Origin of the sequence: Streptomyces sodiiphilus (assembly GCF_039529215.1) — a bacterium.
Classification (GTDB): Bacteria; Actinomycetota; Actinomycetes; order Streptomycetales; family Streptomycetaceae; genus Streptomyces; species Streptomyces sodiiphilus.
Window position 1 is genome coordinate 54,918 of the sequence record NZ_BAAAMJ010000032.1, and the last position, 57,671, is coordinate 112,588.

The following is a 57,671-nucleotide window of genomic DNA, read 5'->3' on the forward strand; positions in this document are numbered from 1 at the left end:
GCGAGCAGCAGCAGGATCGCGACGGTGCTCGCCGAGGCCAGCACCACCCCGGCGGCGCTGAGAGCGACCAGGGTGATGATGACCGGCTGCCGGCCCACCTTCGCCGAGAGGGCCACCACCACCCAGGAGAGCGCGCCACCGAGCAGCAGCGGCCACACCATGGCCCCGCCGATCGTGCCGCTCGACCACGAGGTGTGGTCCGAGAGGGAACTGGGCACCGCGAACATCAGCCCGAAGTTGACCGCCGCGAGCAGGAACGCCAGCACCGAGGAGATCAGGAAGACGGGGCTGCGGACCACCACCGCCGGGACGAACCCCTGCGGCTTGAAACGCAGATGCCGGACCAGGGCGGCGATCGTCAGCACCGAGAGCACCCCGGCGACCGCCGGGTAGTGCGGGACGAAGACCAGGGCCGTGACCACGGCGGTGAGCAGTACCGCGCCGAGACCGTCGAAGGAGGCGGTGGAGGTCGGCCGGGTGGAGGCCCTTCCTATGATGACGAGCAGACCGATCAGGCTGATCGCGGGCAGGGCCAGGGTCGCCTGCCAGTTGATCGCGTCGTTGACCAGCGAGCCGACCAGCGGCGCGGTGGAGCCGACCACCGCGAGCGAGGCGGTGACGAAGCCCATCGAGCGGGCGGAGTTCGTCAGGCTCATCGCGATGGAGGTGAGACCGGCGGTGCCGAGCGCCTGGAGCGCGCAGCCGATGATGACGGCCGGCAGCACCGGCACGGTGAGCACCAGCAGTGCGCCCAGCAGCACCAGCGCCCCGCAGCCGGCGAGCGCGGTGCGCGCGCCCCGGTGCCGCAGCAGCCCGGCCATCAGGGGCGTGCCCACCGCGATGCCCCAGCCGAAGGCGGTCACGCCCCAGGTGACGGTGCCGGTGGTGGTGGACAGGTCACGGGCGATGTCGTCGAGGATCAGCGCAGGTCCGGCGATGCCGAACGAGAGCGGTCCGGCCATCAGCCCCAGCCAGTAGGTGGGGATGCGGGGGGTGTCGGGTGCCGGGTGGTCCGCGCCCTCGGGGCGCGCGGTGCCCGGACCCGCGAGAGATTCACTCACGGTTCCTCCAGGGGTGAGGGGTGGGGCGTCGGCTCCGTCTGTGCGGGGCCCGGCACCGGAACCGCCCGGCGGACCGGGCGTCGAGCGGTCGAACGGTCACGTGGCCGGGCAGGCGTCCCGGCCACGGGGACGTACGGTCGTGCGGGCCCGCGCTCAGGCGTCGAGCGTCGGGTAGTCCGTGTAGCCGCGGTGGTCACCGCCGTAGAAGGTGGAGGGGTCCGGCGAGTTGAGCGGGCCGCCGACCCGGATACGGCGCTGCAGGTCGGGGTTGGCGAGCCAGAGCGAGCCGAGGCTGACCGCGTCGGCCAGGTCGTCCTGGAGGACCTCCAGCGCGGTCTCGGGGGTCACGAAGGCCTCGGTGCCGGTCTTGTGCGGGTTGAGGATCAGCGTGCCCGGCCACTCGGCCCGGATCAGCTCGGTGACTTCGCGGTGGCCGAACTCCATGACGTGGACGTAGGCGAGGTTGTACGGCGCCAGCGTGCGGATCAGCGTGCGGTACAGCTCGGCCGGGTCGCTCTCGCTGACGCCCTCGCTGGTGGAGCCGGGCGAGATGCGGATGCCCACGCGCTCGGGGCCGATGGCGTCACTGACGGCCCGCGCGACCTCGTCGGCGAACCGGACCCGGTTCTCCACCGAACCGCCGTAGACGTCGGTGCGGTGGTTGGAGCCGTCGGCCAGGAACTGCTGGATCAGGTAACCGTTGGCGCCGTGCAGCTCCACGCCGTCGAACCCGGCGTCCACTGCGTACTTGGCGGCGGAGACGAAGTCCTCCACGGTCTGCGCGATGTCCTCGAGGGTCATCTCGCGCGGGACGGGGTGGTCGACCATGCCGTCGGGGGTGTACATCTGCCCGCCGGTGGCGATGGCCGAGGGCGCGACGGGAAGGGCACCGTCCGGGTAGAGGCTGGGGTGGCCGACCCGGCCCGAGTGCATGAGCTGGACGAAGATCCGGCCGCCGGCGGCGTGCACCGCGTCGGTCACCCGGCGCCAGGCCCCGGCCTGCTCGGCGGAGTGCAGACCGGGGGTGTCGATGTAGCCCTGGCCGATCACGCTCGGCTGGGTGCCCTCGGTGATGATCAGCCCGGACCCGGCGCGCTGGGCGTAGTAGTCGGCGGTGAGCGCGTTCACGGAACGGTCGGCGGAACGGCTGCGGGTCATCGGGGCCATCACCAGGCGGTTCGGCAGGTTCATCTTGCCCACGCGCAGCGGTGCGAACAGCTCGTCCATGGTCTCCTCCATCGGGTTGTGATCATCGGGAGATGTCCTGATCGCAACGGTAGGAGCGGCGCTCACGCGGGGAATCCGTAATCTCTACTGCTCCCGGTACGTAGTTCACGGGCAAGTAGCATGGGACCGTATACGGATGGCATGCGGGCGGGTCTGGTAGCGGGTGGAGGGGACGTCGGTGCTGTACGGGCGAACCACCGAGCAGGAGCGGCTGACGCAACTGGTGGCCGCGGCACGTGCCGGGTGCAGCGGTGCACTTCTGGTACGCGGTGAGGCGGGGATCGGCAAGACGGCACTGCTCGACTGGCTCGCCGAGACGGCGGCCCGGGCGGACGCGGAGAGCGGGGACGACGGACGCGAGCTGCGTATCTTACGGGTCACCGGTATCGAGCCGGAAGCGGATCTGGCCTTCGGCGGCCTGGTCCAGCTGCTGTGGCCCGTGCAGGGGCGCCTGGACGCCCTCCCCGAGCCGCAGGCCGCGGCTCTGCGGGCGGTCCTGGGCACCGGGGCGGAACAGCGCGGCCCCGACCGCTTCCTCACCGGTCTCGCGGTCCTCACGGTCCTGGCGGATCTCGCCGAGGACGGCCCCCTTCTCTGTCTGGTCGACGACGCCCAGTGGCTGGACCAGGCCACGAGCGAGGCCCTGCTGTTCGCCGCCCGCCGGCTGGCCGCCGAGGGCGTGGCGATGGTGCTGGCCGGCCGGGACGACGGCTTCTCCGCCCCGGGCATCCCCGAGCTGCGGCTGACCCGGCTGAGCTTCGAGGACTCCTCGCGGCTGCTGGCCGACCGGGGCAGGGCCCCCGCACTGCGCTCCCAAGTCATCACCGAGTCCGCGGGCAACCCGCTCGCCCTCATCGAGTTCGACTCCGCGCGGCGTGACCAGCCGCACCAGCATGCCCCGCTGCCCGTCGCGGACCGCGTGTTCTCGGCCTTTCGATCACAGATCGGCAGACTGCCGGAGCGCACCCGGCTGATGATGCTCATCGCGGCCGCCGAGGCGCGCGGCGACCTGCCCCTGCTGCTGCGCGCCTCGGAGCTGCTGGGCGTGGACCTCGGCGATCTGGAGGAGGCCGAGCGGTCCGGCCTGATGTACGTCATGGACGGCACTGTCACCTTCCGGCACCCGCTGATCGCCTCGGCGACGTACCAGGGTTCGGTGCTCGCCCGCCGGATCGCCGTGCACCGGGCGCTGGCCGAGGCGGCCACCGACCCCGACTGCCGCGCCCGCCATCTGCTGGCGATCTCCACCGGCCCCGACCAGGACGTGGCACTGGAGCTGGCCGAGGCGGCCCGGCGCGCCCGGGGCCGTACGGCGTACGCGGCGGCATCCGGCCTCTTCCGGCACGCCGCCCGGATCAGCACGGACCAGGAGCAGCGGGCTTCCTGGCTGACCGAGGCGGCCGCGCTCGCGCTCGCCGGGGGCCATGCCGCGCAGGCGGACCTGCTCGCCGAGGAGGCCGGCCCGCTGACGGGCGACCCGGCCGTCGGGGCCCGGATCGCCTCGGTGCGGGCGGCCGTCGTCTTCGAGCTGGGCGACCAGAGCGAGGCGGCCCACGGACTGCTGGCCCGCGTCGGGGACGCCGCAACGCCCGGGACCTCCGGCATGCTCCGTACGGCCGCTGCCTACGGCTGGCTGGCCGGGGACGGGGACACCGTGCGCGCCGCCGGTGCCCGGCTCGCGGCGGGCGGGTGCTCGGACCCGCTGGTGGAGGGGTTGGAGCGGCTCTGCGAGGACGACGCCGAGCACGGACTGCCGCTGCTCGCCCGGTTCCTGGAGCGGAGGCTCGACGCACCCGACACCCGTGACGTGGACGAGCAGGCCGTCCGGATGCTCGCGCTCACCTGCGGCATGATCCTCGGTGACGACGAGGCGGCGCTCGACCTGGCCTCGGCGGAGGTCCGGTGGTGCCGCTCCCAGGGACTCATCGGTGAACTGCCCTACGCCCTTGATGTCCTGGCGCACAATCAGGTTCTGGCAGGCCGCCACCGGGACGCCGAGGCGAACGTGACGGAGGCGGAGGAGATCGCCCGGGACACCGGGATGCACCATCGGCTGGCCCGGCTGGCCGCCGTGCGCGCGCGGATCGCCGCCATCGAGGGGAACGCCCAGCGCGTACGGGAGCTGACCGACGGCACTCCCGAGGCCCTCTGTACCGGGCTCGACTGCGCGCGCGTCCTGCTCGACCTGGGGCTCGGCGACTTCGACTCGGCCCTCACCCGGCTGACCTCGCCGCCGCCCGGCCCCGACCGGTACACCTGGCTCTCCCTGTCCACCGCCGCCGACCAGGTGGAGGCGGCGGTCCGGATCGGGCAGCCGGAGCGCGCCGAGGAGGCGTTGCGGCACTTCGAGAACTGGGCCCGTGCCGGGGACCGGCCCCGGACCTCCGTCACCGGCGCCCACTGGGCGCAGGCGGTGGTGCTCAGATGCCGGGCCCTCCTGAGCGACCAGCCGGAGCACTACACCCAGGCGCTGCACCTGCACGAGAAGGGCGGCCGCCCCTTCGAGCGCGCCCGTACCGAGCTGCTGTACGGGGAGTGGCTGCGCCGGGCCCGCCGGCGCAAGGAGGCCCGGGAGATGCTGCGTTCGGCGCTCACCACCTTCGAGCGGCTCCAGGCGGAGCCCTGGATGCGCCGGGCCCGGTCCGAACTCCAGGCCTCCGGGGACCACTTGGTGACGGCCAGGATGCTGGCGGACAACCTGATCGACCGGCTGACCCCACAGGAGCTGCAGGTGGTGCGGCTCGCCAAGGACGGCAGCAGCAGCCGGGAGATCGCCGCGCAGCTGTTCCTGAGCCCGCGCACGGTCGAGCACCACCTGTACAAGGCGTACCCGAAGCTGGGCGTGGGCTCCCGCCAGGAACTCGTCCTCCTCGACCTCTGAGGCGCCCCCGCGTCCGCGGCACGGCGCCGCCCGCGGGGGAATCGGACGGAAGATGTTCACCTTCCCGTCCGTTTCCCTCGCGGTCCGCTGCTCCGGCCCCCTGACAGACGCTCCGCACGGGGGTCCGGCCACCTCCTGCGCCGCCGGCCAATACGGCGAAAAGTGCGCTGCCTACCGCCCCGCGCCGTTCTACGGTGCCCGGACCACCTCCCCCCCGAAGATCAGGGAATATTACGCTTCTGAGCGGTGCCGGTGGCGGAGCGGCGACGCGGCCGCGTGGGCCGCACCGGGCCGCTGACCAGAGATGTTGCCGGGCCGCACAACGGGGGATCTTGTGTTAAGACACGAAGCCGAGGCGAACCTCGACGCTGTGGCCATACTGGAGTTGTTGGCCTCCGACGCACCGCCCGACCGATTCGAATCGCTCCTCACCCGGGCCCGTTCCTCGGGAATGCCCGGACCGCAGCTGGACCGCCTGGAGAACGCGAGGAAACTCGGCCTGCACATCTACTCCCAGCTCGACCGCCGCCACCAGCGCGAGGCCAGTCTGTCGGCCCTGGTGGACATCGCCCGTGAGCTGTCCGCCCCCTACGACCTCAAGACCCTGCTCAAGGTGACCACCCGCCGGGCCCGGATGCTGCTCGGCGCGGACATCTCCTACATCACCCTGCTCACCTCGGAGAAGGGCACCGCCCGGGTGGAGGCCAGCGACGGGCACGTGTCGTCGTTCCATGTGGGAATGCGGATCCCGCAGGGCGCCGGCAGCAGCGACGTCCTGACCACCTCGGCGCCCTTCTGGAGCGCGGACTATCTCGCCGACGCCCGGTTCCCTCATCACGAGCGGCTGGACGAGATGGTGCGGGCGGAGGAGCTGCGCGGCATCATGGCGGTCCCCCTCTGCCACAGCAGCGGGCCGTTCGGGGTGCTGCACGTCGCGGACCGCGAGCCCCGCCACTTCTCGGCGGACGAGGTGTCCCTGATGAGTTCGCTGGGCGATCTCGCGGGGGCCGTCATCGAGAAGTCCCGGCTGATGGACCGGACCGCGGCCGAGGTGGAGATGCTCCAACGCCGCACCGATGAGGCGGAGGCCGGCCACCGGCAGTGGCAGAAGGTCTGCGACCTCCACGAGTTTCTGATGTCCCAGGTGCTCTCCGGGTGCGATCCGCAGAGCCTGGCCGAGGCGGCGGTCGACGGCCTCGGGGGCGTACTGACCCTCTGCGCGGGCGACGGCACGGTGCTGGCCTCCACCGCCGGGGCACAGCGCGACGACGAGCTGATGATCCCCCGGGCGATGATGGACGCCCATGCCGAGGGCAAGGCGGTCCAGGTCGAGGACGGCCTGTGGGCGGCCCCGGTCGTGATGAGCGACGAGAACCTGGGCGCGGTCCTCCTGCGCACCGAACGGCCGCTGCGGGAGTCGGGCATCCGGCTGCTGGGCCTGGTGGCGCAGGCCACCGCCGTCCTACTGCTCCGGCAGAACAGCCACGGCATCGTGATGGAGAGCCAGGCCCGTGACGGCCTGCTCGACGACCTGGTCAACCGGGCCCGCTCCACACGGGAGTTGGACCGGCGCGCCCGAAAACTGGGCGTCGCCCTGGAGAAGTCGTACGTCGTCGTCGTGGCCAGCCCGGTCGGCGACGCCCGGCGCAAGGCGATGATCTGGGCCTCCTCCTACGCGCACCGCAACGACGGGCTCAAGTCGGAGCAGGCGGGCCGGGTGGTCTTTCTGCTCCCCGGCGCCGACGCGGCCAAGGTCGCCCGCGAGGTGCACAACGACCTCTCCCCGCTGCTCCGGCACCTGGTGACGGTCAGCGCCGCCGGCCCGGTCTCCGGCGCGGGTCCCATCCACCGCAGCTATCTGGAGGCGCTGCGCTGCCTGGAGGTGATGGGCGCGCTGGGGCTTTCCGGCCGGTCGGCCGCCGCCTCCGAGCTGGGCTTCCTCGGGCTGCTCGTCTCCGACGACCACGATGTGGACGCCTTCATCGAGTCGGTGATCGGCCCGGTGGCCCGCTACGACGACCAGCGGCTCACCCAGCTCACCGACACGCTGGAGGCCTTCTTCCACGCCTCCGGCTCACCCACCCACGCGGCGAAGACCCTTCATGTGCACCCCAACACCGTCGCACGCCGGCTGGAACGGGTCAGTGAGCTGCTGGGCGAGGGGTGGCAGCACCCCGATCGTGCCCTGGAAGTCCAACTGGCCCTGAAGCTCCGGCGGATGCGGTCGGCCCTGATGGGACGGGAACCGCTGGCCGGCGGCCACCGCGCCGGCGGCGACGGGGAGTGAGCCGCAGTCGCCCTCAGCACAGGGCGCGGGCCTCGTCGCCCATGCGGCTGAGGGCGACCACGGCGTGGGCGGCCGACGCGAGGGTGACGTGCCGGTGCCAGCCGGCGAAGGAGCGGCCCGTGTAGTCGCGGATGCCCACCCGCTCGGCGATCTCCCGGAAGTCGTGGTCCACCCGGTCCACGAGCCGGGTGAGCCGCAGGAGTTCGGCGGCCGGGGTGTCCGTCATCGTGGTCAGCCACAGCTCGCCGGGCCAGGCCCGCCCGTGCTCGCCCACCCCGAGCAGCACCAGGTCCCCGCCGCGGCGGCGCGGCACCCGCACAGGGCTCGGTATCCGGGTCCGGACCACCCCGACCAAACTCCGGCGGGCCGGGCGCCCCGGCCGGTGGGCACGCCAGGCCACTGGCCGGCGCAGGTCCCGTGCGGCCGCCATGATCTGGTGCGCCGTCGACGTACCGCTCCGGCCGCGCAGCAGCGGATCGGTGACCTCGAGGCGGGTGCTGCCCGGCACCCGGGCCAGCACCTGCACGCCGGCCGCGTGGTACGAGCGCACCGTGGCCGCCGCGTCCGCCGCGTCGGTGGCGTGCCCGTCGAGCACCACCGGGCGGTCCGGCAGCCCCCAGGACCGCATCATGCCCAGATACGCCTCATGGGCGCAGTCGGCGAGCGACTCGGATGCCACGGCTTCCGGTATCGAGGCCTGCAGCCGGCGGGCGCCGTCCTCCAGCCAGGCGTCCGAGAGGTGCAGCCGCCAGTTGACAGGGAAGCTGCCGGTCTCGGAGGCGGCCCACACTCCCACCGCGTACTGGGCATTGAGCACCTGGCCGGTATACGGCAGGAACTTCCGCTCCACCCCGACCGAATTCTCCCCGGCCTTCGGGATGACCATGGACCGGGCGACCCACGCCTGCGGTGGTGCGACGCTCACCACGTGCTCGGCCAGGGCGCGGCGGACCGGCTTCCACCCCCAGGTGGAGCTGGCGACGAAGTGGTGCAGGCTCTGTTCGGTGGCGCTGCCGCCCAGGACGGCGGCGATGTTCCGTATCGACTTGCGGCCCTCGGCCGCGATCAGCGCCTGGAGGTAGTGCATGCCCCTCCGCCGCTGGTCACTGCGGGGCAGGGAGAGGAACAGGCGCGATCCCAGCTCCGCGAGAACGAAGTCCTCCACCCCGGAGACGTCGAGCGGCAGGCAGTGTTGCTCGTCCGATGAACGGTTGTCTGTGTGAAGAGCAGCAGCGGAACTCATTCCTGACCTTCCCTCCCGGCTATGCCTCTGGGTCCTTCGTTCCCTACGGTGCGTGCCGGGCGGTGACATGCCTAGGTGCTCCGGACACCGGCTTGCCGGCCGATCCGGTGCCCGGTCCACCGACACCGTGATTCGGCTGGTGAGACTGCGACTTGGGTCACGTCGGGGATGGTGGCGATGCACCATGCAACGGGTGCGAAACGCGGGGATACCGAGTGGACATACGAGGGCTGAGGGGCATCCGCGCACCACAACCCCCTGCTCCGCCGGGTGTGCCCGGACCCCTTCCACGGAGCGTTACCCGAACGCGAGCACCGCTCACCGTCCGTCCACCCTCCGGAGCACCGCCCCGGGGCCGGCGACCGCCCGGCTGCCGGCGGCAGGTTCTGCCTTGCCCTGCCCTCCGGCTTCCCGGACCCCCGCCCCCCTGACCCCGGAGAGTACCGGACGCGCCACCCTTTGTGAGAGGGCTGCGGGGTTGGCTGCGCTCTCCCGGCGGGATATGGCGGGCGGGGACGCGTCCGGAATGTTCAAGACCGGGTGGGGCGGGGGTGCCTACGGTGACGGGCATGACACCTCGCATCGACCTGATCGGCATCGTCACCTCCGACCTGGCGGCCTCGCTGGAGTTCTACCGGCGGCTGGGGGTCGAGATCCCGCCCGGGGCGGAGAAGGAACCCCACGTGGAGGCCGTGCTGCCCGGCGGGCTGCGGATGGCCTGGGACACCCTGGAGACCATCGCCTCGTTCGACCCGGAAGGCGCCGCGGCCGGGGCGGGCGGGCGCGGCATCGGGCTCGCGTTCCGCTGCGACGGCCCGGCGGACGTCGATGGCCAGTACCGGGAACTGGTCGCCGCCGGCTACCGGGGGCACAAGGAGCCCTGGGACGCCTTCTGGGGCCAGCGCTACGCGGTGGTGCTCGACCCGGACGGCAACGCGGTGGATCTCTTCGCGCCGCTCAGCGCAGGCGGGTGAGCGGCATCCCGGTCAGGCTCCGCACCTCGCGGGACATGTGCGCCTGGTCGGCGTAGCCGGACCGGGCCGCGGCCGCGGCCGGCGGCGTGCCCGCGCGGACCAGCTCCAGGGCGCGCTGGAGGCGCAGCACGCGGGCCAGCGTCTTGGGGCCGTAGCCGAAGGAGGCCAGGAAGCGGCGGCGCAGATGCCGTTCGCTCCAGCCGGTGGCGTGGGCCAGTTCGGCCACCCGGGCACCGCGGTCCAGCATGTCCGCGGCCACCCGGCACCAGGGTTCGGGCGGGCCGGAGGCGCGCAGCCGGCGGGCCGCCGCCGCCTCCAGCGCGGCGGCCGGGCAGGGGGCACCGGCGACACGCTCGGCCAGTTCGCGCACCTCGTGCCCCGGCCACAGCGCGGCCAGCGGTACCCGTAGGTCGCGCAGCGGGGCCGCCGGGACGCCGAGTACCGCGGGGCCGGTGCCGCGGGCGAACCGCAGCCCGGCCCAGTTCGCCCCGGGGCGGTCACGGGACAGCTGGGCGCGCGAGTCCGGTCCGGCGACGAGCAGTTCTCCGTCGTGCCACAGCAGATCGAGGCAGCCGTCCGGGAGGACCCGGACCTCGCCGCCGGGGCTGTGGGTGCGCTGCCAGACCGTGGTGTCCGGAAGCCGCGAGGGGCGTTCACTGTACACGCGGCAAGCATGGCACCCGTCGGCGGGAGGGGAGGGGACCGCCGGCGGAGGCGACGTCGTTGCGCACGGTCCGTACACTGCAGCCCGGTCGGCGGGCGATGGCGTCGTCGGTGTGGCCCTCGGCGAGCAGCCGCAGCACGACCTCGTAGCGGGGCCGCCGGGCGGCGGGGGCCCCGGCGTGCCGGACGGTGGCCTGTCGCACGGGCGTGCCGCGCTCCCACAGCAGATCGGCGAGCGAGGTGAGCCGCTCCAGCTCTGCGGGTGCCCGCACCACGCGGACGCGTCCCACGTCGACGAGCACCGCCACCTGGCCGTCCATGACCATGCCGTGCAGCGGTACGGCGGCCGCCGAGCGGGGCGGAGCGCTCTGTCCGGCGAGCCACTCGGCGTGGCTGTGCACGGCCGGGGAGCGGAGCACCGTGCCGGACCACACCGACCGGAGGGCGGCTCCGCGCCGCAGCGCCATGTCGGCGAGGGCGCGGGAGAATTCCGGCGCGCCCTCGACGACGCCGTCGGGTCCGTCGGGCAGCGCGGACACGAGGAAGGTCACGGTCCGCTCGACCTTGGTGATCATCCGCTCCACCATGGTGGAGATCTCGTCGTGGCTGTCGCCGGTGGTGACCGGTCCGAGACGTTCGGCGGCTCGTTCGTGCAGGGTGATGAACCGTTCGACCTCCACCGGGCCGGGCTGCTTGGCGCCCGGCTCCCGCATCCGCTTGGCCAGCAGCGCCGGCAGCGCGACGCAGGGTTCCACCGCCCGGACCGCTCCGGTGGTGTCACCGGAGCGGCCGGCCAGGCCGTCCCGCCGCAGTCCCTCGACGATCTTGTGGATCTCGCTCTCCGGCCAGCCGATGTCGCGGCTCAGTTGCTCCGGCTTCCAGCGGGGGGCCAGCAGCAGTCTGCGGTAGACAAGCTCGGATCTCTTGTCCAGACCTATTCCGATGTCGCTTACCGTCACGACGAACCTCGCTGAACTATGCCTCGTGGGCCTGTGCGAACCAGCAACGCCGTGGCCAAGGCAGGCCGGAAGACGGGCGGTCAGAACTCCTGGTGGTGAGGGTGACAGGTACGTGCCACCCTCGTGAGATTTCTCCTCAGAGAAGCCTCGGATCGGTGGAAGAACCGGTCAACGGATAACGGTCGGGCACGGGTTCCGTCTGCTTTCCTTGCTTCGATTCCACTCCGCCGGCTGTTCTCACCCGCAGCCGCCGGCGTGGCCTTCGTCGAGGGCCGCCGTGTTCGAAACGGCATCGATGTACGCGGTGAGCAGGGTCGCCCAGCGGTCGCATTCGCCGTTGGGCTCCGGAAGCCTCGGAAAGCCCCGGTCCAGCTCCATCGGGACCCCCGGTTCCGTCATGTCGCTCAACGCTCTTCTCCTTCGTGCCGTCGTGGGCAGCTCTGGTCAATGGTCCGCCCTCGGAAAACCGGGTCTCCCCGGCCCGGCGGCGCCTGGCACGCCCCCTTCCGGAGCGGCCGGTTGCCGAGATCGGAATCGGTTCACGGTGTCAGCCCCACCGCTTGCCGCGCAACCGGTTCCGGCAGCGCGGGTGCGCGGCGGCCGGTCAGTCTCCCATCGCCACGGCGAGGCTTCTGGGCCGCATGTCGGTCCAGTTGTTCTCGATGTACTCCAGGCAGGCGACCCGGCTGTCCGGGCCGTGCGCCGTCTCCCAGCCCTGGGGGATCTCGGCGAATTCCGGCCACAAGGAGTGCTGGTTCTCCTTGTTCACCAGCACGCGGTAGGTGGCGTTGTCGTCCTCGAACGGGTTGGTGGCCATGTCTCTCCTCGTGGTCGGGCGCCGCTGTTGCCCGCGGCGGGTCGGATCGGAGGGTGTGACGGGCCGGCCTTGGCGCCGGTCCGCCGCCGCGCCGCCGGGATTTCCTTGATGGTTTCGAGCCGCTCGTCACGCTGCTTGACAGACACGCTTGTTTTTCCGCAAGAATGGCGGGAACTTCTTCGCGACTGATGCCGGCGAGGCGTGCCGCGGCCGACGAGAAAGCGTTGCAGCAAGCTGCTGCCGTCGGAAGGCGGGCAGTTCACAGAGGCTGGGAGGCGGATGCCAGAGCGTTCGTGAGATCGGCCACGAGCCGGGTGTGGTGGTCCAGGAGGTAGAAGTGGCCTCCCGGATAGACGTGCAGGGCGAAGCCGGCCGGAGCCGCCCGACGCCACTCCTCCACGTCCGCCACCGGGGCGGCCGGGTCGGCGTCCCCGGTGTGGGCGGTGACGGGGCAGCCCACCGGCACCGGCGGCCGCGGCGGGTAGCCGGCGACGACGCGGAAGTCGGCGCGCAGGGCTGGCAGGACCAGCTCCCTGAGTTCGGGGTCGGCCAGCAGTGCCGTGTCGGTGCCGCCGAGCCTGCGCACCTCGGCCGCCAGCTCCTCGTCGGTCTCCAGCCGCGCCCGGCCGGGGGTGAGGCGGTGGGGCGCGGATCTGGCGGAGACGTGCAGGCAGGCCGGCCGGATCCGGTGCCGGTGTTCCAGACGGAGCGCGACCTCGTGGGCCAGCGAGGCTCCCATGCTGTGCCCGAACAGGGCCAGCGGGACATCGGCGAAGGGCAGCAGCGCATCCGTCACCTGGTCCGCGAGCGGCTCCATGGCTTCCACGCACGGCTCGGCGAGGCGCTCCTGCCGGCCCGGGTAGCGGGCCACCAGCACCTCGGTGTCCGGGCCGAACGCCCCTCCCCAGGAGTGGTAGAACGCCGCGCTGCCCCCGGCGTGCGGCAGCACCACCAGCCGGACCCCGGGTGGTCCTTGGGTGCGGTAGCGGCGGAACCAGCGACTGTCCGGGGGCGGGGTCATGGCATTCCTTCCCGGCGGGTACGGGCCGCGGCGGGCCTCGGCCGCCGCCGTTTGCGGGGCGAGGCCACCATGACCGACCGGCCCGCTATTCGGCAACGGCGCCTACCGGAACCTGCGAGGGAGCGGACTGCTCGGGCAGCCAGCCCAGTTCGGCCGCCCGGACCCCGGCCTGGAACCGGGAGGTGGCGCCCAGCATGGTCATGATCTCCGCGACGTAGCGCCGGTAGGTGCGCACCGAGACCGACAGGTCCCTGGCGGCCGCCTCGTCGGTCATACCCACCTGGAGCTTCTCCAGGATGCAGCGGACGGTGGCGGCCTTGGCCCGCCCGCCGAAGTCGATCCGGTCGGGCACCAGGACCGCGTTGCGCCACACCCCGCAGAACAGGGTCTGCATGGTGCGGACGACAGCGGGCGCCCGGATCACGGTGGTCCGCCCTACGCTCGCCGACTCCGCACTCACCAGGGCCAGTTGTTCATCCACGATGGTCGCCGCCAGCGCTCCGGTGCGCGACACCCGCACCTCTCCGTAGCGTCCGGCGAGCCAGCTGCGGATGCCCGGGCCGTCCAGCAGGGACTGGTGGCACAGCAGCCGCACCCTCAGCCCTTGCGGCCGGCTCGCGGTGCGGTCGCGCAGGGCGCAGTGCACCGCGCGGGCCAGCACGGGGTCGGGGCCGAGGACCACGTCGATGGTGCTGGTGGCCTGGAGCATCACCTGGAGGGCGGAGGAGTGGAGCGCGGACTCCCCCGGGGCGATGTCGGTGACCAGCGTGCGGCTGGTCACGGTGGTGCGGTGCTTGAGCATCGCGTCCTCGGTGAGGCCGCGGATGTTGAGCAGCGCGTCCTCCAGGTCGTCTCCCGTCCCCCGCGTACCGGCCCGCCGGCTCTCCGGCTCTCCGTCCGCCCCGGTCCTGGGCAGCAGTGCGTCGTACACCTTCCTTACCCCCGTGTCGTCGTCGTGTCGCCGGCCCCGGAGCCGCCGGTGGTGCGTGCGCCGGTCGTGCGGCACCACCGCTCCAGGAATGACAGGAATGATGTTCAGCGCTCGGACACACGGCCTCCGTCCGGGTGCGTCCGGCCCTTCCGGCTTTCCCTCCGATGCGGCCACGGCCGGTTCTTCGGTCACCGGACCGGGGCACGTACCTGTCGCCTCAGGCAGTAACCCACCGCTGTCAAAAGCTAGTTCGTTGGCCCGAAGCCAGTCAACGATTGCCGGCGATAGTCAAATGACAAACCGTCTACTTCGCGAGGGCGGACCCCGGCGAATCCCCTGCGGAACATCCCAAAGCGGAAGGAGTCCGTCCGGCGCCCCACCACAATGTGCCAGGACCCCTGCCCGCGCGGGCTTCCCCGCCCGGGCCGCCCACCCCACCGGCCAGGGCGTCCGCGGCCTCCACCGCGTCCCGGTAGGGGTCCTCAAGGAACAGTTCCTCGCGCCCGGGCAGCTGAACCGGGACGATGTCCGGTCCGCCGGCGGGCAGATCCCGCCAGGCCCGGTAGAACCCGGCCCCGCCCCCGGCGAAGGGCAGGCACACCAGCGAGCAGTCCATGCGCGGCCTCATCTCTCGCGTCTGCTCTGGGGTCCGGCACCCGCAGGTCCGCGCATCGACGCTCGCACCGGCCACCGCCGCGGACAACCGGGCTTGCATCCAGAGGCAACGCCCGGCCGGTCCAGCGCCCCGCTCCGCGGATCAGCCGGCGGCCGCCAGCACGCGCAGGGCCTGCTGCGCGGCACTGCCCTCCTCCGCGGTGAGCACGTGCATCGCCCGGTCGTACTCCCCGGGTCCGCCGGGCAGCTGGAACGCCTGGTAGCCCAGGACGAGCTCCCCCAGCTCCCGATGACGGTAGCGCCGCTCGCCGCTGCCGCACCGGAACACGTCGGCCGCCGCCCACATCCGCCGGAAGTCCGCGCTGCGCTCCGCCAGTTCCGCCAGCAGACCGGCCAGGAGGGCGTCCCCGGGGTACTGGCCGGCCGAGAGCCTCAGCACCGCCACGGTCTCCCGCGCCCGCCGCTCCCAGTCGGGGAAGAGCTCGCGGGACGCCCCGGCCAGGAACAGGTAGCGGGCGTGGTTACGGTCCTTGGGCCCCCGCCCCGCGACATCGCCGAACAGCAGCGATCCCAGCGTGTTCCACGCCAGGACGTCCTGCCGGTGGCCGGTGATGACGGCCGGCAGCCCGGCCATGCCGTCCAGGACCCGCCGCAGCCCGGGCCCGACCGTCCCCGGATCGTCGCCGGCCGCGTCGCCGGGCGCCCGGGGCGGGCAGTGCGCGTCCGTCCGGTGCGGGCCGCGGCGTCGCCCCGAGGCCAGGCTGCCCAGATGCTCGCGCTCGGTCTCGCAGAGCTCCAGGACCCGGGCCAGCGCGTCCAGCACCTCGCCGGAGGGCTGCCGGGCGCGCCCCTGCTCCAGCCGCACGTAGTAGTCCACGCTGATCCCGGCGAGCTGTGCCAGCTCCTCGCGGCGCAGCCCCGGCACCCGCCGGCGTGACCCGGCCCGCACACCGGCGCTCTGTGGCGACACCCGCGCCCGCCGCGAGCGCAGGAAACCTCCGAGCTCCACGCCGCTGTCGTCCATCACGTCCATCGCCTCCCGTCCGTCGCTGCCCTGCCGGTGCCCGTGCCCCGGCGCCCCCGCCCGCCGGGCGGCCGGGGTGGTACCGGCGGTACCAGGACCGCCGGTCAGGGGAAACGGAGGGTTCTGGCTCGCCCCGCCACGGCCTGGGAGAACGGACACATGACCGTGAAGAACGTTCTCCTCGTCCTCGCCCACCCCGAGCCCCGCTCCCTCAACGGATCCCTCGCCGCCCTGGCCGAGCGCGAACTGACGGCCGCCGGGCACCGGGTGACCGTTTCCGATCTGTACGCCATGAAGTGGAGCGCGGCCGTCGACGCCGACGACTTCCCGGGCCACGACCCCTCCCGGCAGCTGAACGTGATGGAGGCCTCCCGCCATTCCTGGGAGCACTCCACGCTGCCCCCGGAGGTCGCCGCCGAACAGGAGAAGCTGCTCGCCGCCGACGCCGTCGTCCTGCAGTTCCCGCTGTGGTGGTTCTCCATGCCGGCGCTGCTCAAGGGCTGGGTGGACCGGGTCTTCACCTACGGCTTCGGCTACGGCACGGGACGGGCGGGGCGGCGCCTGTACGGCGACGGCACCCTGGCCGGCCGGCGGGCGATGGTGGCGGTGACGATCGGGGCCGGTGAGCCGTCGTTCTCCGCGCGCGGCATCAACGGGCACCTTCCCGACGTGCTCTTCCCGCTCCAGCACGGCCTGTTCCACTACACCGGGATGGCCGCGCTGCCGCCGTTCGCCGTGTTCGAGGCGGCACACGTCGACGAGGCACGGTTCGCCCGGATCGCCGAGGACTACCGGGCGCGCCTGCGCACGCTGTTCACCACCGAGCCGATCGCCTTCCGGCCGCTGGCGGGCGGCGACTACACCCGCACCATGGAGCTCAGGCCGGGCCTGGAGACCCCGGGCACATCCGGGCCCGCCCTGCACGTCCGGCCCCCGGCCGCCTGAGCCCGGCCCGGGGCCGCCCCGGCTCCTCCGGCGGAATCCCGTTGTGACGCGGACGTCCGCGATGGTGGGGTGAGCCCATGAACCCTGTGGAGGTACTGGCCCTGTTCGACCGGGAGATGCGGCAGGGGGCGCGCCCGGAGGGGCCCGGCGCCCGCGTGGAGCGGGCGGACGGGGTGGTGCGCCAGACCGGCACCGAGCACGGCTGGAGCGCCGTGCTGTGGTCCGGCCTGGACGAGTCCGCGGCGGACGCGGCCATCGCCGCCCAGGTACGCCACTTCACCGAGCTGGGACGCGAGTTCGAGTGGAAGCTCTACGGCCACGACCGGCCGTCGGACCTCCCCGCCCGGCTGCGGGCGGCCGGCTTCGTCCCGGAACCGGAGGAGACCCTGATGGCCGCGGAGACCGGCGGGCTCGCGACCGCCGTCGAACTCCCCGAGGGGGTACGGCTGCGGGCGGTGACCGGCGCTGCCGGCGTGGACCTGATGGCCGAAGTCCACGAGCAGGCGTTCGGGACCGACAGCTCCCGGCTGCGGCAGCACCTCCTGGACCGGCTGGCCGCACAGCCGGACACGGTCACCGCCGTCGTCGCGATGGCCGGTGAGGTGCCGGTGAGTTCGGCGCGCCTCGAGCTGCCCGCGGCCGGCTCGTTCGCCGGGCTGTGGGGCGGCGGGACCGTGAAGCCCTGGCGCGGCCGGGGCATCTACCGCGCCCTGGTCGCCCACCGGGCCCGTATCGCGGCCGAGCGCGGCTATCGCTATGTGCAGGTCGACGCCTCTCCCGACAGCCGCCCCATCCTCCAGCGCCTCGGCTTCGTCCCCCTGACCACCACCACTCCCTGGATCCACCGGCCCTGACGCGCTCGCCGGCCGGTTCCCGAGGAGTCCGGCCGGGCGGAGAGCGGCTGGCACGACGCGACAGGCAGTCGGCGCCCGGCCGGGCCCGCGTCCGAATCCGGTGCCCGGGTCGGCGGCGGGACCTAGGATCCGCGGCATGGCGACCCGACTCGTGCAGATCAACATGAAGGCCCGGGACGACTCCGCGCTCGGCCGGTTCTGGGCTGAGGCACTCGGCTGGGGTGTCGACAGCGAGGGCCCCGGCGTGACCAACCTCGAACCCGTGGGCTTCGCCCGCCCGGACCCCTCGGCCGTCTGCATCGACATCATCGCCCGCCCCGAACCCAAGACGGTGAAGAACCGCGTGCACCTCGATCTGGCCACCACCTCGGCCGCCCATCAGGCGGAACTGGTCGCACGCCTGAAGGATCTCGGCGCGGCACCCGCAGACATCGGTCAGGGTGACGTCCCCTGGACGGTCATGGCCGACCCGGAGGGCAACGAGTTCTGCCTCCTCACCCCTCGCTGACCCGCTGATCCACTCACTCCTCCGGGTACCGCCCGCCCTTTGTCCGTATCCATTCGTGGGTGCTCTCGATGGCATCGAGGAGATCCAGGAAAGTGTGAAGATCACGATGCTGTCGCCGGACCTGACCGGTTGCCACGTCCCCACACTCGAGTTCAGCTTCACCGCTGCTCCAGACGACGAGCGCGGCGATGTGGTCCTCCCTTTCGAGCGCCATCCAGGTGCTGGCCTTGTCTCGGCCATCCGGAGGCGACTGGTGGACGTCCCCTGTGATCCCGCGGGACCGCAAACGTTCCTCGTGCTCGGCGAACCATGCCGCGAGCCTCTGCGGCAGCTCGCCCCGGACGCACCGGTCTTCTCCGGTTTCTCTCATGGCTGAGCGATGACTCCTGCGGATCGGTCGAGCTGATTGGTCCGGGTGACCCGGGTGGACCGGTCCGATACCGAGGGCTCGGCTGCCCGCCGCACGGTGTCCTGAGCGGTCAGAAGCCGCCTTCCATGTTGACGAAGCGGGAGTAGTGGCCCTGGAAGGCGACGGTGATGGTGGCGGTGGGGCCGTTGCGGTGCTTGGCGACGATGAGGTCGGCCTCGCCGGCCCGGGGGGACTCCTTCTCGTAGGCGTCCTCGCGGTGCAGCAGGATGACCATGTCGGCGTCCTGCTCGATGCTGCCGGACTCCCGCAGGTCGGAGACCATCGGCTTCTTGTCGGTGCGCTGCTCGGGTCCTCGGTTCAGCTGGGAGAGGGCGATGACCGGGAGCTCCAACTCCTTCGCGAGCAGCTTGAGGTTACGGGACATCTCCGACACCTCCTGCTGGCGGCTCTCGGGGCGGCGGGAGCCGCCGGTCTGCATCAGCTGGAGGTAGTCGATGACGACCAGACGCAGGTCGTTGCGCTGCTTCAGGCGGCGGCACTTGGCGCGGATCTCCATCATCGACAGGTTCGGGGAGTCGTCGATGTACAGCGGCGCCTCGTTGACCTCGGTCATCTGGCGGGCCACGCGGTTCCAGTCCTCGTCCGTCATGGAGCCCGACCGCATGTGGTGCAGCGCGACGCGGGCCTCGGCGGACAGCAGCCGCATCGCGATCTCGTTGCGGCCCATCTCCAGCGAGAAGATGACGCTGGGCAGGTTGTGCTTGATGGAGCAGGCCCGGGCGAAGTCCAGCGCCAGGGTGGACTTTCCCATCGCGGGCCGGGCGGCGATGACGATCATCTGGCCGGGATGCAGGCCGTTGGTGAGGGCGTCCAGGTCGGTGAAGCCGGTGGGGACGCCCGTCATCTCGCCGCTGCGGTTGCTGATCGCCTCGATCTCGTCGAGTGCGCCCTCCATGATGTCGCCGAGCGGGAGGTAGTCCTCGGAGGTGCGCTGCTCGGTGACGGCGTAGATCTCGGACTGCGCGGTGTTGACGATGTCGTCGACGTCGCCGTCCGCCGCGTACCCCATCTGCGCGATCCTGGTGCCGGCCTGCACCAGGCGGCGCAGCACCGCCCGGTCGTGCACGATCCGCGCGTAGTACTCGGCGTTGGCCGCGGTGGGCACCAGCTGGACGAGGGAGTGCAGGTAGCCGGGGCCGCCGGCCCGGGAGAGCTCGCCGCGCTTGGTCAGCTCGGCGGAGAGGGTGATCGGGTCGGCCGGCTCGCCCTTGGCGTAGAGGTCGAGGATCGCCTGATAGATCGTCTCGTGCGCGGGCTTGTAGAAGTCGTGGCCCTGCAGGACCTCCACCACGTCGGCGATGGCGTCCTTGGACAGCAGCATGCCGCCCAGCACCGACTGCTCGGCCTCCAGGTCCTGCGGCGGCAGCCGCTCGAAGGCGGTGGCCGGGCCGGGGGCGGCGTCGTAGGGTTCGTCGACGCTCTCCCGGGGGCGGGTGACCGCCAGCCGGTCGCCGGACGTCGCCTCGTCCCACGGGGGGCCCGCGTGCTCCAGATCGGCCACCGGCTCGACCTCCTCCCGCGCCCGAGCGCGCCGCGGCACTCCCCCTCTTCCTACGGCACAGCTCTGACACTTACCGAACAACTCGGACGCCCGCCCCCGGTTACGGCGCGTCGAGGACGGCGAGAAGCAGAGGGAAACTCCAGGGCAAGCAGGGACCCACGGTACGGGCAGGCCGGAGCACCGCCAACCAAGTTATCCACAGGCTATGTGGAAGTCTGATCAGTCCCTGTGGACAACGCGGCGATTCCTGTGGACGGATCGGGGGACAGCACTGTGGAGAACACCGGCAGACCTTCGTGGTACCCATCTTGACCTGCGATTTTGCCCTCCACTGGCTGTGTGCGGGAAAAACTCGGCCCCCGTCGCCAAGATCACGTCAACGGACGCAGACCATCACACCGCTCCCACACATAAGTAAGGGATGAGATCCACTTGCATCCATTACCTGTGGATGTTTGGATCGGGCCATGCTCAAGAGTCCCGGACGGACGGCTCCGGATGAACGCCGCCGCTCCGTCCGCCGTCACGACCGCGAGATCCTCGCGCTCGCCCTGCCCGCCTTCGGGGCGCTCGTCGCCGAGCCGCTCTTCGTCATGGTCGACACCGCCATGGTGGGTCATCTGGGCACCTCCCAGCTCGCCGGGCTGGGGGTGGCGGCGGCGCTGCTCACCACCGGTGTCAACATCTTCGTCTTCCTGGCCTACGCCACCACCGCGGCGGTCGCCCGGCGGCTCGGCGCCGGGGACCTGCCCATGGCCCTCCGCCAGGGCATGGACGGCATCTGGCTCGCCCTGCTGATCGGGCTCGCCGTCGTCGCCGTGGTGCTGCCCACCGCCCCGGCCCTCGTCGAGGTCTTCGGCGCCTCCCCCACCGCCGCCCCGCACGCCGTCACCTACCTGCGGATCAGCACGCTCGGCATCCCCGCCATGCTCGTCGTGCTGGCCGCCACCGGGGTCCTGCGCGGGCTCCAGGACACCCGCACACCGCTGTACGTCGCCATCGGCGGATTCGGCGCCAACGCCGCGCTGAACGCCGTGCTCATCTACGGCCTCGGCTGGGGCATCGCGGGATCCGCCTGGGGCACGGTGCTCGCCCAGTGCGCCATGGCCGGCGTCTACCTGCTGGTCGTCGTCCGCGGCGCCCGCGCGCACGGCGCCTCGCTGCGCCCGCACGCCGCCGGCATCCGCGCCAGCGCCCGGGCCGGCACACCGCTGCTCATCCGCACCTTGTCGGTGCGCGCCGTGCTGCTGATCGCCACCGCGGTCGCCGCCCGGCTCGGCGACATCCCCATGGCGGCCCATCAGATCACCCTCACCCTGTGGATGCTGATGGCCTTCGCGCTGGACGCCATCGCCATCGCCGGGCAGGCGATCATCGGCCGGTACCTGGGGGCGGGCGACGCGCCGGGCGCCCGCGCCGCGTGCCGGCGGATGGTCCAGTGGGGGCTGGTCTCGGGCGGCGTGCTCGGGCTGCTGCTGGCCGCGTCCGCGCCCGTCGTCCCGCACGTGTTCACCGGCGACCCGCAGGTCCACCGGCAACTGCTGCCGGTGCTGCTGCTGGTGGCCGTCACCCAGCCGATCGCGGGGGTGGTGTTCGTGCTGGACGGGGTGCTGATGGGCGCCGGGGACGGCCCCTACCTGGCCTGGGCGATGCTGCTCACGCTCGCCGTCTTCGCCCCCGTGGCCCTCCTGGTGCCCGTCGCCGGGGGCGGGCTGGTGGCCCTGTGGTGGACCGTCGCCGGGCTGATGATGACGACCCGGATGCTGACGCTGTGGCTGCGCACCCGCACCGGCCGCTGGCTCGTCACCGGCGCGGTGCGCGGCTGAGACACGCGTGCGGGCCCGCGCCCCGGCGAGGGGACGCGGGCCCGCACGGACGCGCCACGGCGGGCCGGCCCGGCGCCCGGAGGCGGCGGACCGGCCCCGCCGTCACTTCGCGGGCTCGACCTGGAGGCCGACCTTGGCGGTGACCTCGGGGTGCAGCCGGACCGAGACCTGGTGCGTGCCCAGGCTCTTGATCGGGGTGCCCAGCTCGATGCGGCGCTTGTCGACGTCCGGACCGCCGGAGCTCTTCACCGCGGAGGCGATGTCGGCCGGGGTGACGGACCCGAACAGGCGGCCGCCGGAGCCGGCCCGGACCTTCAGGCGCACGGTGACGCCCTCCAGCCGGCCCTTGACCTCGTTGGCCTGCTCGATCGTGGCGATCTCGCGGATCTTGCGGGCGCGGCGGATCTGCTCGACATCCTTCTCCCCGCCCCGGGTCCAGCGGATGGCCACACCGCGGGGGAGGAGGTAGTTGCGGGCGTACCCGTCCTTCACCTCGACGACATCGCCCGCGGCACCGAGGCCGGAGACCTCGCTGGTCAGAATGATCTTCATGATGCGTAGTCCCCCTTCCTCAGCGTGCGGTCGAGGTGTAGGGCAGCAGCGCCATCTCACGGCTGTTCTTCACAGCCGTGGCGACATCACGCTGGTGCTGGGTGCAGTTTCCGGTGACCCGGCGGGCACGGATCTTGCCGCGGTCGGAAATGAACTTCCGCAGCAGGTTCGTGTCCTTGTAGTCGACGTAGGAGATCTTCTCCTTGCAGAACACGCAAACCTTCTTCTTCGGCTTGCGAGCAGGCGGCTTCGCCATGTCTCTCTCCGTATGAGTTCAAGAAGTATGTGCTTCGAGCACACCCTCGAACCGGCCGTGACGGCCGCGATCAGAAGGGGGGCTCGTCCGAGTAGCCGCCGCCGGAGCCGGAACCGCCGCCCCAGCCACCGCCGCTGCCGCCCTGCTGCCCGCCGCCGGAGGGGCCACCCGTGGCCCACGGGTCCCCGGCGCCCTGGCCGCCGCCCTGACCGCCGGAAGGACCGCCGGGGCCGTTGCCCCAGCCGCCTCCCTGGCCGCCCTGACCGCCGCCCTGGCCGCCGAAGCCGCCCTGACCGCCCCGGCCCGCGGTCTTGGTGACCTTGGCCGTGGCGTTGCGCAGGCTGGGGCCGACCTCGTCGACGTCCAGTTCGTAGACCGTGCGCTTGACGCCCTCCCGGTCCTCGTAGGACCGCTGCTTGAGCCGGCCCTGCACGATGACCCGCGTCCCCTTGGTGAGGGACTCGGCGACGTTCTCCGCCGCCTGCCGCCAGATCGAGCAGGTCAGGAACAGGCTTTCGCCGTCCCGCCACTCACTGGTCTGCCGGTCGAAGATGCGCGGGGTGGACGCGATGCGGAACTTCGCGACCGCCGCGCCGGAAGGGGTGAAGCGCAGCTCGGGATCGTCGACCAGATTGCCGACGACCGTGATGACGGTCTCGCCTGCCATGGGTGAACCTCTCGGCGATTGCTTGCTGCTGATGCTGCCGCGGTGGTGGTGAAACTGCGGTACCGCGATGATGACGGATGGCTCTGACAGTGCTGCCCGGCTTACCGGTCCTGCCGCGAGGCGGCTGGACTCAGTGGGTGGAGGGGCGCAGGACCTTCGTCCGCAGAACCGACTCGTTCAGGTTCATCTGCCGGTCGAGCTCCTTGACGACCGCGGGCTCGGCCCGCAGGTCGATGACGGAGTAGATGCCCTCGGGCTTCTTGTTGATCTCGTACGAGAGACGACGACGGCCCCAGGTGTCGACCTTCTCGACCTTGCCGTTGCCCTCACGGACGACGGAAAGGAAGTTCTCGATCAGCGGGGAGACAGCGCGCTCCTCGAGATCGGGGTCGAGGATGACCATCACCTCGTAGTGACGCATGTGGAACCCACCTCCTCTGGACTCGGCGGCCACGGGCGATCCGTGGCAGGAGGGTTGAATCATGCGGTTGCGCCGGTCCGGACCGTGCGGCCCGCATGCGGACTGCCGTACGGCTTCACATGCGGAAGAGCCCGGGCGGACGCGGCGCGAGAGTACACCGTACCGGTTCGCGCCTTCCGGTTGAAATCCGGTACCGGAGGGGCGCAATCTGGACAGGTCAGGGAATATGCACAGGAGGTGCCCCATGGCACAGACAGCGCAGCACGGCCCACTGGCGTTCCTCAACAGCGACGGCCGTGCTCACCCGAAAGAGAACACCCTCGCCGTGGTGACGCTGGTGCTCGGCGCCGTCGCGGTACTGACCACCTTCTCCGAGGGCCTGCACCTGATCAGCTCCTGGGCCGGTCTGGCGGGCATCATCACCGGAGCCTGGGGGCAGCTGATCTCTGCCACCACAGCCGAGCGCATGGTGCTGGTGATCGGCCTGGGAGCGGCCGGGCTCGGCTTCTACCTGGGAGTGGCCAACGGCGGCCTGTTCGGCGGGATCATCGGGTAGCCGCCGCCCCCGGCGGCAGTAGGCTTCGCGCCAGACCCTGCGAAGACCCGCCGGAGGAGCGCCCCGAATGAGCCTGACCCTGAGGACCATCAGCCGCGAGGAGCACCTGGCGTACATCCGCTCCCTGCCCTCGGCCAGTCACATGCAGGTGCCGGCCTGGGCGGATGTCAAGTCGGAGTGGCGCGCGGAGTCGCTGGGCTGGTTCGACGTGTCCGGGCGTCAAGTCGGTGCCGGCCTCGTGCTCTACCGGCAGCTTCCCAAGGTCAAGCGGTACCTCGCCTATCTGCCCGAGGGCCCGGTGATCAACTGGTTCGCGCCCAACCTGGAGGAGTGGCTGCGGCCGATGCTGGCCCACCTCAAGAGCCAGGGCGCCTTCTCCGTCAAGATGGGCCCGCCCGTGGTGATCCGCCGCTGGGACGCCCAGGCGATCAAGGCCGGCATCCAGAACCCCGAGGTCAAGCGGCTGCGCGACGTGGAGGCCACCCACCTTGAGCCGAGGGCCTTCGAGGTGGCGGACCGGCTGCGGCGGATGGGCTGGCAGCAGGGAGAGGACGGCGGCGCCGGCTTCGGCGACGTGCAGCCGCGGTACGTGTTCCAGATCCCGCTGCGGGACCGCTCGCCGGAGCAGGTGCACAAGGGCTTCAACCAGCTGTGGCGGCGCAACATCAAGAAGGCCGAGAAGGCCGGGGTGCTGGTGGAGCGCGCCCGGTACGAGGACCTCCCGGTGTGGCAGGAGCTCTACGAGGTGACCGCGGAGCGCGACAAGTTCCGCCCGCGCCCCCTCTCCTACTTCCAGCAGATGTGGCGGGTCCTGAACGCCGAGACCGCGGCCGTCGGCGACGAGGACCGGATGCGGCTGTACTTCGCGCGCCACGAGGGCGAGGTGGTGGCGGCCGCGACGATGCTGATCGTCGGGAAGCACGTCTGGTACTCCTACGGCGCCTCGGCCAACCACAAGCGGGAGGTCCGGCCGTCCAACGCCATGCAGTGGCGGATGCTCCAGGACGCCCACGCACTGGGCGCCGACGTGTACGACATGCGCGGCATCGGGGACTGCCTGGAGGACACCGATCACCTGTTCGGGCTGATTCAGTTCAAGGTGGGTACCGGCGGTGAAGCCGCCGAGTATCTGGGCGAGTGGGACTTCCCCCTCAATAAGCTTCTGCACAAGGCGCTCGACATCTACATGTCCCGGCGCTGACGACCCCCACGCCGTCCCACCTCTCCGGCAGAAAGGCTCATCCGGTCATGGCGCTCACCCTTTACGTCGACACCGACCGCTGGCGGGCGCACCAGCGGTCGGTCGCCGCGGACTTTCCCGAGCTGGTGCCCGTCTGCAAGGGCAACGGCTACGGCTTCGGCCACGACCGGCTGGCCGAGGAGATCAAGCTGCTGGGGACGGACACGCTGGCCGTCGGCACGACCTACGAGGCGGCCGCCATGAAGGACCGCTTCGCCGGTGATCTGCTGGTGCTGACGCCCTACCGGCGCACCGAGGAGCCGGTACCGCTGCCCTACCGGGTGGTCCGCTCGGCGTCCTCGGTGGACGGCGTCTACGGGCTGCACGGCGCCCGGGTCGTCGTGGAGGTCATGAGCAGCATGAAGCGGCACGGGGTCACCGGCTCCGACCTGGGGAAGCTGCGGGCGGCGATCGAGGACGTGCAGCTGGAGGGGTTCGCCATCCACCTGCCGCTGGACCGCACGGACGGCACCGACGCCGTCGAGGAGGTCATCGGCTGGATGGACCGGCTGCGGGCCGCCCGGCTGCCGCTGGACACCATGTTCGTCAGCCATCTCAGCTCGGTGGAGCTGGCCAGGCTGCGCCAGCAGTTCCCGCAGACCCGGTTCCGCGCCCGGATCGGCACCCGGCTGTGGCTGGGCGACCACGACGCCACCGAGTACCGGGGCGAGGTGCTGGACGTGACACCGGTCGTCCGCGGGGACCGCTTCGGCTACCGGCAGCAGAAGGCGTCCGGGGATGGCTGGCTGGCGGTCGTCTCGGGCGGGACCTCGCACGGGGTCGGTCTGGAGGCGCCCAAGGCGCTGCACGGAATGACCTCCCGCGCCAAGGGCGTGGCGCGCGCGGGGCTGGCCACCGTCAACCGGAACCTCTCGCCGTACGTCTGGGACGGCAAGCAGCGGTGGTTCGCCGAGCCGCCACACATGCAGGTGTCCATCGTGTTCATCCCGGCCGAGGCGCAGGAGCCCAAGGTGGGGGACGAGATGAAGGCGATCCTGCGGCACACCACCACCCAGCCCGACCGGGTGGTCGACCGCTGAGACGGCCCGGCACCGCGCCGGGCGGGGCCGGTACCGCCCGCGCACCCGGCCGGGGCCCCGCCGGCGCTCGGCCGGCGGGGCCCCGTGTGGCATGTCCCGGCGCGGGTGCCGGGGCGAGCGCTCAGCGCTCCACTTCGCCGCTGATGAACTTCTCGACGCTCTCGCGGGCCTCGTCGTCGTAGTACTGCACGGGCGGGGACTTCATGAAGTACGAGGAGGCCGACAGGATCGGCCCGCCGATGCCCCGGTCCTTGGCGATCTTCGCGGCGCGCAGCGCATCGATGATCACACCGGCGGAGTTCGGGGAGTCCCAGACCTCCAGCTTGTACTCCAGGTTGAGCGGGACGTCACCGAAGGCGCGCCCCTCCAGGCGGACGTAGGCCCACTTGCGGTCGTCCAGCCACGCGACGTAGTCGGACGGGCCGATGTGGACGTTGCCCTCGCCCAGGTCGCGGTGCGGGATCTGGGAGGTGACGGCCTGGGTCTTGGAGATCTTCTTGGACTCCAGCCGGTCGCGCTCCAGCATGTTCTTGAAGTCCATGTTGCCGCCGACGTTCAGCTGCATGGTGCGGTCCAGGATGACCCCGCGGTCCTCGAACAGCTTGGCCATCACGCGGTGCGTGATCGTCGCGCCGACCTGGGACTTGATGTCGTCACCGACGATCGGCACCCCGGCGGCGGTGAACTTGTCCGCCCACTCCTTGGTGCCGGCGATGAACACCGGCAGCGCGTTGACGAACGCCACGCCGGCGTCCAGGGCGCACTGGGCGTAGTACTTGGCGGCGTCCTCGGAGCCCACGGGCAGGTAGCAGATGAGGACGTCGGCCCGGGTGTCCCGCAGGACCTGGGTGACGTCGACGGGCTGCTCGTCGGACTCGACGATGGTCTCGCGGTAGTACTTGCCCAGACCGTCGTGGGTCTCGCCCCGCTGCACGGACACACCCGTGGGAGGCACGTCGCAGATCTTGATGGTGTTGTTCTCGCTGGCGCCGATGGCGTCCGCGAGGTCGATGCCGACCTTCTTGGCGTCGACGTCGAACGCCGCCACGAACTCGATGTCCGAGACGTGGTAGTCGCCGAACCGGACATGCATCAGACCTGGGACCCGGGTGTCCGGGGCAGCGTCCTTGTAGTACTCGACGCCCTGTACCAGCGACGCGGCGCAGTTGCCCACGCCTGCGATGGCTACGCGAACCGAACCCATTCCGGTTGCTCCCTGTGTGTTCTCGGCGAGTCCCGCACGGCGCGGTGACTCAGTTGGTGGTGTCGTCGGACGGATCGGGCCGGTCGCCGCCCCGCTGCGGGGGCAGACCGCCCGTATCCTCGGTCCGGCCTGACGGTGGGGTGGTACCACCTCCTGGCCTGCGCCGGCTGTCCTGGTGCGGGGCGGCGTCGTCGCGCCCCTCCCGCTCGCTCTCGATCAGCTCGTTCAGCCAGCGCACTTCCCGCTCCACGGACTCCATGCCGTGGCGCTGGAGCTCAAGGGTGTACTCGTCCAGCTTTTCGCGCGTGCGGGCGAGGGAGGCCCGCATCCTGTCCAGCCGTTCCTCGAGCCGGCTGCGCCGGCCCTCCAGCACCCGCACGCGCACATCCCGCGAGGTCTGGCCGAAGAAGGCGAACCGCACACCGAAGTGCTCGTCCTCCCAGGCGTCGGGGCCGGTCTGGGCCAGCAGCTCCTCGAAACGCTCCTTGCCCTCGGCTGTGAGCCGGTAGACGATCTTGGCCCGGCGCCCGGTGAGCGGGGCGGTGAGGCTCTCCTCGGCCGCTCCGCCGGGTTCCTCGGTCAACCATCCCTGCTGGACCAGGGTCTTCAGGCAGGGATAGAGCGAGCCGTAGCTGAACGCCCGGAAGACGCCGAGGGAGGTGTTGAGCCGCTTCCGCAGCTCGTAACCGTGCATCGGTGCCTCGCGGAGGAGGCCGAGCACGGCGAACTCCAGCACTCCGGAGCGTCTGCTCACGGGCCGGACACCTCCTTCTTCCCCGCGGCTTCCCGCGTCCTTCTGCAGTTGTCCGGCGCACCTCACATGCCCCGGTCTCTGCCGATGTATTGACCCGATGTATCGACTCGATACATCTCGACGATAGAACGGCTCCCGCGAGTCGGCAAGTGGGGGGTGGGTGAGCGGAATCACATCTCCGCTTCGAGGGTGGCGATAAGACCGGATTGCCCTTTATGCAGGGATAGATGGGCCACGAGGCTGCGTAGTCTGGGCCCGTGCACTCGACCACCGGGAACCAGTCACCGCCCTCGGGCGTCCTCGTCCGAGGTGACGTGTGTCCGGGTAGTTGGCCGGACCACGCGTCGGGGGACCGGAACCGACCAGTAAGATCCGCCACCCGCAGGTGTCCGTCGGGGGCACGTCCCAGCCGACGGGCTGGGGGACTGTCCGAGGAGTAGCTGTTCCCATGAGCGAGCACCGTCGCAAGCCGCCTCAGACCCGCGGCCGCCGCGCAGCGGCGCCGTCCGGTCGCAGGGCCGCCGCGCCGCGAGACGCGGCTGTTCCGGCAGGCTCCCCAGGAACGGCACCGCCCTACGGCAGCCGGGCGGAGGCACGCAGGGCCGCGCAGCGCGGCACCGGCGGCCGGCGACGGGCTGCCGCCGCCGGAACCACGGCCGCGTCGGCCTCCGAAGGGGTCGGCGGCCGGGCCGCCCGGCGGCGGGCCGACCACCCGCCGAAAAAGCGTTTCATCGACTACCCGCGGTCCCAGTACCGCGGGCTGCGGCGCTGGGTGCCCTCCTGGAAGCAGGTGCTCGGCGCCGCCGTCGCGTTCCTCGGCATGATGGTCGGACTGGTCGGCCTCGCCTACGCCATGGTCGACGTGCCCGACCCCAACAAGGTGGCCACCCAGGAGAAGAACGTCTACTTCTGGGCGGACGGCAGCCGGATGGTGGTCGCCGGCGGCGGCGAGTACAACCGGCAGAACATCTCGATCCACCAGATCCCCGCCTCCATGCAGGAGTCGGTGATCGTGGCGGAGAACGCCACCTTCCGGACCGACAAGGGCGTGGACCCGATGGGCATCGCCCGCGCCGTGGTGAACATGGCCCGCGGCGGCGACACCCAGTCCGGCTCCACCATCACCCAGCAGTTCGTGAAGAACACCTACCTCAGCCAGGAACAGACCCTGGAGCGCAAGGCCAAGGAGCTGCTCATCTCGGTGAAGGTGGGCGCCACGGTCGACAAGAACACCATCCTCGCCGGCTACCTCAACACCTCCTACTTCGGCCGCGGCGCCTACGGCATCCAGGCCGCCTCCCAGGCCTACTACGGCAAGAACGCCGAGGATCTCGAGCCCAGCGAGGCCGCGTTCCTGACCACCCTGCTCAAGGGACCCGAGCTGTACGACCCCTACGGCGGCTCCGCCGGCGAGGAGCGGGCGGCGGCGAACCTGGAGCGAGCCCAGGAGCGCTGGGCCTGGGTGCTGGACCGCCGCACCCAGGTCGGCACGCTCTCCAACCAGGAGCGCGGCGAGTACACGGAATTCCCGATGCCCAACCCGCCGACCCAGGCCACCGAGAAGGCCGGCCAGATCGGCTACCTCACCGACATGGCCGACAACTACATCACCAGCGAGGAGATCCTCACCAAGGAGCAGCTGGACCGGGGCGGCTACCAGATCCACACCACTTTCGACAAGGAGAAGGTGAAGCAGATGGAGGAGGCGGTCAAGGCCGTCTCCGAGGAGCACTTCGACCCCGAGGAGCGCGAGGAGGACCAGCACATCCAGTTCGGCGGCGCCTCCGTGGTGCCGGGCGACGGCGCCATCGTCGCCGTCTACGGCGGGGTGGACGCGACGAAGCACTTCGTCAACAACGCCAACCGTCAGGACGTGCAGGTCGGCTCCACCTTCAAGCCCTTCGTGCTCGCCGCGGCGATGCGGGACGGCGTCCGCGACCCCGCCAAGCCCGCCGACCAGGGGGCCGGCGACCGCACCCGGGTCTCTCCCGAGAGCAAGTACAGCAGCGAGGACGGGCTGCTGATCAAGAACTACGACGGCACCGTCTGGGAGGGCGAGAACGAGGAGACCGGGGAGCCTTTCAACTGGGAGCAGGCCAACTTCGAGGGGAACGAGGAGGGTGACATCACCCTGCGCAGGGCCATGGAGGTCTCGGCGAACTCTCCCTTCGTCCAGCTCGGCATGGATGTCGGCATGAAGACGGTCGCCAAGGCGGCCGTCGACGCCGGCCTGCGCGAGGACAGCCTCGGTGCCGCCGACGACTCCGTCCCCACCTTCGCCCTCGGCGTCTCCACGCCCAGCGCCATCCGCATGGCGGACGCGTATGCGACCTTCGCCGCCAGCGGGATCAAGGCCGACCCCTACTCGGTGACCCGGGTCGAACACGGCACCGGCTTCGAATGGGAGAGGGAGAAGAAGACTGAGCGCACCTTCGACGCCGCGGTCGCCGACAATGTCACCGAGGTTCTGGCCAACGTCGTGGAGTCCCCGCAGGGCACCGGGCGTGGCGCCCAGGCGCTCGGCAAGCCGGTGGCGGCCAAGACCGGCACCACCGACCAGAACATCAGTGCCTGGTTCATCGGCTACACCCCGCATCTGTCGACCTCCGTGGGGATGTTCCGCTACCCGCACGGCGACGACGTCGCCGCCGAGGACCGCCGGTTCCTGTCGATGCGCGGCACCGGCGGTGTGCCGAAGGTCCACGGTTCCGGCTTCCCGGCCAAGGTCTGGCTGAGCTACATGAAGGAAGCCACCAAGGACGACCCGGCGACGCCCTTCCCCACCGCCCCGGACATCGGCGAGGAGATCTACGGCGGTGGCGCCGAGAGCCCCGAGCCCACCCCCACCGAGACTCCCGAGGAGACCGAGGAGCCGGAGGAGACCGAGGAGCCGGAGGAGACCGAGACCCCGACCCAGGAGCCCGAGCCGGACCCGACCGACACCTGCCACCCCTGGGACTGGCAGTGCCGCAACACCGAGGGCCAGGACGGCGGTGCCGACGCCGGCGGGCAGGGCGGCACGGACGGCGGCACCGAGGGCACGGACGAGGGCACCGATGTCGGCACCGATCAGGGCGGCATCGAGGGCAATGACGGAGGCTCCGGCAACGGCAGCCTGTTCCGGGGCAGAGACGGCTGATCCGCGGCCCCGGCCGGCCGGGGCCGCGGACCTCCCGGGGTCCGTGCCCTGACCGGCCGGGGCCGGGGCGTACGGCAGGATGTGGGTCATGGCGCACACCGACCCACGCGTTGTCGTACGGCCCACCTCCCAGGACGAGGTGGCGGCGGCCGGCAGCGAGCTGATCGGCGGCCCCGCAGGACGCCGGACAGCGGACGGAACCGGCTGGTGGAACCCGGTACGCGTGATCGCCCTGGTGATGATCGGGATGTTCTCGCTCGGCATGGTCCAGAAGCTGCCCTGCTGGAACAGCGGCTGGTTCCACGGTCCCGCGTCGCAGTACACCCACGCCTGCTACTCCGACATTCCCCACCTCTACGGCGGCAGGGGGTTCGCCGACGGCCTGATCCCCTACTTCGACCGCATCCCCGAGGAGCTTTCCGGCGGGATGGAGTACCTGGAGTACCCGGTGCTCACGGGGCTCTTCATGGAAGTGGCCGTCTGGCTCACCCCCTCGGGCGACACCGTGGAACGGCCCGGACAGTACTACTGGCTGGTGAATGCCGCGATGCTGATGATCTGCGCGGTCGTCATCGCGGTCTGCGTGGCCCGCATCCAGCGAGGCCGCCCCTGGGACGGGCTGATGGTCGCACTCGCCCCCGCCTTCGCCCTGACAGCCACCATCAACTGGGACCTGCTGGCCGGGGCGCTCACCTGCGCGGCACTTCTGATGTGGTCCCGCGGCCGTCCGGCGGCCGCCGGCATTCTCATCGGCCTCGCCACCGCGGCCAAGCTCTACCCCCTGCTGCTTCTCGGGCCCCTCTTCCTGCTCTGCCTGCGGGCGGGAAGACTGCGATCCTTCGCCGTTGCGGCCACCGGCGCCGCGGCGAGCTGGCTCGCCGTCAACCTGCCCGTCATGACCCTGGCCACCGAGGGCTGGGCCACCTTCTACACCTTCAGCCGGGAGCGGCCGGTCGACTTCGGCTCGCTCTGGCTCGTCCTCGCCCAGCGCACCGACCTGGCCCTGGACCCCGAACGCGTCAATACCCTGGCAACAGGGCTCACCCTGCTCGGCTGTGCGCTCATCGGCCTGCTCGCCCTGACTGCGCCCCGCCGGCCCCGGCTGGCCCAGCTGGCCTTCCTCACCGTCGCGGTCTTCATCCTCTTCAACAAGGTCTACAGCCCTCAGTACGTCCTGTGGCTGATCCCGCTGGCAGTGCTCGCCCGGCCTCGCTGGCGCGACTTCCTCATCTGGCAGACCTGCGAGGTGCTCTACTTCCTGGGTATCTGGATGTACCTCGCCTACACGACCGGGGACCAGCAGCACGGCCTGCCGGCCGGCGGCTACCAGCTGGCGATCGTGGTGCACCTGGCGGGCACCGCCTATCTGTGCCTCATGGTCGTGCGCGATGCCCTCCGGCCCCGGCACGACCCGGTCCGCTGGGACGGCTCCGACGATCCGGGCGGCGGAGTGCTCGACAGCGCCCCCGACGCCTTCCGGCTTCGCCGGCGTTCCCGGGTGCGACACCCCCGGCAGGGAGCGGACTGGGGCGCGCGGCCGACCGCCGTGCCGACAGGCGCCGGTCCCGATTCCGCGCGCGATGTTTCACGTGAAACCTGAGAGGCAAGCATGGCCGTCGTCACCGACCTGCGCACCCTGCTGCGCTTCTCCGGCTTCCGGCGGCTGCTGACCGTCCGGCTGCTTTCGCAGTTCACCGATGGCGTCTTCCAGGTCGGGCTGGCCACCTACGTGGTCTTCTCCCCGGAACAGCAGGCGACGCCCGGGGATATCGCCGCGGCCATGGCTGTGCTGCTCCTCCCCTACTCTCTGCTGGGGCCCTTCGCCGGGGTACTGCTGGACCGATGGCGGCGTCGGCAGGTACTTCTCTACGGCAATCTGCTGCGCGCCGCGCTGACATCCGGCACCTGCGCACTGGTGCTGACCGGCGCCCCCAACTGGCTCTTCTACCTGTCGGCGCTGTCGGTCACCGCCGTGAACCGCTTCATTCTGGCGGGCCTCTCGGCCTCCCTGCCGCGTGTGGTGGACTCCGTCCGGCTGGTGGTCGCCAACTCGCTGTCACCGACCGCGGGGACCGTGGCGGCCACGGTCGGCGGGATGAGCGCCTTCGCCGTCCAACTGCTCGTCCGCGGTCAGGGTGCCGAGGACGCCCTGGCTCTGGCCCTCGCGGTCGGCGGCTACCTGCTGGCGGGAGCCTCGGCGCTACGGATGGGCCGCGGGCAGCTCGGACCCGACCAGGACCACAGGCAGCCCCGGCTCGGGGCGGCTGTGGCCGGTACGGCCCGCGGACTCCTGGAAGGACTGCGGCATCTCACCGCCCGCCCCTCCGCCTCGCGCACCCTGGCGGGTGTCGGGCTGATGCGGTTCTGCTACGGCGCGCTGCTGGTGACGGTCCTGATGCTGGCCCGCCACGCCTGGGGCGAGAACGGCACCACCGGAGGCAACGGCATGGCGCTGCTCGGGCTCGTCGTCGCCGTCTCGGGAGCCGGCTTCTTCGTCGCCGCCATCTGCACTCCCTGGGCTGTGGAGCGGCTGGGACGGCTGGGCTGGTTCGTCTGCTGTGCGGCGGCGGCCGCGGTGCTCGTGCCGGCTCTCGGGCTGTGGTTCCAGCCCTTGCCGATCCTGGCCGCCGCTTTCGTGCTGGGGCTGGTCACCCAGGGAGCGAAGATCGTTACCGACACGGTGGTGCAATCGGCGATCGACGACGGCTACCGGGGCCGGGTGTTCTCTCTCTACGACATGCTCTTCAACACGGCCTTCGTTGCCGCTGCCGGACTGGCGGCGCTGATGCTGCCCCCGGACGGCCGTTCCGCCGAACTGCTGATCACCGTCTCCGTGCTCTACGCCCTTCTCGCCGCCGGCATGTTCCGCTTCCGCCGGAGGGTGGTAGCACGTGAAAACGCCGCTCGTTTCACGTGAAACGAGCGACGCCACTCACCGGGCGAGTTCACTGCTGCCCGGCCCACCACTCCCGGAGCGCGGCCTCGGCTTCCTCCCGTGGCATCGGCCCGCGTTCCAGACGGAGCTCCAGCAGATGCTGGTAGGCCTTGCCGATCTGAGGGCCCGGGCCGATATCCAGGATTCCCATGATCTCGTTGCCGTTCAGATCCGGGCGGATCGAGTCCAGCTCCTCCTGCTCCTGCAGCCGCGCGATGCGCTCCTCCAGGCCGTCGTACGCCCGGGAGAGGGCATTCGCCTTGCGCTTGTTGCGGGTCGTGCAGTCGGATCGGGTCAGCTTGTGCAGCCGGTCCAGCAGCGGCCCCGCATCCCGCACATAGCGGCGCACAGCCGAGTCGGTCCACTCCCCGCTGCCGTACCCGTGGAAGCGCAGGTGCAGCTCGACCAACCGGGAGACATCCTTGATCATCTCGTTGGAGTACTTGAGCTTGGACATCCGGGCCTTGGTCATCTTCGCGCCCACCACCTCGTGGTGATGGAAGGAGACCCTGCCGTCCTTCTCGAACTTCCGGGTCCGGGGCTTGCCGATGTCGTGCAGCAGAGCCGCCAGCCGCAGTACCAGATCCGGCTCACCGCCCTCCAGGGCCATCGCCTGTTCCAGAACCGTGAGGCTGTGCTCGTAGACGTCCTTGTGCCGGTGGTGCTCGTCCCGCTCCAGTCGCAACGCCGGCAGCTCGGGCAGGATGTGCCGGGCCAGGCCGGTCTCCACAAGGAGACTGAGACCCCGACGCGGATCGGGAGCCAGGACGAGCTTGTTCAGCTCGTCCCGCACCCGCTCCGCGGAGACGATCTCGATCCGCCCGGCCATGGCCGTCATCGCGGCCACCACGTCCTCGGCCACCGTAAAGCCGAGCTGTGCGGCGAAGCGGGCCGCCCGCAGCATCCGCAGTGGATCGTCCGAGAAAGATGCCTCCGCGGTCCCCGGCGTGCGCAGCACCCGGCGGGCAAGGTCCTCCAGACCCCGGTACGGATCAATGAACTCCTTGCGCGGCAGAGCCACCGCCATGGCGTTCACCGTGAAGTCACGGCGGACCAGGTCCTCCTCGATCGCATCCCCGTACGCCACCTCGGGCTTCCGGGACTCCCGGTCGTACGCCTCGGAACGATAGGTGGTGATCTCGATCTGGTAGCCCTTCTTCTGGCACCCGACCGTGCCGAAGGCGATACCCACCTCCCAGACCGCGTCGGCCCACGGGCGCACCAGGCGCAGAACATCGTCCGGCCGGGCATCGGTGGTGAAGTCCAGATCGTTTCCGAGCCGTCCCAGGAGCGCGTCGCGTACCGAGCCTCCGACCAGCGCCAGCGAGAACCCGGCGGTCTCGAACCGCTGAGCCAGATCGTCGGCCACGGGGGACACCCTCAGCAGTTCACTCACCGCCTGGCGCTGGGCGGCACCGAGCGTTCCCGGTGGCGCGTGCGGCGCGTCCTCATGGGCGGACCGGGGGAGGCTGCTGTCTTTCCTGTCGTTCGGCACAACAGCACAGCGTACGTGTCCCCACCCGTACGGAAACCGGCCACTCCCGCCTCCGCGGGGCACGCTGCCCTTGCCCCGGCCGGGCTCCCGGACACGAACGAGGTCCGGGCCTCGTTACCATGAACCCCTGGTACGACGAGGAACGGGGCGAACGCGTGGCTGAGGTGGCTGAGACGGCGTCCTGCGCCCGTCCGGGCCGGCGGCGGGGAGGCACCGAACTGAGCGCGCTGAGCGCGTTCCTCCTGCTGCTGAGCACCCTGGTCCTGGTACCCCTCTCCTCGCCCGCCCGGGCACAGGAGGCGGGCACCGGCTCGCGGACCGCGCAGATCACCGTCACGGACCTCTCGCCGGAAGTCCCCCGGGAGGGTGACACCCTCACCGTGCGCGGCACGGTCACCAACCAGGGCACATCCCCGATCACCGGTGGCCGCCTGGCCGCCCGGGAGGGTGTGCGACTGACCAGTCGAAGCTCCATCGACAACGCGGTGACGCGCACCGGTTTCCAGCCCGAGGCCGACGGCGCTCTCGTCCGTGGGCACGCCGCGGAGCTGGGAACGCTCCGGCCGGGCATGTCCCGGCCGTTCGCCCTGCGCATCCCGGTCTCCGATCTCAACCTGGGAGCCGACGGTGTCTACCAGCTCGGCGTCTCCCTCACCGGCGAGACCGAGGCCGAGCAATGGGAGCAGCTCCTGGGCCTCGGCCGGACCCTGCTGCCCTGGCAGCCCGACGGCCAGGACCCGGACAACGCCCGGACGCGGCTCACGGCCCTGTGGCCGCTGATCTCCACCACCCACGTGACGGCCAGGACCGACGCCGACGAGGAACAGACCCCCGTCCTCAAGGACAACTCGCTGCTCACCGAGATCTCCCCCGGTGGCCGGCTGCATCAGATGGTCACCCTCGGCGAGAGGCTCCCCGTCACCTGGGTCATCGACCCCGACCTGCTCGCCTCGGTGGACGCCATGACCGAGGAGTACCAGGTGGAGACCTCCGCCGGGCTGGTCGCCGGGCAGGGCCAGGAGGCGGCACGGGCATGGCTGCGGGCGCTGCGGGAGGCGGTGCGCGGCTCGGAGGTCGTCGCGCTGCCGTTCGCAGACCCCGATCTGGCCTCCCTGGCTCACCGGGGCAAGGACGTGCCGGGCGCCCTGCGCCAGCTGAGGGCCGCCACCGACATGGCCGGGATGACTGTGCAGACCGTGCTGGGCGTGGAGCCGACCACCGACTTCGCCTGGCCCGTGGAGGGCGCCATCGACCCGGACATCGTCTCGGTGGCCACCTCGGCGGGCGCACACCACATCATCACCCGCAGCGACAGCATCCGGCCGGCCGACGGGCTCTCCTACACTCCGAGCGCGGCCCGGCCCATCGGGGGCGGCACCACGGCGGTGGTCAGCGATCTCCAGCTCTCGACGCTCTTCCAGGACGACATGACATCGGCGGGCAGTGCCCGCCTCGCGCACCAGCAGTTGCTCGCCCAGACCCTGTCGATCACCGAACAGGAGCCGGCCAAGGAGCGCAGCGTTGTCATGGCGCCGCAGCGCATGCCCACCTCCACGCAGGCGCGGGCCATGGCGACAGCGCTGGACACCCTCTCCGCAGAGGCCGACTGGGTGTGGTTCGGGGATCTTTCGGCCGCGGCCGCCGCGGATCCGGATCCGGCTGCCAACCACGCGGTCCCCGGCACCGACAGCTACCCCGAGGAGCTACGGGAGCAGGAGCTTCCGGTCTCCGCCTTCCAGGCGATGCGCGAGACCCAGCGCACCCTGGACGACTTCCAGGTGATCCTGACCCGGGCCGACCGGGTCGCGACGCCGTTCGGCAACGCGGTGCGGCGCACGATGTCCACCTCCTGGCGGGGCGATTCCGCCGCCGCGGCCCGGTACCGCTCGTCCGTACAGGGACAGCTCGTCGGGCTCACCGAGCAGGTCCACCTGATCCAGAAGTCACCCATCACGCTCTCCGGCCGCAGCGCCACCATCCCCGTCACCGTCCAGAACAATCTGGTCCAAGGGGTGGAGGGCCTGGAGCTCAGGCTGACCTCCAGCAGGCGGCTCGGCCTGGAGGTCGGCGAACCGCAGCCGGTCTCGGTCAGCGGCGGGCACAGCCAGTCGGTGAAGTTCTCCACCACCGCCCGGGCCAACGGCCGGGCCTTGCTGGAGGCCCAGCTGTACACCGCGGACGGCAAGCCGTACGGCGAGCCGATGCGGTTCCACGCCGACGTCACCTCCATCACCTCGGCCGTGCTCGTCGTCATCGCCGGTGGTGTCCTGCTCGTGGTGCTGGCCGGCATCCGGATGTACTCCCAGCGCAAGCGGGCAGGTCACCGCCCGGCCGGGGAAGCGGCCACGGAGGAGCCGGAGGCCAACCGCGGCGGCCGGGAGGAGGCGGCAGGTGAGGGCGACCGCATCACCGACGAGGGCGACGACAGCGGCCGGGACACCGGCGAGGACAGGCGCGCCGGCCCGGGCCCGGGTGAGAAGCTGGACCGCTGAGTGCCGGGCGGCTTCCGGCCCCGACAAGAGAACGTGATGAGACCGAATCCCGTCATGCCGAGCCCGTCGGCCGACGGGCGAGTGATGTTGAGATGGGGTTGCGATGCAAGCGCCGTACGACCGTGAGCACGGCCGGTCGCCGGGCGACGACCCGGTGGACGGGCCGGCGGCCGGCCACGGCTCGGTGCCCGGGTCCGGGGCGCCGCCGGGTCACCACCTGGACCGGTACCCGCCACCGGACCCGCGCGCCCGGGACCCGCTGGGCGGCACCTGGGGGCAGGCGGACCGGCCCCCCTCTCCGGCGGGCCCTCACAATCCGGCGTGGGGTGCGGGCCCCGGCCAGGGGCCGGAGCCCCGTGGCGAGGACGACGCCTTCGCCCACCTCTACCGGGACCAGCAGCAGCCTCCGCCGCAGACCATGGGCTTTCCCACTCAGCCTCCCTCGGGTCCTCCCGCCTCCCGGCCCGCGCCCGGGACCGTCCCGCCGTCGGCACCGCAGCCCGCCCCCGGGGGCGGCCAGCCGCCGGCGCCCGCCCCCCGTCCGGCCGGGCGCGGCAGCAGTCTGCTGAAGTCCAGCGCCGTGATGGCCGCGGGCACTCTGGTCTCCCGGGTCACCGGATTCGTCCGGCAGCTGGTGATCGTGGCCGCGCTGGGTGCCGCGGTGCTCGGCGACACCTACACCATCGCCTGGGCCCTGCCCTCGATGATCTACATCCTGACCATCGGCGGCGGCCTGAACTCCGTCTTCGTGCCGCAGCTCGTCCGTTCCATGAAGAACGACGAGGACGGTGGTGAGGCGTACGCCAACCGGCTTCTCACCCTGGTCATGGTGATCCTTGCCGCGCTGGTCCTGATCGCCGTCCTCGTGGCCCCGCTGCTGATCCGCATGATGTCCGCGAAGATCGCCGACGATCCGGCGGCCAACGAGGTCGCGGTCACGTTCGCCCGGTACTGCCTGCCCACCATCTTCTTCATGGGCGTGCACGTCATCCTCGGCCAGATCCTCAATGCCCGTGACCGTTTCGGCCCGATGATGTGGACCCCGGTCCTCAACAACATCGTGGTGATCTTCACCTTCGGCATGTTCCTGTGGATCTACGGCGTCCAGCGCAGCTCCGGCCTGGGCGTGGACTCCATTCCCGCCGAAGGGGTGCGGCTGCTGGGCATCGGCACCCTTCTCGGGCTCGTGGTGCAGGCGGTGGCGATGGTTCCCTACCTCAGGGCCGCGGGGTTCCGGATCCGCCCACGGTTCGACTGGATCGGTCACGGCATGGGCAAGGCCGCGCGCCTCGCCAAGTGGACCGTGCTGTTCGTCCTGGCCAACCAGGCAGGACTGGTGGTCGTCTCGCAGTTCGCCACCTGGGCCGGCGACAACGCCGAGCAGGCCGGGTATCCGGGTACCGGATTCATCGCCTACAACAGCGCCCTGCTCATCTGGCAGATGCCCCAGGCGATCATCACCGTGTCCGTGATGGCCGCGCTGCTTCCCCGGATCTCCCGGTCCGCGGCGGACGGCGACACCGCCGCCGTCCGCGACGATCTCTCCCACGGACTGCGTACCTCGGCCGTCGCCATCGTCCCCATCGCCTTCTCCTTCGTGGCCCTGGGCGTCCCGATGTGTCTGATGCTCTTCGGGTCGGCCGGTGAGGCCGGAGCCCGGTCCTTCGGCTACATCCTCATGGCCTTCGGTCTCGGCCTCATTCCGTTCTCCGCCCAGTACGTCGTGCTGCGCGCCTTCTACGCCTACGAGGACACCAAGACCCCCTTCTACAACACTGTGATCGTCTCCGTTCTGTGGATCGCGCTGTCCGCGGCGAGCTTCGTCGTGCTGCCCGATCGCTGGGTCGTCGCGGGCATCGCCTTCAGCTACGGCATCGCCTACGCCGTGGGCGTGGTGGTCGCCTGGCGCAGGCTCCGCCGGAGGATGAACGCCGAGCTCGACGGCCCCCGGGTGGTGCGGACCTACATCCGGCTCGCCGGAGCGAGCCTGCCGGCCGCGGTTCTCGGCGGTCTGGCAGGTTTTGGCCTCATGGGGGCACTCGGTACCGGTGTGCTGGGGGCACTCGCCGCACTCGTGGCCGGCGGAGGAGTTCTGCTGGTGGTCTTCTACTTCGCCGCCCGACGCATGCGCATCGAAGAACTGACCGCACTTGTCGGCATGGTCCGGGCTCGTCTCGGGCGCTGACGGAGCCGGTACGGCGCCGGCCGGCCCGAACGAACAACCCCGGGCCGGGTTCAGCTGTCGTGCACGGTGATGAAGGCACGGCACAATTGATTCAGGCAGTGTCACCAGCCCACGGCCGAGATCGGGGAGGCGGAAACAACGGTGGCGGAACGGAGCACGGCGACGAGCCCTCCTCAGCGTCCGGCGGACAGCCGGCAGCCGGGGGAGAGCGACGACGCCGAGGACACCGAGAAGACCCCCGGGCCCGGGAAGTCGCAGGCGAACGACGGCGCGAAGGAGGGCTCCGGGGAGAACGCGCCGCCGGACGCCGGGTCCTCGTGCGAGCAGACCGCCGGCGCCGGGGCAGCGCGTCAGGAGCGCCGCGCCGCGCCGGACGCCCGGGCCGAGAGGGGCACCGCGCGCGGCTCCGCGCATGAGCTGCACAGCGGGCACAGGCTCGCCCGGCGATACCGTCTGGAGGAGTGCATCACCCGTCTGGACGGGTTCAGCAGCTGGCGTGCCGTGGACGAGAAGCTGCGTCGCGCCGTCGGGGTGCACGTGCTGCCGGCCGGGCACGAGCGGGCCCGCGAGGTGCTTTCCGCAGCCCGCTCCTCCGCCCTTCTCGGCGACCCCCGGTTCGTGCAGGTCCTCGACGCCGACGAGGACGACGATCTTGTCCACGTGATCCACGAGTGGCTCCCCGACGCCACCCCGCTCGGCACCCTCCTGCACACCGGGCCGCTCGAGCCGCATGAGATCTACGCCCTGGCCACCCAAGTGGCGCAAGCCATGAGCGCCGCCCATCGGGAAGGGCTGGCCCACCTCCGGCTGACCCCGGCGACCGTTCTGCGCACCGGGCCCTGCCAGTACCGCATCCGCGGCCTGGCGGTCGACGCCGCCCTCCGCGGCATCACCGCCGAGCGCCCGCAGCGCACCGACACCGAGGCCATCGGAGCCCTGCTCTACACCGCCCTCACCCAGCGCTGGCCGTACGCCGAGGACGCCTACGGCTTGCGGGGCATCGCGGGTCTCAGCCGCGGCTCCCACGAACCTCCGGCAACCCCGGAACAGGTCAGAGCGGGCGTGCACCGCGGTCTGTCCGATCTCGCCATGCGCGCACTGGTCAACGCCGGCGCCACCGCGGCCAGCGAGGAGCAGCCCTGCACCACACCCGAGGAACTGTGCCGGGCCATCGCCCGCATGCCGCGGATCCGTCCGCCGGAGCCCTCCGCCGCGGAGCTGGCCGGCTACCAGCGCACGACGTACCAGCAGGGCAGTTTCGCCCCCGGCAGTCCCCACTCCGCCGCCGCCGGTCCGGAACCGGCCACCGCCGTGCCCCCGGCGCTCCCGGGCCGGACCGGCGCCGCCCTCAAGTGGGGCGTGTCCGCGCTGCTTCTCGCCGCCCTCGGACTGGGAAGCTGGCAGCTGGCCGATGCCCTTCTCAAGGGCGACACACCAACCGGTATCTCGGCCCAGGAGACCACTCCTCCGGTGGGTGAAGCCTCGGAGGAGGAGGGTTCCGAACCCGAGGTACTGCCCATCGAGGTCGCCTTCGACTTCGACCCCTTCGGATCGGACCGCTCCGAGAATCCGGGTGCCGTGCCGAACGCTGTCGACGGAGACCCGGAAACCTCCTGGCACACCAAGAACTACTTCGGCCCGGACTTCGGCAACCAGAAGCCGGGGGTCGGCCTCGTTCTGGATCTCGGCGAGCCCCGGGACGTCACCTCCGTACTTGTGGACGCCATCGGGGAGATCAGCGCCGAACTGCGGGCGGCGCCCACGGATGCCGGGGCGGCGCCGAACTCCCTGGACGGCTTCTCCCTCGTCGCCGAGGGAAGCGGCGACTCCCTGACCCTGGAAGCCTCGGAGCCGGTGCGGACCCAGTACGTCCTGGTGTGGCTGACTGACATTCCGCAGCGGGAGGACGGCAACTACCGCGGGCGCATCACCAACATCACGGTCACGGGCTAGTAGTAAGGTCACCCTCGGACACCGGCCGGCCAGGCAGAGGGGAGAACCCGTGGGCAAGCCATCGCCACGCGACCCCGCCGACGCCACCGACCAGGAGCTTCTCCGGTGGCACAGCGAGGGCGACCCCGACGCCTTCGGCGAGCTCGTACGCCGGCACCGGGACCGTCTGTGGGCCGTGGCGGTACGGACCCTCGGCGACCGCGAGGAGGCCGCTGACGCCGTACAGGACGCGCTGGTCTCCGCCTATCGCGCGGCGCACACCTTCCGGGGCCAGTCCGCCGTGACCACCTGGCTGCACCGGATCACGGTCAACGCGTGTCTGGACCGCGTCCGGAAGGCGAAGTCCCGGCGGACCTCTCCCCTCCCGGAACCCGAGCGTCTGGAGAACCTGCTGGATCCACACGAATCCGCAGCCGAGCCGGTGGAACGCCAGGCCCTCCGTCACGAGCTCCGCACCGCCCTCGACGAACTCTCCGACGACCAGCGGGCCGCGCTCGTTCTCGTGGACATGCAGGGTTACCCCGTCGCGGAGGCCGCCCGCATCCTCAGTACCCCCGAGGGCACGATCAAGAGCCGGTGTGCGCGTGCCCGCGCCCGGCTCCTGCCGCTGGTCCGGCATCTCCGCACCCGCGCCGACCGACCCGCCCAGCCCCAGGAAGGGAACCGTGCGGCGAGGGGATCCGTCCCAGCTCCCAGAGACGCCGGGGAGACCGGCGCCGTACCGGGCGGAGGTGGACACGCATGAAGGACGACCATGCAAGCGCCGCCGAGATCTCCGCCCTGGCGGAAGATCTCCTCGCACCGCGGGAAGCGGAACGCATCCGCGCGCATGTGGCCGGCTGTACCGACTGCGCCGCGGCACGGGATGATCTCGATCTGCTTCGCCGGGAGCTGTCGGAGCTCGACCACCCGGGGCCGATGCCCTCAGATGTGGCCGCCCGGATCGAGGCCGCGCTGGCGGCGGAGCCCGCTCTCGTTTCACGTGAAACACCCGCCGGCGCCTCACCCCTCCGGCGCCGTCTTCCCCGGCTCGCGCTGGCCGCGGCGGGAGCGCTTGTCGCTCTGGCCGTGGGCTCCTCCCTGCTGGGCATCCTGGAGCCTCCCGGACAGCACGACTCGGCAGCCGGAGAGGCGGCCGAGCAGTCGGCTGAGGAGGCCACGCAGGACCTCATGGCCGACACCTTCACCACTCCCGAAGGAGAGGACGGTGCAGGGGCGGCGAATGAACTCGCCCCGCACGAGGAGGCCGATCTGGAATCCAGGGTGCAGAGCCTCCTGGCCCGCGCGGAGGAGGGAGATGTCTCTCCCGAATCCGGAAGCGAATCACCGCGGCAGGAGTCGGCCGGCGGGCCACCGTCCTCGGCCTCCGCCACCCCGCTGCCTCCCTGTGTCCGGTCCGCCCTCGACCGCACCGAAGAACCCCTGGCCGCACAGCCCCACCGCTTCCGAGCCGCCGATGCCTATGTCGTCGTGCTCCCCCGTGCCGGGGAACCGGAACAGGTGGATGTGTATGTGGTGGACGCCACCTGTGACAGCCTGGATCTCGGAGCCACCAGCGAGGTTCTTGTCCACCGCAGCTACCCGTGGGACTGACGGCACCGGGCGCGCTCCTGCGCCTTCCCCGGCCGAGTGGAGGCGGCGTCCCACCGGCGCCCGGACCCGGTTGCCGCAGAGGGAATGCCCCGGGCTCTAGGATCCGTTAATGGACCGAGGGCTCCCTGCCGGGGTGCCCCGGATATGGCCCCCGAGACAAGGAAGAATCCCGTGAGCGAAGTCCGCAACGTGATCATCATCGGCTCCGGCCCCGCGGGCTACACGGCCGCGCTCTACACCGCACGCGCCTCTCTCAACCCGCTGGTCTTCGAAGGCTCCGTCACCGCGGGTGGCGCTCTCATGAACACCACAGAGGTGGAGAACTTCCCCGGTTTCCGCGACGGAATCATGGGGCCGGACCTCATGGACAACATGCGGGCACAGGCTGAGCGCTTCGGTGCCGAACTGGTGGCGGACGACGCCACCGCGGTTGACCTGACCGGTCAGATCAAGACCGTGACCGACTCGGCCGGCACGGTGCACCGGGCGAAGGCCGTGATCATCACCACCGGATCCCAGCACCGCAAGCTCGGACTTCCGCAGGAGGACGAGCTGTCCGGCCGGGGAGTCTCCTACTGCGCCACCTGCGACGGGTTCTTCTTCCGCGACCAGGACATCGTGGTCGTAGGCGGTGGCGACACCGCGATGGAGGAGGCCACCTTCCTGTCCCGGTTCGCCAAGTCGGTCACCGTGGTCCACCGCCGGGACACCCTCCGCGCCTCGAAGGCCATGCAGGAGCGGGCCTTCGCCGACCCCAAGATCACGTTCCGCTGGGACTCCGAGGTCGCCGAACTCCAGGCAACCGACGGCAAGCTTTCCGGGATGACGCTGCGTTCCACCGTCAGCGGGGAGACCTCGCACCTTCAGGTCACCGGGCTGTTCGTCGCCATCGGCCACGATCCCCGCGTCGAGCTCTTCCGGGACCAGCTGGCGCTGGACGAGGAGGGGTACGTGAGCGTCGACGCTCCCTCGACCAGGACCAGCCTCACCGGGGTCTTCGCCGCCGGCGATGTGGTGGACCACACCTACCGTCAGGCCATCACGGCCGCGGGCACCGGCTGTGCCGCGGCCCTGGATGCCGAGCGGTACCTCGCAGCGCTCGTGGACGCGGAACCCGCCGCCGCTCAGGCCTGAGGTTCGGCTCCGCGCGTCTCAGCCCTCTCTCGCCTCACCCCGTCAACCCGCATCCCTCAGTCAAGGAGAAGACACCATGGCCGGTGCCACCGTGACCGCTACCGACGCCGACTTCGAGGAGAAGGTCCTCAAGAGCGACAAGCCCGTACTCGTGGACTTCTGGGCGGAGTGGTGCGGCCCGTGCCGTCAGATCGCCCCGGCGCTCGAGGCCATCGCCCAGGAGCACTCGGAGAAGCTGACCATCGTCAAGCTCAACATCGACGAGAACCCCACCACCGCCGCCAAGTACGGCATCATGTCGATTCCGACCATGAACGTCTACCAGGGCGGAGAGGTCGTCAAGACCATCGTCGGTGCGAAGCCGAAGGCCGCCATCGAGCGGGACCTCAGCGACTTCATCGGCTGACCCGGACCACCCCGCTGCTCTCCCGGACACTTCGGAGCGGCAACTGAACGAGGGGCCGGTCGCCGTTTCACGTGAAACGGCGACCGGCCCCTCGCGCGTGATCAGGAGGGCCGCAGGCTGGGCTGCTGAGCCGCCCCGAGAAGACGGTCGAGCGCGTGCTCCACATCGGCCTTCCAGGAGAGGACCGACCGCAGTTCCAGACGCATCCGAGGATTGACCGGATGGTTCCGGACCGTCTTGAAGCCCACGGCCAGCAGGTGCCCCGCCGGCAGAAGACAGGCGGCCTCCTGCCCACGGGCATCGGCGAACACCTCGATCGCCCGGAAACCGCGGAGCATCAGATCCTTGGCGACGGTCTGCACGATGACACGGCCCAGCCCTTGGCCGCGGTAGTCGGGCGAGATCCAGGCCGTCATGAGCTGAACGGCGTCGGGAGCGACCGGACTGGTGGGAAAGACCGCCGACCTGGGGATGTAGGCCGGTGGCGCATAGAGCACATGCCCCACCGCCCTGTCGTCCACACGCACGATCCGGCCGCACGAGCCCCACTCGAGCAGGACGGCCGAGATCCATGCCTCTTTCTCGTCAGCCGTCCGGCCGGACTGCTCCGCGTCCCGCGCCCGCACCGGGTCGAGCTCCCAGAACACACAGGCACGGCAGCGAGCCGGCAGGTCCGGGAGGTTGTCCAGCGTGAGCGGCACAAGCTGACGCCCCATGGATCCATCGTATCCATGGGGCGTCCCGGAGACACAGTGCGGCGCGTCCCGTCAGTCGTCGTCCTCATCCCGGGACGGCTGCTCCAGCACCGGTCCCTCACCCGGGGCGAGCTGATCGAGAATGCGCTGCAGATCCTCCATCGAGGCGAACTCGACGACGATCTTCCCCTTCTTCTGCCCCAGGTCCACCTTCACCCGGGTCTCGAAGCGATCCGACAGGCGCCCGGCCAGACCGTCCAGGGCGGGGGAGACCCGCCTGCCGGCCCGCGGTCCACGCCCCTTGGCGGGCCGCTTCCCGGCGGACTGGACCGTGACGATCTCCTCGACCGCCCGCACCGACAGCCCTTCGGCCACAATGCGGTGCGCCAACCGGTCCTGCTCCTCGGAGTCCTCCACCGACAGCAGCGCACGGGCGTGCCCGGCGGAGAGCACACCGGCCGCCACCCGGCGCTGGACGGCCGGAGACAGTCGCAGCAGCCTCAGCGTGTTGGACACCTGCGGGCGGGAACGACCGATCCGGTCGGCCAGCTCGTCGTGGGTGCAGGCGAAGTCACGGAGCAGCTGGTCGTAGGCGGCCGCCTCCTCCAGCGGGTTGAGTTGGGCGCGGTGCAGATTCTCCAGCAGCGCGTCAAGGAGCAGCTTGTCGTCCTCGGTGGCCCGGACGATGGCCGGGATGGTCTCCATACCGGCTTCCCGGCAGGCCCGCCACCGCCGCTCTCCCATGATGAGCTCATAACGCCCGGCTGCGAGCTCACGGACCACGACCGGCTGGAGCAGGCCGACCTCCTTGATGGAGGTGACCAGCTCCGCCAGGGCATCCTCGTCGAAGACCTCGCGGGGCTGGCGCGGGTTGGGGGTGATCGCGTCCAGCGGCAGCTCCGCGAAATGCGCCCCTGCCACGTCTACGGCCTCGGCGGCCTGCGGGGCGGTTCCGCCGCCCGCCGAGGCCTGCCCGGGAGCATCGTCCGGGGCGCCGGCATCCGGCAGGGAGGTCACCCTGGCAGCGGCCACACCCCGTTCGGTGACCAGCAGCGGTACCGCGCTGGGGGAGGCCGAGCCTTCCCCGTCCACCTGAACCGGAGCGCTGTCGCGGCTCTGCGGCGCCGCGGGGATCAGTGCGCCGAGCCCTCGGCCCAGCCCTCTCCGTCGTTCGCTCACTGTGTCCCCTCCACCGTGCTGTGCTGTTCCTGCTGCGGGGCCGCGCCCCGCAGTGCGATTTCCCGGGCTGCCTCGAGATAGGACAGCGATCCGCTGGAGCCCGGGTCGTAGGTGAGAACGGTCTGCCCGTAGCTGGGAGCCTCCGAGATTCTCACCGAGCGGGGAATGTTGGTCCGCAGCACCTCCTGCCCGAAGTGACTGCGTACCTCCTCCGCCACCTGGGAGGCGAGCCGGGTACGGCCGTCGTACATGGTGAGCAGAATCGTCGAGACCCGGAGATCGGGATTGAGGTGCCCCCGCACCAGTTCGACGTTCCGCAGCAGCTGACCAAGGCCTTCCAGAGCGTAGTACTCGCACTGGATGGGGATGACCACCTCGGCCCCGGCCACCAGCGCGTTCACCGTGAGCAGTCCGAGGGAGGGCGGGCAGTCGACGAAGATGTAGTCCAGCGGCTGCTCATAGGCCTCGATCGCGCGGCTGAGCCGGCTCTCCCGCGCCACCAGGGAGACCAGCTCGATCTCGGCGCCTGCCAGATCGATGGTGGCCGGGGCACAGAACAGCCCTTCCACGTCAGGCACCGGCTGGACCACTTCCGAGAGCGGCCGGCTGTCGACCAGCACGTCGTAGATCGAGGGGACCTCCGCGTGATGGTCGATGCCCAGCGCCGTGGAGGCGTTGCCCTGGGGGTCGAGGTCGATCACCAGAACCCTGGCGCCGTGCAGAGCCAGGGAGGCGGCCAGGTTCACCGTGGTGGTGGTCTTGCCCACGCCGCCCTTCTGATTGGCGACGACCATGATCCGGGTCTGGTCGGGCCTGGGGAGAGAACCCCCGGCCCGGTACATGGCCTCGACCGCCTGCTGGGCAGCCCGGCCGGGCGGGGCATCTCCGGAGGGCGGGGGAGCGCTGTGGGCGATGTCCACCGCGCCACCGGGAGCATCCGCCAGTTCGGACCGTGGGCCGGGGACCGGATCGGCCGTCGGCCCAGCGATATTGGCGTCGGACCGCAATGGTTCACTCTCCTCGACGTGCGCAGCCTTCGTGGGTTCACAGACTGCCACGTCCCGGGGGGTCTGAACCAGCGCGGTCCGCGGAACTGTGGACAACGGCTCATGTGTGGACACCGGCGTAACACCCGGGTCGGGGCGAGGCCGACGGTCACGCGGCTGGGCAGCCGCACGGCCGCGACCGATGATTCCTTGCAGCAGAGAGCGTCGTTTCACGTGAAACACGATGCCCAGGCCCGGCGCTCCCGGCACGGACGACACTCCGTACCGGGATCCATTCGGCTCTATTGCCTGCACTTCGGACACCCAGGACAACAGGGGCGTCCACGGTCAGTGGGGCCTGCGTCCGCCTCGGCGTCGCGCGGCCTTGGCGCGCTTGGCGGCGAACCGGACCCCTCCGGGGCTCTCCCCCACCTCGGCACGCACCACCGTGCACAAGGGGTCCACCACGTCGGCTCCGACCTGGACCACCGAGGCGTCCACCACGCCCAGTTTCGCCAGGGCGGCACGGGCGCCCTTCAGTTCGTCATGCGCGGTGTCGCCCTTGATCGCCAGCATCTCGCCGTAGGGGCGCAGCAAGGGGATCCCCCAGCCGGCGAGCCGGTCCAGCGGTGCCACCGCTCGTGCCGTGACCACATGGACGGGCGTGAACACACCCGCCCCCAGGACTTCCTCGGCCCTGCCTCGCAGGACCGTCACGTGATCCAGCCCCAGCAGCTCGACGACCTCCTGGAGGAAGGTGGTGCGGCGCAGCAGCGGCTCGAGCAGCGTGATCCGCAGATCGGGCCGGACCAGGGCGAGCGGAATGCCCGGCAGACCCGCACCCGATCCGACGTCGCAGACCGTGACATCCTCGACGACGGCCTCCGAGAGCACCGCACAGTTCAGCAGGTGGCGCTCCCACAGCCGGGGAACCTCGCGAGGACCGATCAGTCCCCGGCGGACTCCCACGTCGGCGAGCAGCTCCGCATAGCGCATGGCGTCGCCCAGCCGCTCACCGAAAACCCGGTGAGCGGCCTCCGGGACCGGGGGGAGAGCGGCGGGCATCTGCTCTTCTCTCACGGCAGGACGACCACGCAGCGCTGCGGTTCCTCGCCCTCCGACTCGCTGCGCAGTCCGGCCTCGGCGACGGCGTCGTGCACGACCTTGCGCTCGAAGGGAGTCATCGGCTTCAGCTTGACCGGTTCCCCGGTCTTCTTGACCTGCTCCACGGCCTCGTTGCCCAGGACCGTCAGGCGCTCCCGCTTGCGCGCCCGGTGCCCGGCGATGTCGAGCATCAGCCGGCTGCGCTCACCGGTTTCCCGCAGCACGGCGAGCCGGGTCAGCTCCTGCAGCGCCTCCAGTACCTCACCGTCCCGCCCGACCAGCTTCTGCAGGTCGCGGGCCGCACCCTCGCCGATGATCGACACCGCCGCGCGGTCGGCCTCGACGTCCATGTCGATGTCGCCGTCGAGGTCCGCGATGTCGAGCAGGCCCTCGAGATAGTCGGCCGCGATCTCGCCTTCCTGCTCCAGGCGGGTGAGGGTGTCGGTGCCCTCGGCGGCCGGGGTGGTGTCCGTCACGATGTGGACTCCTTCTTACTTCTTGGTCTTCTCGGACGGCTTGGGCTTGTCCTGCGGGGCCGTGGCGTCCGGCCGCTGCTTCTTCTGCCTGCCCTGCTGCCCCTGGGCGCTCCCGTTCTGGTGCGGGCCCGCCTTCTTCGGCTGGGCGCCCTGGGCCTGCCGCTTGGACTTGGGCTGCTTCTTGGGCTGGACCCGGTTGGCGCGAGCGGCCTCGACGGCCTTCTTCGTCTCGACCTCGGCGGGGTCCTCCTTGAGCTTGCCCTTCTCCCGCAGCTTCTCCTGGCGCTGCTGGAAGGCGATGCTGCCCGGGGTGGGGTTCCGCTGGATGACGTACATCTGCTGGCCGAGCGTCCACACGTTGGTGGTCAGCCAGTAGATCAGGACGCCGACGGGGAAGTTGATGCCGAAGACGGCGAACATGATCGGGAAGATGTACATGAGCATCTTCTGCTGGTTCATGAACGGCGTCTTGACCGTGAGGTCCACGTTCTTCGTCATCAGCTGCCGCTGCGTGTAGAACTGCGACAGCGACATCAGCACGATCATGATGACGGTGACGACGCGGACGTCCGTCAGCGAGGCGCTCAGCTCGGCGACCTTCTCCGCGCTGTCCATGAAGCGGGTGGCGATCGGCGCGCCGAAGATGCTGGCCGCCCGCGCGCTCTCCACCTCGGCCTGGCTGAGGACACCGACGGTCCGGTTGCTCGCGATGTGGTTGAGCACCTGGAAGAGCGCGATGAAGAACGGTGCCTGCAACAGGATGGGCAGACAGCTGGAGAGCGGGTTGGTGCCCGTCTCCTTGTAGAGCTTCATCATCTCTTCGGACTGGCGCTGCCGGTCGCTCTTGTAGCGCTCCTGAATCGCCTTCATCCGCGGCTGGAGCGCCTGCATGTTGCGGGTCGCCTTGATCTGCTTGAAGAACAGCGGGATCAGTCCGATGCGGACCACGATCACCAGGGACACGATCGACAGGCCCCAGGCCCAACCGCTGTCCTCGTCGAAGACCAGGCTGTACAGCTTGTGGAACTGGACGATGATCCAGGAGACAGCGATATAGAGAGGAGTGAGGATCGAGTTGATCGTGTCCACGAGTCAGACTCCTTGGGCATTGGTGGGTGTCCGGTTCTGCCAGCGGTGACGGAGGCGCTGATGCCAGACGGGGTGCTTCCGGGGCGGAACGTGGTCGACACCACCGGGGGACCAGGGATTGCAGCGCAGGATGCGCCAGGCCGTGAGAGCCGTGCCCTTCACGGCCCCGTGCCGGTCGATGGCGCCGTACCCGTAATGGGAGCAGGACGGGTAGTAACGGCAGACGGGACCGAGCATCGGACTGATGGTCCACTGGTACAGCTTGATCAGCAGCAGCAGCGGGTACTTCATGGTCGTACCCCTCCCAGCAGCCGCTCCAGGGCGGCATCGAGATCTCGGGCCAGCTGATCGTGGGAGGCAGCACCCGCACCAGGCAGAGCCCGTACCACCACCAGGCTACCGGCGGGCAGCCGGGACAGTCGGTCGCGTATCAGGTGACGCAGCCGACGTTGCACACGGTTACGGACCACCGCGTTTCCCACCGCTTTGCTCACGACGAAACCCGCACGCGGCGGGGGGGCTTCCCCTGCTGACACGTGCGGGTCCCTGTGTGCCACGGTTCTGTCCCGGGGGGTTCCCCGGCTCAGGTGGACGACGAGGTGCGGGCGCCCGGCCCGGCGCCCTCGGCGTACCGCGGTCGCGAAGTCCTCGCGCCGCCTCAGCCGGTTCTCCGATGGCAGCACCGCATGGACCTGTGATCAGGCGATCAGGCGGAGAGCCGGGTACGGCCCTTGCTGCGGCGGTTGGCGACGATGGCGCGGCCGGCACGCGTCCGCATGCGCAGCCGGAAGCCGTGGGTCTTGGCCCGACGACGGTTGTTCGGCTGGAAAGTGCGCTTGCTCACTCGGGGGCTCCACTGGGTCTTCGTGTCCGGCACGGGCTGCCGGCACAGCTTGCGGGGGCGCCGAACGGCTGTCACCGTGCACCCACGAGGAGCCGCATGTGCCCGAATAACCGCCCCACAGCCCTGAGGCTTCACGATCACGGGATCTGCCCATCGGAGGCAGGCGGCAGCAGCCGTCGACAACTCGACTGGACAACGGTACGCGCGGGCCGACCTTATGGTCAAACTGAGCCGACTTTCCCCGTTGTACACACCCTGTGGACAATGACTTGATGTGCGAGTGCCGCCCTGACTACCGTGGCTGAACTTACGACCTTTCCGCCCGGCGCGGCGGCACACCGGCGGGCGCCTCACCGGGCGCCGGCACCACCCCTGCGAGTGAGAGAGCGTGCCCCGTGGCTGACCTACCTGCAGATCTTGCCGCGGTATGGCCACGCGCACTGAGTTCCCTGCTGTCCGACGGCCAGGGCGTCGAGCTCAAGGACCAGCGATGGCTGCAGGACTGCCAGCCGCTGGCGCTGGTCTCCGGCACCGCCCTGCTCGGCGTGTCGAACGAGTACGCCAAAAGTGTGCTGGAGGGCCGCCTCGCCCCCCTGATCAGCGAAACGCTCAGCCGGGAGTGCGGCCAGCCGATCCGGCTGGCGATCACGGTCACCGACCCGCCGCCGGAGCCCCGGACCCCCGAGCCCACCGCGCCCGCCCCGGTGGGGCACGACCGGCGCCCCGGGCCCCCGCCGGGCCAGGACCGCTACCGCGGCCACGACGACTACGCGGGCCACGACCTGCCGGCCGCCCGGCCCGCCTACCCCGGCCATCCCCAGGCGCCGCACCCCGGCGACCGCCAGGTGAGCTGGCAGCAGCCGCACCACGACTACCGGCCCGAGCCGGGCCGGCACGAGGGATACGGGCGGCCGCCCGAGCGGTACGAGCCGCGCTACGACCAGTACGAGCAGCGCCCGCCGCTGCGCGGCCCCGACGGCCGGCTGCCGGCCTCCAGCGGCGCGCCGGGGCCGCTGGCCGCACAGCCCGCCCCGGCCACCGGTCCGGGCGAGCCGACCGCCCGGCTGAATCCGAAGTACCTCTTCGACACCTTCGTCATCGGGGCGTCCAACCGCTTCGCGCACGCCGCCGCGGTGGCGGTCGCCGAGGCTCCGGCCAAGGCGTACAACCCGCTGTTCATCTACGGCGAGTCCGGCCTGGGCAAGACGCACCTGCTGCACGCCATCGGGCACTACGCCCGCAGCCTCTACCCGGGCACCCGGGTGCGCTACGTGAGCTCCGAGGAGTTCACCAACGAGTTCATCAACTCCATCCGGGACGGCAAGGCCGACGCCTTCCGGCGGCGCTACCGGGACATGGACATCCTGCTGGTGGACGACGTCCAGTTCCTGGCGAGCAAGGAGTCCACGCAGGAGGAGTTCTTCCACACGTTCAACACGCTGCACAACGCGAACAAACAGATCGTGCTCTCCTCGGACCGGCCGCCCAAGCAGCTGGTGACCCTGGAGGACCGGCTGCGCAACCGCTTCGAGTGGGGCCTGATCACCGACGTCCAGCCGCCGGAGCTGGAGACCAGGATCGCGATCCTGCGCAAGAAGGCCGTCCAGGAGCAGCTGAACGCCCCGCCGGAGGTGCTGGAGTTCATCGCCTCGCGGATCTCCCGCAACATCCGCGAGCTGGAGGGCGCGCTCATCCGGGTCACCGCCTTCGCCAGCCTCAACCGGCAGCCGGTCGATCTCGGGCTGACCGAGATCGTCCTCAAGGACCTCATCCCCGGCGGCGAGAACGCGCCCCCGGAGATCACCGCGGACGCCATCACGGCCGCCACCGCCGACTACTTCGGCCTCACCGTGGAGGACCTCGGCGGCTCCTCCCGCAGCCGGATCCTGGTCACCGCGCGGCAGATCGCGATGTATCTGTGCCGCGAGCTGACCGACCTCTCGCTGCCCAAGATCGGGCAGCACTTCGGCGGACGTGACCACACCACCGTCATGCACGCGGACCGGAAGATCCGCGCGCTGATGGCCGAGCGGCGCTCCATCTACAACCAGGTCACCGAGCTGACCAACCGCATCAAGAACGGCTGACGGCCACCGCACCGACCGCCCCGCGCACGGGCGGACGCCACAGGACCCCCGGGACGTCCCGGGGGTCCTGTTCGATTCCGGGCGGGGTTACGGCCTTCCTCCACAGATCCTGCGGGTATTTTCCTTCCACACCCTGTGTGCCGTCCCGGTTGTCCAGAACTGTGTCCACAGCGGAACCGCGGTACCCGATGCCCCGCAGGTCAGCACCCTGGGGATATGTGGACCCGGCCGGTCCACAGGCTGTGGAGAACTCCCGGTCCCCGCCGCGGCGTTCCCGGTTGTCCACCGGCGGCCCACAGGCAACGCCCCGTTGTACACAGGTGATCCACAGGGTTGTCCACTGTTCGGCAACATAACGCGCACTCTCACCGGGACGAGTGAAACAGGTCACACTCCCCCGCCGCGCTGCCTGTTGAGAACCCCGCGAAATCTGGGGACGCGGCTGTGGGGAACCTGGGGACGACCGGGGACCCCCTGTGCACAGCCGGCCACTGTCCACAGACAGGGCCCGTCCGTCCACCGCCCCGCCCACAGGCCCGGTGGACAAAAAAGCCGGTCCGACCTGGAAGAACAGGGTTATCCACGGTTTCCACAGGCCCTACTACTACGACCACAGAGATAAGCCGGGAAACTCGGTTCGAAGTGGGGGCTGTGCACAACCCGGCCCCGCGGTGCTCCGGCACGCGGCCCGGGATCTCCTCCGGAGGACCTCCCCTGTCGGTCCGGTGCGTCACACTGGTCCCTGCACCAAGACGAGCAGCCAGTGACAGCAGGAGGCGGCTGAAGTGAAGATCCGGGTGGAACGCGATGCGCTCGCGGAGGCGGTGGCCTGGGCCGCCCGCAGCCTGCCGGCCCGACCGCCGGTGCCCGTTCTCGCGGGCCTGCTGTTGAGGGCCGAGGAAGAACGACTGAGTCTGTCCGGCTTCGACTACGAGGTCTCGGCACGGGTCTCGGTCGACGCCGACGTGGAGGAGGACGGCACCGTCCTGGTCTCCGGCCGGCTGCTGGCCGACATCTGCAAGGCCCTGCCCAACCGGCCGGTCGAGCTGAGCACCGACGGCAGCAAGGTGAGCCTGGTGTGCGGGTCCTCCCGCTTCACCCTGCACACCCTGCCGGTGGAGGAGTACCCCTCGCTGCCGGAGATGCCCACCGCGACCGGCACCGTTCCCGCGGAGGTCTTCGCCTCCGCCGCCGCCCAGGTGGCCATCGCGGCCGGCCGTGACGACACCCTCCCGGTGCTCACCGGTGTCCGGGTCGAGATCGAGGGGGACCGGGTCACCCTGGCCTCCACCGACCGGTACCGCTTCGCCGTGCGGGAGTTCCTGTGGAAGCCGGAGGCCTCCGACGTCTCGGCGGTGGCCCTGGTGCCCGCCAAGACCCTGCTGGAGACGGCCAAGTCGCTCAGTGGCGGGGAGACCGTCTCGCTGGCGCTGTCCGGGTCGGGAGCCGGTGAGGGCCTGATCGGTTTCGAGGGAGCCGGCCGCCGCACCACCACCCGGCTGCTGGAGGGCGACCTCCCCAAGTACCGCACCCTCTTCCCGACCGAGTTCAACTCGGTCGCGGTGATCGAGACGGCACCCTTCGTGGAGGCCGTCAAGCGCGTCGCCCTGGTCGCCGAGCGGAACACTCCGGTGCGGCTCAGCTTCGAACAGGGTGTGCTGATCCTGGAGGCCGGCTCCAGCGACGACGCACAGGCCGTGGAGCGGGTGGACGCCCGCCTGGAGGGGGACGACATCTCGATCGCCTTCAACCCGGGCTTCCTCCTGGAGGGCCTGAGCGCCATCGATTCCCCGGTGGCCCAGCTGTCCTTCACCACCTCCACCAAGCCCGCCCTGCTGAGCGGCCGGCCGGCGGTGGACGCCGAGGCGGACGAGGACTACAAGTACCTGATCATGCCCGTCCGGCTGAGCGGCTGACCCCACAGATGTGCACCCGGTCCCGGGCGTAGGCTCGCTCCCAGGTACGCAAGCTACGGAGGAGCCCAGATGGAGCTCGGTCTCATCGGTCTCGGCAAAATGGGCGGCAACATGCGCGAGCGCATCCGCCGCGCCGGGCACACCGTCGTCGGCTACGACCGCAACGCGGAGCTGGCGGATGTGCACAGCCTGCGCGAGCTGGTGGACGCGCTGCCGGCCCCCCGGGTCGTGTGGGTGATGGTGCCCGCCGGGGAGGCCACCCAGGCCACCGTCGACGAGCTGGCCGGGCTGCTGTCCGCCGGGGACGTCGTGGTCGACGGCGGCAACTCCCGCTGGACGGACGACGAGAAGCACGCCGCGGAGCTCGCCGAGCGCGGCATCGGCTTCGTCGACTGCGGTGTCTCCGGGGGCGTGTGGGGCCTGGAGAACGGCTACGCGCTGATGTACGGCGGCTCGCCGGAGGACGTCGCCCGCGTGCAGCCGGTGTTCGACGCGCTCAAGCCGGAGGGCACCTTCGGCGCGGTGCACGCCGGCGCGGTCGGGGCGGGCCACTTCGCGAAGATGGTCCACAACGGCATCGAGTACGCGATGATGCAGGCCTTCGCCGAGGGCTGGGAGCTGCTGGAGGCCGCCGGGCCGGTGACCGACGTGCGCGAGGTCTTCCGGTCCTGGCAGGAGGGCACGGTCATCCGGTCCTGGCTGCTGGAGCTGGCCGTGCGCGCGCTGGAGGACGACGAGCACCTGGAGAAGCTGCGCGGGTACGCCGCGGACTCCGGCGAGGGCCGCTGGACGGTGGAGGCCGCGATCGACCACGCGGTGCCGCTGCCGGCGATCACCGCCTCGCTGTTCGCCCGGTTCGCCTCCCGGCAGGACGACTCCCCCCAGATGAAGATGATCGCCGCGCTCCGCAACCAGTTCGGCGGGCACGCGGTGACCAACACCGAGACCAGGCCGTAGCCGCCCGGAGCGGAGGAAGGGCCCGCGTACCACCGTGCATGTCACGCATCTGTCGCTCGCCGACTTCCGGTCCTATGTCCGGGCGGAGGTTCCGCTGGAGCGGGGCGTCACCGCCTTCATCGGCCCGAACGGCCAGGGCAAGACGAACCTGGTGGAGGCGGTCGGCTATCTGGCGACGCTGGGCAGCCACCGGGTCTCCTCGGACGCCCCGCTGGTGCGGATGGGCGCGGAGCGCGCGGTGGTCCGTGCCCGGGTGACGGAGGGGGACCGGGAGCAGCTCGTGGAACTGGAGCTCAATCCCGGCCGGGCGAACCGGGCCCGGATCAACCGCTCCTCGCAGGTGCGGCCGCGCGACGTGCTGGGGATCGTGCGCTCGGTGCTGTTCGCGCCGGAGGACCTGAACCTGGTGAAGGGGGATCCGGGTGAGCGCAGGCGGTTCCTCGACGAGCTGCTCACCGCGCGGGCACCGCGGATGGCGGGGGTGCGGGCGGACTACGACCGGGTCCTCAAGCAGCGCAACTCCCTGCTGAAGTCGGCGGCGATGGCCCG

General features: G+C 71.1%; 49 protein-coding genes and 3 pseudogenes (2 of these 52 cut by a window edge). 24 read left to right on the forward strand and 28 right to left on the reverse strand.

The features are described from left to right. Both ABD299_RS16255 and ABD299_RS16260 read right to left on the reverse strand, forming a co-directional pair. A protein-coding gene (locus ABD299_RS16255; protein WP_344262977.1) for an MFS transporter crosses the window boundary here: on the reverse strand, positions 1-1,061 show its 5' portion. It extends 163 nt beyond the left edge of the window; 1,061 of the gene's 1,224 nt are visible here — the first part of the coding sequence; it begins with the start codon at positions 1,059-1,061; the stop codon falls past the left edge of the window. A gap of 153 nt (positions 1,062-1,214) precedes the next feature. Beyond that, positions 1,215-2,300: an alkene reductase gene (locus ABD299_RS16260; protein ID WP_344263259.1), complete on the reverse strand. Its 1,086-nt coding sequence runs from the start codon at positions 2,298-2,300 to the stop codon at positions 1,215-1,217. A 166-nt stretch (positions 2,301-2,466) separates the two neighbouring features. Here ABD299_RS16260 and ABD299_RS16265 point away from each other — a divergent pair, with 166 nt between their 5' ends. Continuing rightward, positions 2,467-5,169, forward strand: coding sequence for a helix-turn-helix transcriptional regulator (locus tag ABD299_RS16265; protein WP_344262979.1), 2,703 nt, complete (start codon positions 2,467-2,469; stop codon positions 5,167-5,169). A 388-nt stretch (positions 5,170-5,557) separates the two neighbouring features. After that, the gene (locus ABD299_RS16270; protein ID WP_344262981.1) at positions 5,558-7,456 is read left to right on the forward strand and encodes a helix-turn-helix domain-containing protein; all 1,899 of its coding nucleotides are present in this window, start codon (positions 5,558-5,560) and stop codon (positions 7,454-7,456) included. A 13-nt stretch (positions 7,457-7,469) separates the two neighbouring features. Here the strand turns inward: ABD299_RS16270 and ABD299_RS16275 are convergent, their stop codons facing one another. After that, positions 7,470-8,699, reverse strand: a complete 1,230-nt coding sequence (locus ABD299_RS16275; protein ID WP_344262983.1) for an IS701 family transposase — start codon at positions 8,697-8,699, stop codon at positions 7,470-7,472. A 569-nt stretch (positions 8,700-9,268) separates the two neighbouring features. Here ABD299_RS16275 and ABD299_RS16280 point away from each other — a divergent pair. After that, positions 9,269-9,673: a VOC family protein gene (locus tag ABD299_RS16280; protein ID WP_344262985.1), complete on the forward strand. Its 405-nt coding sequence runs from the start codon at positions 9,269-9,271 to the stop codon at positions 9,671-9,673. Here ABD299_RS16280 and ABD299_RS16285 read toward each other — a convergent pair. The 7 genes from ABD299_RS16285 to ABD299_RS16315 form a co-directional block, all read right to left on the reverse strand. After that, positions 9,657-10,337, reverse strand: a complete 681-nt coding sequence (locus ABD299_RS16285; protein ID WP_344262987.1) for a helix-turn-helix domain-containing protein — start codon at positions 10,335-10,337, stop codon at positions 9,657-9,659. The genes ABD299_RS16280 and ABD299_RS16285 overlap by 17 nt on opposite strands. Next, positions 10,327-11,295, reverse strand: coding sequence for a hypothetical protein (locus ABD299_RS16290; RefSeq protein ID WP_344262989.1), 969 nt, complete (start codon positions 11,293-11,295; stop codon positions 10,327-10,329). The genes ABD299_RS16285 and ABD299_RS16290 overlap by 11 nt, the downstream gene beginning before the upstream one ends. Positions 11,296-11,532: 237 nt before the next feature. Further along, positions 11,533-11,703, reverse strand: coding sequence for a hypothetical protein (locus ABD299_RS16295; protein WP_344262991.1), 171 nt, complete (start codon positions 11,701-11,703; stop codon positions 11,533-11,535). Positions 11,704-11,899: 196 nt separating this feature from the next. Beyond that, complete coding sequence (locus ABD299_RS16300) at positions 11,900-12,112, reverse strand: MbtH family protein (protein WP_344262993.1); 213 nt, start codon at positions 12,110-12,112, stop codon at positions 11,900-11,902. A 259-nt stretch (positions 12,113-12,371) separates the two neighbouring features. Beyond that, a complete protein-coding gene (locus ABD299_RS16305) occupies positions 12,372-13,133 on the reverse strand; it encodes a thioesterase II family protein (protein WP_344262995.1) in 762 nt (253 codons plus the stop codon). Positions 13,134-13,218: 85 nt separating this feature from the next. Next, positions 13,219-14,064, reverse strand: coding sequence for a LuxR family transcriptional regulator (locus ABD299_RS16310; protein WP_344262997.1), 846 nt, complete (start codon positions 14,062-14,064; stop codon positions 13,219-13,221). A gap of 757 nt (positions 14,065-14,821) precedes the next feature. Continuing rightward, positions 14,822-15,703 carry a helix-turn-helix domain-containing protein gene (locus ABD299_RS16315; protein WP_344263262.1) on the reverse strand — a complete coding sequence of 294 codons (882 nt, stop codon included), beginning with the start codon at positions 15,701-15,703 and terminating at the stop codon, positions 14,822-14,824. Positions 15,704-15,862: 159 nt separating this feature from the next. Here ABD299_RS16315 and ABD299_RS16320 point away from each other — a divergent pair, with 159 nt between their 5' ends. From ABD299_RS16320 to ABD299_RS16330, 3 genes and pseudogenes are all read left to right on the forward strand, one after another. Continuing rightward, the gene (locus ABD299_RS16320) at positions 15,863-16,648 is read left to right on the forward strand and encodes an NAD(P)H-dependent oxidoreductase (protein WP_344262999.1); all 786 of its coding nucleotides are present in this window, start codon (positions 15,863-15,865) and stop codon (positions 16,646-16,648) included. Between the two features lie 77 nt (positions 16,649-16,725). Beyond that, positions 16,726-17,502, forward strand: a complete 777-nt coding sequence (locus ABD299_RS16325) for a GNAT family N-acetyltransferase (protein ID WP_344263001.1) — start codon at positions 16,726-16,728, stop codon at positions 17,500-17,502. Positions 17,503-17,638: 136 nt separating this feature from the next. Beyond that, positions 17,639-18,007: pseudogene (locus ABD299_RS16330) on the forward strand (VOC family protein); the annotation flags it as partial. 16 nt (positions 18,008-18,023) lie between these two features. Here ABD299_RS16330 and ABD299_RS16335 read toward each other — a convergent pair. Then, positions 18,024-18,380, reverse strand: coding sequence for a hypothetical protein (locus ABD299_RS16335; RefSeq protein WP_344263003.1), 357 nt, complete (start codon positions 18,378-18,380; stop codon positions 18,024-18,026). A gap of 109 nt (positions 18,381-18,489) precedes the next feature. Continuing rightward, positions 18,490-19,884, reverse strand: coding sequence for a replicative DNA helicase (dnaB, locus tag ABD299_RS16340; RefSeq protein WP_425581354.1), 1,395 nt, complete (start codon positions 19,882-19,884; stop codon positions 18,490-18,492). A gap of 524 nt (positions 19,885-20,408) precedes the next feature. Between dnaB and ABD299_RS16345 the strand changes: the two genes are divergently transcribed. Continuing rightward, positions 20,409-21,767 (forward strand): MATE family efflux transporter, encoded by a 1,359-nt coding sequence (locus ABD299_RS16345; protein WP_344263005.1) that lies wholly within the window; start codon positions 20,409-20,411, stop codon positions 21,765-21,767. A gap of 102 nt (positions 21,768-21,869) precedes the next feature. On the opposite strand, the gene rplI is transcribed toward ABD299_RS16345, so the two are convergent. The 4 genes from rplI to rpsF all read right to left on the reverse strand — a co-directional run bounded on the left by rplI (position 21,870) and on the right by rpsF (position 23,663). Then, entirely contained in the window at positions 21,870-22,319 is a 450-nt protein-coding gene (gene rplI, locus ABD299_RS16350; protein WP_344263007.1) for a 50S ribosomal protein L9, read from the reverse strand. 19 nt (positions 22,320-22,338) lie between these two features. Next, positions 22,339-22,575 (reverse strand): 30S ribosomal protein S18, encoded by a 237-nt coding sequence (gene rpsR, locus ABD299_RS16355; protein WP_003978893.1) that lies wholly within the window; start codon positions 22,573-22,575, stop codon positions 22,339-22,341. Between the two features lie 70 nt (positions 22,576-22,645). Next, complete coding sequence (locus ABD299_RS16360; protein ID WP_344263009.1) at positions 22,646-23,242, reverse strand: single-stranded DNA-binding protein; 597 nt, start codon at positions 23,240-23,242, stop codon at positions 22,646-22,648. A gap of 130 nt (positions 23,243-23,372) precedes the next feature. Beyond that, positions 23,373-23,663, reverse strand: coding sequence for a 30S ribosomal protein S6 (gene rpsF / locus ABD299_RS16365; protein WP_344263011.1), 291 nt, complete (start codon positions 23,661-23,663; stop codon positions 23,373-23,375). Between the two features lie 244 nt (positions 23,664-23,907). Between rpsF and ABD299_RS16370 the strand changes: the two genes are divergently transcribed. The 3 genes from ABD299_RS16370 to ABD299_RS16380 all read left to right on the forward strand — a co-directional run bounded on the left by ABD299_RS16370 (position 23,908) and on the right by ABD299_RS16380 (position 26,499). Beyond that, positions 23,908-24,219, forward strand: a complete 312-nt coding sequence (locus ABD299_RS16370; RefSeq protein ID WP_344263013.1) for a hypothetical protein — start codon at positions 23,908-23,910, stop codon at positions 24,217-24,219. 67 nt (positions 24,220-24,286) lie between these two features. Further along, positions 24,287-25,420, forward strand: coding sequence for a lipid II:glycine glycyltransferase FemX (locus ABD299_RS16375; RefSeq protein ID WP_344263015.1), 1,134 nt, complete (start codon positions 24,287-24,289; stop codon positions 25,418-25,420). A 47-nt stretch (positions 25,421-25,467) separates the two neighbouring features. Beyond that, on the forward strand, positions 25,468-26,499 hold the full coding sequence (locus ABD299_RS16380; protein WP_344263017.1) for an alanine racemase: 1,032 nt from the start codon (positions 25,468-25,470) through the stop codon (positions 26,497-26,499). A gap of 121 nt (positions 26,500-26,620) precedes the next feature. On the opposite strand, the gene ABD299_RS16385 is transcribed toward ABD299_RS16380, so the two are convergent. Together ABD299_RS16385 and ABD299_RS16390 are read right to left on the reverse strand one after the other, a co-directional pair. Next, positions 26,621-27,703 (reverse strand): inositol-3-phosphate synthase, encoded by a 1,083-nt coding sequence (locus tag ABD299_RS16385; protein ID WP_344263018.1) that lies wholly within the window; start codon positions 27,701-27,703, stop codon positions 26,621-26,623. 49 nt (positions 27,704-27,752) lie between these two features. Continuing rightward, positions 27,753-28,457 carry a PadR family transcriptional regulator gene (locus ABD299_RS16390; RefSeq protein ID WP_344263020.1) on the reverse strand — a complete coding sequence of 235 codons (705 nt, stop codon included), beginning with the start codon at positions 28,455-28,457 and terminating at the stop codon, positions 27,753-27,755. A gap of 448 nt (positions 28,458-28,905) precedes the next feature. Between ABD299_RS16390 and ABD299_RS16395 the strand changes: the two genes are divergently transcribed. From ABD299_RS16395 to ABD299_RS16405, 3 genes are all read left to right on the forward strand, one after another. Beyond that, positions 28,906-31,596, forward strand: a complete 2,691-nt coding sequence (locus ABD299_RS16395) for a transglycosylase domain-containing protein (RefSeq protein WP_344263022.1) — start codon at positions 28,906-28,908, stop codon at positions 31,594-31,596. 88 nt (positions 31,597-31,684) lie between these two features. Then, positions 31,685-33,196 (forward strand): glycosyltransferase family 87 protein, encoded by a 1,512-nt coding sequence (locus ABD299_RS16400; RefSeq protein ID WP_425581349.1) that lies wholly within the window; start codon positions 31,685-31,687, stop codon positions 33,194-33,196. Between the two features lie 9 nt (positions 33,197-33,205). Then, a complete protein-coding gene (locus tag ABD299_RS16405; protein ID WP_344263026.1) occupies positions 33,206-34,513 on the forward strand; it encodes an MFS transporter in 1,308 nt (435 codons plus the stop codon). Between the two features lie 28 nt (positions 34,514-34,541). Here the strand turns inward: ABD299_RS16405 and ABD299_RS16410 are convergent, their stop codons facing one another. Further along, positions 34,542-35,927 carry a CCA tRNA nucleotidyltransferase gene (locus ABD299_RS16410; RefSeq protein ID WP_344263268.1) on the reverse strand — a complete coding sequence of 462 codons (1,386 nt, stop codon included), beginning with the start codon at positions 35,925-35,927 and terminating at the stop codon, positions 34,542-34,544. A 218-nt stretch (positions 35,928-36,145) separates the two neighbouring features. On the opposite strand from ABD299_RS16410, the gene ABD299_RS16415 reads away from it, so the two are divergent. The 7 genes from ABD299_RS16415 to trxA all read left to right on the forward strand — a co-directional run bounded on the left by ABD299_RS16415 (position 36,146) and on the right by trxA (position 45,789). Then, on the forward strand, positions 36,146-38,518 hold the full coding sequence (locus ABD299_RS16415; RefSeq protein WP_425581350.1) for a DUF6049 family protein: 2,373 nt from the start codon (positions 36,146-36,148) through the stop codon (positions 38,516-38,518). Positions 38,519-38,621: 103 nt separating this feature from the next. Then, positions 38,622-40,703: a murein biosynthesis integral membrane protein MurJ gene (gene murJ, locus ABD299_RS16420; RefSeq protein ID WP_344263030.1), complete on the forward strand. Its 2,082-nt coding sequence runs from the start codon at positions 38,622-38,624 to the stop codon at positions 40,701-40,703. A 141-nt stretch (positions 40,704-40,844) separates the two neighbouring features. After that, a complete protein-coding gene (locus ABD299_RS16425; protein WP_344263032.1) occupies positions 40,845-42,656 on the forward strand; it encodes a protein kinase family protein in 1,812 nt (603 codons plus the stop codon). 49 nt (positions 42,657-42,705) lie between these two features. Continuing rightward, the gene (sigM, locus tag ABD299_RS16430) at positions 42,706-43,401 is read left to right on the forward strand and encodes an RNA polymerase sigma factor SigM (protein ID WP_344263034.1); all 696 of its coding nucleotides are present in this window, start codon (positions 42,706-42,708) and stop codon (positions 43,399-43,401) included. Next, positions 43,398-44,249, forward strand: coding sequence for a zf-HC2 domain-containing protein (locus ABD299_RS16435; RefSeq protein ID WP_344263037.1), 852 nt, complete (start codon positions 43,398-43,400; stop codon positions 44,247-44,249). The genes sigM and ABD299_RS16435 overlap by 4 nt, the downstream gene beginning before the upstream one ends. Positions 44,250-44,420: 171 nt before the next feature. Continuing rightward, the gene (gene trxB / locus ABD299_RS16440; RefSeq protein WP_344263039.1) at positions 44,421-45,383 is read left to right on the forward strand and encodes a thioredoxin-disulfide reductase; all 963 of its coding nucleotides are present in this window, start codon (positions 44,421-44,423) and stop codon (positions 45,381-45,383) included. A 76-nt stretch (positions 45,384-45,459) separates the two neighbouring features. Further along, positions 45,460-45,789: a thioredoxin gene (gene trxA / locus ABD299_RS16445; protein WP_344263041.1), complete on the forward strand. Its 330-nt coding sequence runs from the start codon at positions 45,460-45,462 to the stop codon at positions 45,787-45,789. A gap of 101 nt (positions 45,790-45,890) precedes the next feature. Here the strand turns inward: trxA and ABD299_RS16450 are convergent, their stop codons facing one another. The 9 genes and pseudogenes from ABD299_RS16450 to rpmH form a co-directional block, all read right to left on the reverse strand. Next, a complete protein-coding gene (locus ABD299_RS16450; protein ID WP_344263043.1) occupies positions 45,891-46,505 on the reverse strand; it encodes a GNAT family N-acetyltransferase in 615 nt (204 codons plus the stop codon). A gap of 51 nt (positions 46,506-46,556) precedes the next feature. Further along, positions 46,557-47,663, reverse strand: coding sequence for a ParB/RepB/Spo0J family partition protein (locus ABD299_RS16455; protein ID WP_344263045.1), 1,107 nt, complete (start codon positions 47,661-47,663; stop codon positions 46,557-46,559). Beyond that, complete coding sequence (locus tag ABD299_RS16460) at positions 47,660-48,670, reverse strand: AAA family ATPase (RefSeq protein WP_344263047.1); 1,011 nt, start codon at positions 48,668-48,670, stop codon at positions 47,660-47,662. Before ABD299_RS16460 ends, ABD299_RS16455 begins: the two co-directional genes overlap by 4 nt. 327 nt (positions 48,671-48,997) lie before the next feature. Next, positions 48,998-49,714: a 16S rRNA (guanine(527)-N(7))-methyltransferase RsmG gene (gene rsmG, locus ABD299_RS16465; RefSeq protein WP_344263050.1), complete on the reverse strand. Its 717-nt coding sequence runs from the start codon at positions 49,712-49,714 to the stop codon at positions 48,998-49,000. An 11-nt stretch (positions 49,715-49,725) separates the two neighbouring features. After that, positions 49,726-50,229, reverse strand: a complete 504-nt coding sequence (locus ABD299_RS16470) for a Jag family protein (protein WP_344263052.1) — start codon at positions 50,227-50,229, stop codon at positions 49,726-49,728. Between the two features lie 15 nt (positions 50,230-50,244). After that, on the reverse strand, positions 50,245-51,309 hold the full coding sequence (gene yidC / locus ABD299_RS16475) for a membrane protein insertase YidC (protein ID WP_344263271.1): 1,065 nt from the start codon (positions 51,307-51,309) through the stop codon (positions 50,245-50,247). 39 nt (positions 51,310-51,348) lie between these two features. Continuing rightward, positions 51,349-51,609, reverse strand: a pseudogene (gene yidD, locus ABD299_RS16480) (membrane protein insertion efficiency factor YidD); the annotation flags it as partial. Further along, a complete protein-coding gene (gene rnpA / locus ABD299_RS16485; RefSeq protein ID WP_344263056.1) occupies positions 51,606-52,001 on the reverse strand; it encodes a ribonuclease P protein component in 396 nt (131 codons plus the stop codon). The pseudogene yidD and the gene rnpA, both read right to left, overlap by 4 nt. A 23-nt stretch (positions 52,002-52,024) precedes the next feature. After that, the gene (rpmH, locus tag ABD299_RS16490; protein WP_165302702.1) at positions 52,025-52,162 is read right to left on the reverse strand and encodes a 50S ribosomal protein L34; all 138 of its coding nucleotides are present in this window, start codon (positions 52,160-52,162) and stop codon (positions 52,025-52,027) included. Positions 52,163-52,665: 503 nt separating this feature from the next. On the opposite strand from rpmH, the pseudogene dnaA reads away from it, so the two are divergent. The 4 genes and pseudogenes from dnaA to recF all read left to right on the forward strand — a co-directional run. Beyond that, positions 52,666-54,249: pseudogene (gene dnaA, locus ABD299_RS16495) on the forward strand (chromosomal replication initiator protein DnaA); the annotation flags it as partial. Between the two features lie 785 nt (positions 54,250-55,034). Next, positions 55,035-56,165 (forward strand): DNA polymerase III subunit beta, encoded by a 1,131-nt coding sequence (dnaN, locus tag ABD299_RS16500; protein WP_344263063.1) that lies wholly within the window; start codon positions 55,035-55,037, stop codon positions 56,163-56,165. Positions 56,166-56,234: 69 nt separating this feature from the next. After that, on the forward strand, positions 56,235-57,122 hold the full coding sequence (gnd, locus tag ABD299_RS16505) for a phosphogluconate dehydrogenase (NAD(+)-dependent, decarboxylating) (protein WP_344263064.1): 888 nt from the start codon (positions 56,235-56,237) through the stop codon (positions 57,120-57,122). Between the two features lie 34 nt (positions 57,123-57,156). Continuing rightward, positions 57,157-57,671, forward strand: the 5' portion of a protein-coding gene (recF, locus tag ABD299_RS16510; RefSeq protein ID WP_344263066.1) for a DNA replication/repair protein RecF. It continues 619 nt past the right edge of the window; 515 of the gene's 1,134 nt are visible here — the first part of the coding sequence; the start codon lies at positions 57,157-57,159; the stop codon falls past the right edge of the window.

Excerpts from the sequence above, each read along its gene's own strand:
- ABD299_RS16260 (WP_344263259.1), bottom strand. The coding sequence starts at position 2,300 with ATGGAGGAGACCATGGACGAGCTGTTCGCACCGCTGCGCGTGGGCAAG.
- ABD299_RS16275 (WP_344262983.1), bottom strand. The coding sequence starts at position 8,699 with ATGAGTTCCGCTGCTGCTCTTCACACAGACAACCGTTCATCGGACGAG.
- ABD299_RS16280 (WP_344262985.1), top strand. The coding sequence starts at position 9,269 with ATGACACCTCGCATCGACCTGATCGGCATCGTCACCTCCGACCTGGCG.
- ABD299_RS16300 (WP_344262993.1), bottom strand. The coding sequence starts at position 12,112 with ATGGCCACCAACCCGTTCGAGGACGACAACGCCACCTACCGCGTGCTG.
- ABD299_RS16305 (WP_344262995.1), bottom strand. The coding sequence starts at position 13,133 with ATGACCCCGCCCCCGGACAGTCGCTGGTTCCGCCGCTACCGCACCCAA.
- ABD299_RS16315 (WP_344263262.1), bottom strand. The coding sequence starts at position 15,703 with ATGGACGACAGCGGCGTGGAGCTCGGAGGTTTCCTGCGCTCGCGGCGG.
- ABD299_RS16320 (WP_344262999.1), top strand. The coding sequence starts at position 15,863 with ATGACCGTGAAGAACGTTCTCCTCGTCCTCGCCCACCCCGAGCCCCGC.
- ABD299_RS16325 (WP_344263001.1), top strand. The coding sequence starts at position 16,726 with ATGAACCCTGTGGAGGTACTGGCCCTGTTCGACCGGGAGATGCGGCAG.
- ABD299_RS16335 (WP_344263003.1), bottom strand. The coding sequence starts at position 18,380 with ATGAGAGAAACCGGAGAAGACCGGTGCGTCCGGGGCGAGCTGCCGCAG.
- ABD299_RS16345 (WP_344263005.1), top strand. The coding sequence starts at position 20,409 with ATGCTCAAGAGTCCCGGACGGACGGCTCCGGATGAACGCCGCCGCTCC.
- rplI (WP_344263007.1), bottom strand. The coding sequence starts at position 22,319 with ATGAAGATCATTCTGACCAGCGAGGTCTCCGGCCTCGGTGCCGCGGGC.
- rpsR (WP_003978893.1), bottom strand. The coding sequence starts at position 22,575 with ATGGCGAAGCCGCCTGCTCGCAAGCCGAAGAAGAAGGTTTGCGTGTTC.
- ABD299_RS16360 (WP_344263009.1), bottom strand. The coding sequence starts at position 23,242 with ATGGCAGGCGAGACCGTCATCACGGTCGTCGGCAATCTGGTCGACGAT.
- rpsF (WP_344263011.1), bottom strand. The coding sequence starts at position 23,663 with ATGCGTCACTACGAGGTGATGGTCATCCTCGACCCCGATCTCGAGGAG.
- ABD299_RS16370 (WP_344263013.1), top strand. The coding sequence starts at position 23,908 with ATGGCACAGACAGCGCAGCACGGCCCACTGGCGTTCCTCAACAGCGAC.
- ABD299_RS16375 (WP_344263015.1), top strand. The coding sequence starts at position 24,287 with ATGAGCCTGACCCTGAGGACCATCAGCCGCGAGGAGCACCTGGCGTAC.
- ABD299_RS16380 (WP_344263017.1), top strand. The coding sequence starts at position 25,468 with ATGGCGCTCACCCTTTACGTCGACACCGACCGCTGGCGGGCGCACCAG.
- ABD299_RS16385 (WP_344263018.1), bottom strand. The coding sequence starts at position 27,703 with ATGGGTTCGGTTCGCGTAGCCATCGCAGGCGTGGGCAACTGCGCCGCG.
- ABD299_RS16395 (WP_344263022.1), top strand. The coding sequence starts at position 28,906 with ATGAGCGAGCACCGTCGCAAGCCGCCTCAGACCCGCGGCCGCCGCGCA.
- ABD299_RS16400 (WP_425581349.1), top strand. The coding sequence starts at position 31,685 with ATGGCGCACACCGACCCACGCGTTGTCGTACGGCCCACCTCCCAGGAC.
- ABD299_RS16405 (WP_344263026.1), top strand. The coding sequence starts at position 33,206 with ATGGCCGTCGTCACCGACCTGCGCACCCTGCTGCGCTTCTCCGGCTTC.
- ABD299_RS16415 (WP_425581350.1), top strand. The coding sequence starts at position 36,146 with ATGAACCCCTGGTACGACGAGGAACGGGGCGAACGCGTGGCTGAGGTG.
- murJ (WP_344263030.1), top strand. The coding sequence starts at position 38,622 with ATGCAAGCGCCGTACGACCGTGAGCACGGCCGGTCGCCGGGCGACGAC.
- ABD299_RS16435 (WP_344263037.1), top strand. The coding sequence starts at position 43,398 with ATGAAGGACGACCATGCAAGCGCCGCCGAGATCTCCGCCCTGGCGGAA.
- trxA (WP_344263041.1), top strand. The coding sequence starts at position 45,460 with ATGGCCGGTGCCACCGTGACCGCTACCGACGCCGACTTCGAGGAGAAG.
- ABD299_RS16450 (WP_344263043.1), bottom strand. The coding sequence starts at position 46,505 with ATGGGGCGTCAGCTTGTGCCGCTCACGCTGGACAACCTCCCGGACCTG.
- rsmG (WP_344263050.1), bottom strand. The coding sequence starts at position 49,714 with ATGCCCGCCGCTCTCCCCCCGGTCCCGGAGGCCGCTCACCGGGTTTTC.
- gnd (WP_344263064.1), top strand. The coding sequence starts at position 56,235 with ATGGAGCTCGGTCTCATCGGTCTCGGCAAAATGGGCGGCAACATGCGC.